Genomic DNA, 57,671 nt, shown 5'->3' on the forward strand with positions numbered 1-57,671 from the left:
GCGAGCAGCGCGTCCGCCACACGTACACGCTCCACCTCCCCGACGCGGCCGGACTCCCCGCCCTCATGCGCGCCATGCGCGACGTACCCGGGGTGTACGACGTGAACCGCGCCCGCCGGGGGGCTCCGGAGCCACGCGAAGCCTGACGCGCACGCGTGCCGCCGGTCCTGACGCCCAGGCGTCCCGTCCGGTGGCACGGCTGACGCGAGCACGTCCCCCGCGCCCGCGCCGGGCCTGACCCGTCCCGGTCCCGTCCGCCCGCCGCCGGGCCCGCGCGGCGGCGTGACCCCTTCGGGTGGCGGGCGAGCGCGCCGCCCGGGGGAGCGGGGGATCCCCTGGTAGCCGTAGGGCCAGTCCTCCGGAAAGGCCCTGGTCCATGCCGCTCGTCCGAACGCCCCTGCCCCGCGCGCGGTGGCTCCGCTCCGCCGTCCTGGTCGCCGCCTCCGCCGGGCTCGTCGCCGCCGCGCTGCCCGCCCCTCCGCCGCTCGGCATCGGCGACCGGCTCTTCCCGCACCTCGGGAACCCCGGCTACGACGTGCTCGCGTACCACCTCGACGTCACCTACCCGGGGGTGAACACCGAGCCGCTCGCCGCCGTGACCACGATCGACGCGCTCGCCACCGACGACCTGGAACGGCTCAACCTCGACTTCACCCACGGCGAGGTCTCCGCCGTCACCGTCGACGGCCTCCCCGCGGCCCACACGAGCAGCGGCGAGGACCTGGTCGTCACCCCCGCCGTCGCGATCGACGCCGGCGAACGGATCGAGATCACCGTCACCCACACCAGCGACCCCAGCGGTCCCGCCGACACCGGCGGCTGGGTCCGCACCGGCGACGGCCTCGCCATGGCCAACCAGGCCGACGCCGCCCACCGGGTCTTCCCCTCCAACGACCACCCCGCCGACAAGGCGTACTTCACCTTCCGCGTCACCGCCCCCAGCGACCTCACCGTCGTCGCCAACGGACTCCCCGGGGGCCGCGCCGACCACGGCGCCACCACCACCTGGACGTACCGCACCCGCCACCCCATGGCCACGGAGCTCGCCCAGATCTCCATCGGCCGCTCCACCGTCGTGCACCGCGACGGGCCGCACGGCCTGCCCGTCCGGGACGTCGTGCCCACCGCCGACCGGAAGCTGATGGAGCCCTGGCTGCGCAGGACCCCGGGCCACCTGGAGTGGATGGAGCGGCAGGTCGGCGCGTACCCCTTCGAGACGTACGGGGTCCTCGTCGCCGACGCCGACACCGGCTTCGAGCTGGAGACCCAGACCCTCTCGCTCTTCGAACGCGGCCTCTTCACCGAACCGGGCTACCCGGAGTGGTACGTCGACTCGGTCATGGTCCACGAGCTGGCCCACCAGTGGTTCGGCGACAGCGTCTCCCCCCGGACCTGGTCCGACCTGTGGCTCAACGAGGGACACGCCAGCTGGTACGAGGCGCTGTACGCCGAGGAGACCGCCGGAAAGTCCCTGGAGCGGCGCATGAAGGCGGCCTACGCGGCCTCCGACGGCTGGCGCGCCGACGGCGGCCCGCCCGCCGCCCCCGAGCCCCCCTCGCCCGACCACAAGATCAGCCTCTTCCGCCCCGTCGTCTACGACGGCAGCGCCCTCGTCCTGTACGCGCTCCGCCAGGAGATCGGCACCGACGCCTTCCGGCGCCTGGAGCGCCGTTGGGTCGCCGACCACCGGGACGGCACCGCCGGCACCGCCGACTTCACCGCGCTGGCCGGCGAGATCGCGGGCCGGGACCTCACCGCCTTCTTCCAGGGCTGGCTGTACGCGGCGAAGACCCCCGCGATGCCCGGGCACCCGGACTGGCGCAGCCGCCCGGCCGACGCCGCCAGGACCGCCGCGAAACCCGGGTGACGGGCCCGGCCGGGCCGTGCCACCATCTTCAGGTTGGCGACGCGGCCGGCCCCGGGAATCTTCCGGAGCCCCCACGCGTTGCCGAGGACACAGACCCATCGCCTCATTCGACGTAAGGATCCAATGACCTCCTCTTCTTCCCCTTCCCAGGACGAGCAGAGCTTCGCGGAGACGAGCCGTACAGAGAGCCTTCGGGCCGATGCCCTGATGGAAGAGGACGTCGCCTGGAGCCACGAGATCGACGGAGCGCGGGACGGCGACCAGCTCGACCGCTCCGAGCGCGCGGCCCTGCGCCGTGTCGCCGGCCTCTCCACCGAGCTCGAGGACGTCACCGAGGTCGAGTACCGCCAGCTGCGCCTCGAGCGCGTCGTGCTGGTCGGTGTGTGGACCTCGGGGACGGTGCAGGACGCGGAGAACTCCCTCGCGGAGCTCGCCGCCCTCGCCGAGACGGCGGGCGCCCTCGTGCTCGACGGCGTGATCCAGCGCCGCGACAAGCCGGACCCGGCCACCTTCATCGGCTCGGGCAAGGCGCGCGAGCTGCGCGACATCGTGATCGAGACCGGTGCCGACACCGTCGTCTGCGACGGCGAGCTCAGCCCCGGCCAGCTCATCGCCCTCGAAGACGTCGTCAAGGTGAAGGTGGTCGACCGGACCGCACTCATCCTCGACATCTTCGCCCAGCACGCCAAGTCCCGAGAGGGCAAGGCCCAGGTCGCGCTCGCGCAGATGCAGTACATGCTGCCGCGCCTGCGTGGCTGGGGCCAGTCGCTCTCCCGGCAGATGGGTGGCGGCGGCGGTGGCGGCATGGCCACCCGTGGTCCCGGTGAGACCAAGATCGAGACCGACCGGCGCCGCATCCGCGAGAAGATGGCGAAGATGCGCCGGGAGATCGCGGAGATGAAGACCGGCCGCGACATCAAGCGGCAGGAGCGGCGCCGGAACAAGGTGCCGTCGGTCGCCATCGCCGGATACACCAACGCAGGCAAGTCCTCCCTGCTCAACCGGCTGACCGGCGCGGGCGTGCTGGTGGAGAACGCGCTGTTCGCCACCCTCGACCCGACCGTGCGCCGGGCCGAGACGCCCACCGGCCGGGTGTACACCCTGGCCGACACGGTCGGCTTCGTCCGGCACCTGCCGCACCACCTGGTCGAGGCGTTCCGCTCCACCATGGAGGAGGTCGCCGAGTCCGACCTCATCCTGCACGTGGTGGACGGTTCGCACCCGGCGCCCGAGGAGCAGCTGGCCGCCGTGCGCGAGGTCTTCCGGGACGTCGGCGCGGTGAACGTGCCGGAGATCGTCATCATCAACAAGGCGGACGCGGCCGACCCGCTGGTCCTCCAGCGGCTGCTGCGGACCGAGAAGCACTCCATGGTCGTCTCGGCCCGCTCGGGCCAGGGCATCGAGGAGCTGCTCGCGCTCATCGACGCGGAGCTGCCGCGCCCGCAGGTCGAGCTCGAGGTCCTCGTGCCGTACACGCACGGAGGTCTCGTCTCCCGGGTGCACGCCGAGGGCGAGGTCGAGTCCGAGGAGCACACCCCGGAGGGCACGCTGCTCAAGGCCCGGGTGCACGAGGAGCTGGGGGCGCTGCTCGCGCCGTTCGTTCCCGCCGCGCACTGACCGGCCGCGACACGCGGAGGGCGCTGTCCTCCTCCCCGCGAGGGGAGGAGGACAGCGCCCTCCGTCGTGGTGCCGTGGTTCGGGTCAGCGGGCGAACTTCTTGCTGACCATCTCGTGGGCGGCCTTGGCGCCCTTGCCGAGCAGCGGGCCCGCGAGCCAGCCGTTGCCGCCGGCCGGGCCGATCGAGGTGTTCGACACGAGCGCCGTCGTGCCGTTCGGCAGCACGCGGAACCAGCCGCCGCCCGAGGAGCCACCGGTCATCGAGCAGCCGATGCGGTACATCGTCGGCGTGGCCGGAGCGGTGAGGTACCGCGTCGCGCGGTCCAGGCACTTGTGCATGATCATGCCGTTGTACGGGGGAGCGGCCGGGTATCCCCAGGCGCCGACCGTGCCGGACTGCGCGGGCGTGGGCGCCGAGAAGTCGACGGGCAGGGCGACGCCGACCGTCTCCTCCAGGGACTTGCGGCCCCGCTCCGGCTGCACGTGCAGCACGGCGTAGTCGTACGGCCAGGCCTGGTTCGTGCCGCCGCGCTGGAGCCACTCACCCGAGGTCACGGCCCAGTCGGCCCAGTACTGGCCGTAGGGGTACACCTCGTGCGGCTGCGCGTTGCCGAGCGCCGCGGGGGACTTGCCCAGGTCGTTGAAGGCCGGGACGAAGGTGATGTTGCGGTACCAGCCGCCCTTCTTGCCCGCGTGGACGCAGTGGCCGGCCGTCCAGACCAGGTTCGACTTCCCGGGCCGGCGCGGGTCCTTCACGATGGTGCCGGAGCAGACCATGTGGCCCTGCGGCGAGTCGAAGAAGATCTTCCCGACCGGCGCCGCGTTGCGGTGGTACGGCGTCTTCTCGCGCTGCGCCCTGACGGGCCGCGGGGTCGGGTCGCTGCCGCCGGTGCCGGCCTGCGCGGTGATCGTCGGGTCCGGGCTCTTCGCCGACTGCATGCGCGCCGGGTCCCAGAGGCCCTCGATCACCGGGTTGACGAAGTCCTCGGCCTCACGGAGCCAGGTCTCCTGGTCCCAGTTCTTCCACTCGCCGTCCTTCCACTTGTCCAGGTCGACGCCGTGCTTCTTGAGCTTGTCGGCGAGGTCCTTGGTCAGGCCGGCGCCGGCGTCGTCCCCGGCCGGTGCCGGACCGCTCGCCTCGACCGCCGGCTTGTCGGCCGCGGGAGTCTCGGTGGGGCCGCAGGCCGTGGCGGTCAGCGCGAGCGCGACGGCCAGGCCGAGGGCGGCGGGTAGGGCTCGTACAGGACGCATGAATCGATTCCCCGTTGGTCTTGCCATGTCAGTGTTGCCATGGACGTGTCATGAGCGGTGCACAGTATGCCGGTCGGGCCGGACACAGCAGGAGGCGGGACCCGAGGGGCCCCGCCTCCATGAGCCGCCTAGCGGTCGGCGTACTTCTTGCTGACCTCGTCGAAGATGGCCTTGGCCTCGGCGCCGAGGCGCGGCCCCGCGAGCCAGCCGGCCGACGACGGGCCGATCGAGGTGTTCGACACCAGCGCCGGCTTGCCGTCAGCGCCCTGGGCGACCCAGCCGCCGCCGGACGAACCGCCGGTCATCGTGCAGCCGATCCGGTACATCGTCGGCTGCTCGGCCTTCAGGGACAGCCGGCCCGGCTTGTCCTGGCACTGGAACATCTTCTGGCCGTCGAACGGCGGCGCCGCCGGGTAACCGGTCGCCGTCAGGCTGGTGATCTTCGGCACCGCCGGCGCGTTGAAGTCGACCGGAAGGGCCGAACCCACCGTCTCCTCCAGGGACTTGCCCGAGGAGCCCTTCTCCGGGGTCACCTGGATGACCGCGAAGTCGTACGGAGCGCCCGCGCCGCCGGTGGACGCGCCCTGGGAGATCCACTGGTCGGAGGTCTTGACCCAGTCCGCCCACCACACGCCGTACGGGGCGATCTGCTCACGCGTCGCCTTCTCCAGCTCCGGCGTCGGCAGCGCGGCGTCGTTGTACGAGGGGACGAAGGCGATGTTGCGGTACCAGCCGCCCTGCTTCCCCTTGTGCACGCAGTGGCCGGCCGTCCACACCATGTTGGACTTGCCCGGGTGCGCCGGGTCCTTCACGACCGTGGCCGAGCAGACCATCGAGCCCTCGGGACCGTCGAAGAAGACCTTCCCCGACTCGGGGGCGTTGGCGTGGTACTCGGCGTCCACCGCCTTCGCCCGGACCGGGTCCGGCGTCGGGTCGGTGACACCCTTGTCACCCGAGATGTCCTCCTCCTCGACCGGCTTGTCGGGGCGCTCGGCCTCCCGCATCCGGTCCGGGTCCCAGAGGTCCTCGATGATCGGGTTGACGAAGTCCTTGGCCTCACGAAGCCACTTGTCGCGGTCCCAGTTCTTCCACTCGCCGCCGCGCCACTTGTCGAGGTCGATCCCGTGCTCCTTCAGACGCTCCTTCAGGTCCTCCGGAATCTTGATCTTGTCGGCCGGGTTCAGGCTCGCGGGCGCGCTGGGCTTGTCTCCCGCGTTCTCCTCGCTCGGCCCGCAGGCCGTGGCGGTGAGCGTCAGCGCCGCGACGGCGGAAGCCGCCATCAGCAGCGGGCGAATCGATCGCATCTCGTGATCCCCCTGGGACTACGTCAACTTGTCCTACATGTGCGTGGTGAAGGGCGGCCGTGCCCTCCCGGGCGCGACCGACGGCCCCCACTATGCCGGTGCCGGAGGGGACGGTACGCGCCCCGTGATCGGTTCCGTGCAGCGTTCGGCCGTTGCCGTGCCGTGATCCGGGACACGCCAAGAACTTGCCCCCGGCCCGTGATCCCCGGCAGTTCCCGTCGTTGGTACGTACGGGGGACACAACGGTGGCGATCGGGACGGCCCTTGCGGGCGGCCCGACCCGGCTCCGATGTGCAACGCAACTGTTACCGCGGGAGGACACCGAGCCGTGGCCGTGACCGAATCAGCTCCGGCCGTACCACCGGCCGCCCGGGCGCACACCCCGACGGACCAAGGGGGCGGGTACGAAGGCATCCTGGGCCGTCAGTCCCAGCGCGAGTCAGCCGCGCGCACCTACGCCCGCTCGCTGCCGATCGTCCCGGTGCGGGCCAGGGGACTGACCATCGAAGGCGCCGACGGCCGCCGTTACCTGGACTGCCTCTCCGGCGCCGGGACGCTCGCCCTCGGCCACAACCACCCCGTGGTGCTCGAAGCCGTCAAGAAGGTCCTCGACTCGGGCGCACCGCTCCACGTCCTCGACCTCGCCACCCCGGTGAAGGACGCCTTCACCTCGGAGCTGTTCGCGACCCTGCCGGGCGAACTCGCCGCCGACGCCCGCATCCAGTTCTGCGGACCGGCCGGCACCGACGCCGTCGAGGCGGCCCTCAAACTCGTCCGCACCGCCACCGGCCGACGCGGCCTCCTCGCCTTCACCGGCGCCTACCACGGCATGACCGCCGGCGCCCTCGCCGCGTCCGGCGGCGCCGACGACGTCCGGGTGACCCGGCTGCCCTACCCGCAGCGCTACCGCTGCCCCTTCGGCGTCGGCGGCGAACGCGGCGCGGAACTCTCCGCGACCTGGACCGAGAACCTCCTCGACGACCCCAAGAGCGGTGTCCCCGCCCCCGCCGGAATGATCGTCGAGGCCGTCCAGGGCGAAGGCGGCGTGATCCCCGCCCCCGACGACTGGATGCGCCGGATGCGCGCGATCACCGCCGACCGCTCCATCCCCCTCGTCGTCGACGAGGTCCAGACCGGCGTCGGCCGCACCGGCGCCTTCTGGGCCGTCGAGCACAGCGGTGTCGTGCCCGACGTCATGGTCCTCTCGAAGGCCATCGGCGGCTCCCTCCCGCTCGCCGTCATCGTCTACAGGTCCGAGCTCGACACCTGGGAACCGGGCGCCCACGCGGGCACCTTCCGCGGCAACCAGCTCGCCATGGCGGCCGGCACCGCCACCCTCGCGTACGTCCGCGAGAACCAGCTCGCCGAGCGGGCCGGCATCCTCGGCGCCCGCATCCTCGGCCGACTCCAGGACCTCGCCGCCGCCCACCCCTGCGTCGGCGACGTCCGTGGCCGGGGACTGATGATCGGTGTCGAGGTCGTCGACCCCGACGCGGCCGGGCCCGACGACTCCGTCCCCCCCGCCGCACCCGCCCTGGCCCGCGCCGTCCAGCAGGAGTGCCTCGCCCGCGGCCTCATCGTCGAACTCGGCGGCCGCCACTCCGCGGTGGTCCGGCTGCTGCCCCCGCTCACCCTCACCGACGAGCAGGCCACCGCCGTCCTCGACCGCTTCGCCGACGCCCTGGCCGCCGCCGAACGGGCCCACACCCCCCACCCGCCCGCCTCCCGCCGGGCCCCGGCCCCCCGGACCGCCCCCAGGCCGGCCCACTGACCCGGACCGCCCCCGGCCCCACCCTTAGGAAGCCCCCGTGAACGCCACGCCCACCTCCCCGGCTCCCGAGACCGAGGCGCCCCTCGACATCGAGGCACTCACCTCCGCAGCCCCCACCCCCGCCTCCGCGCCCCCCGCCTCCGCGCCCCCCGCCTCCGCGGCCGCCGCCGTCACAGCCCCCGCCTCCGCGGCCGCCGCCACCGCGGCTCCCTTCCCGACCACCGCCGCCGCCATCACCCCTGCCGCCGCCACCACCCCCGCCGAGGACGTCGGCCCCGCCGAGGAGCCCACGGTCCCGCGCCAGCACTCGGGGCCGTACGACTCCAGGACCCACCGCCCGGCGGCCGTGGCGGATCCGCTCGACGACCCCGACCCGCGGCGGGCCGCCGACACGGCCGCCGTCGAGAACCTCCTCCGCTGCTGGGTCCGGGAGAAGAACCTCCCCGCACCCGCCTCCACGACCCTGCGCATCCCCCTCGACGCCAGTGGCACCGCCCTCCTCGTCCCCGTCCGCTACTGGTCGCCCACCGGCTGGCACCGCTTCGGCGCCCCCACCCTCGAAGGCCTCCCGGCCACCGCGCCGACCGCCGACGCCGTCACCGTGGCCGCCCTCCTGAGCAGGGAGACCGGCCGCCCCGAGGGCGCCGAACTCGTCGGCCGCGTCGCCGACTCCGCCCGCCGCACCGCCGACTTCCTCATCGCGCGCCGCCACCGGCCGCAGCCGCACCCGGACGCCGACCTCTTCCTCGCGGCCGAGCAGTCCCTGCTGCTCGGTCACCCGCTGCACCCCACCCCCAAGAGCCGCGAAGGCCTCTCCGAGGCCGAGGGCCTGCTCTACTCGCCCGAGCTGCAGGGCGCCTTCCCGCTCCACTGGATGGCCGTCGACTCCTCCCTCCTGGCCTCCGACTCCGCCTGGACCGAACAGGGCCGTCCCGTCACCGCGGAGCAGCTCGCCGCCGCCCTCGCCGAAGGGCTCGACTTCCCCGCCGGCACCGCGCCCCTGCCCCTCCACCCCTGGCAGGCCCGCGAACTCCTGCACCGCGCCGACGTCCGCGCCCTCCTCGACGCCGGCCTCCTCCACGACCTCGGCCTCCACGGCAGCCCCTGGCACCCCACCTCCTCCGTCCGTACCGTGCACCGCCCCGGCGCCCGGGCCATGCTCAAGCTCTCCCTCGGACTGCGGATCACCAACTCCCGCCGCGAGAACCTCCGCAAGGAGCTCCACCGCGGCGTCGAGGTCCACCGGCTGCTCCGCACCGGCCTCGTCGACGAGTGGCAGGCGGTCCACCCGGGCTTCGACATCGTCCGCGACCCCGCCTGGCTCGCCGTGGACGCCCCGGACGGGACCCCCGTCCCCGGACTCGACGTCATGGTCCGCCACAACCCCTTCGGCCCCGGCGACGACGCCGTCTGCATCGCCTCGCTCACCACCCCCCGCCCCTGGTCCGGGAGCACCGCCATGCGCTCCCGGCTCGCCGACCTCGTCGTCCGGCTCTCCGCCCGCACCGGACGCCCCGTCACGGCCGTCGCCGCCGAGTGGTTCCTCCGTTACCTCGACCAGGTCGTCCGCCCCATCCTCTGGCTCGACGGACACGCCGGCATCGCCCTGGAAGCCCACCAGCAGAACACCCTGGTCCTGCTCGACCCGGACGGCTGGCCGGTCGGCGGCCGCTACCGGGACAACCAGGGCTACTACTTCCGGGAGTCCCGCCGGGGCGAGCTGGAAAGCCGCCTCCCCGGCATCGGCGCCCACAGCGACACCTTTGTCTCCGACCCCGTCACCGACGAACGCTTCGCCTACTACCTCGGCATCAACAACGTCCTCGGTCTCATCGGCGCCTTCGGCTCCCAGCGCCTCGCCGACGAGCGGGTCCTCCTCGCCGCCTTCCGCAGCTTCCTCGCCTCCGCCACCGGCCTGGGCTCACCCCTGCCGCACCGGCTCCTGGAAGCCGCCACCCTGCGCAGCAAGGCCAACCTCCTCACCCGCCTGCACGGCCTGGACGAACTCGTCGGCCCGGTCGACACCCAGTCCGTCTACGTCACCGTCAGCAACCCCCTCCGCACCCCCTGAACACACGCACCACCCGCACGCACCACCCGGCGACCACCCGACGCCCCACCGGGCCGCCCACGCCCGGATCACACCGCCGAGAGGAGAGCGACACCGTGTCCCCCACCCGCCCACCGGTCGACCCGCCCGGGGACGACACCCTCGACCTGAGGGTCGACGACCTCGTCGCCCTTCTCGACGGCGACCTCCTGGACTCCGTCGCCGACTGGGGCCCGACCACGACACCGGTCGGCTCCTTCCAGCTCGTCCCCGTGCGACTCGAACGGGACCTGCCCCTCCTGACGCGGTGGATGAACGACCCCGCCGTCGCCGCCTTCTGGGAGCTGGCCGGCCCCGAGGCCGTGACGGCAGAACACCTCCGGGCCCAACTGGAGGGGGACGGCCGGAGCGTCCCGTGCCTCGGCGTCCTCGACGGCACCCCCATGAGCTACTTCGAGCTCTACCGCGCCGATCTCGACCCCCTCGCCCGGCACTACCCGGCGCGGCCCCACGACACGGGTGTCCATCTGCTGATCGGAGGCGTCACCGACCGCGGCCGTGGCGTCGGCACGACGCTCCTGCGCGCCGTCGCCGATCTCGTCCTCGACCACCGTCCCCGCTGCGCCCGTGTCGTCGCCGAACCCGACATCCGCAACACCCCCTCCGTCTCCGCGTTCCTCAGTGGCGGCTTCCGCTACGCGGCGGAAGTCGACCTCCCCGACAAGCGAGCGGCGCTCATGATCCGTGACCGCGCGCTCCGTCACGTTCTGTGAACAACCCTCTGTCTTTCATACACCGCTCGGCCCACAGCGGTTCCCACCCCGAGGAGTCCCCGTGTCGACGTCCCCTGCACCCCACGACTCCGCGCGGCCCACGCCGCCCGCCCCGTCCCCCGCGGACGCGGCGGACCCCGTCCCCAGGCTGCTCGCACCCCCCGAGCTGACCGCCGCCGCCTGGACGCGGGCCTCCTCCCGACTGCTCGCCAAGGCCCTGGCGGAATTCGCCTACGAAGAGATCCTGGAACCCGTGCCCCAGGAGGACGACGCCCCCGACGGCCACGCCCTCGTGCTCGACGACGGCACCACGCTCACCTTCCGGGCCCGAAGGGGCGCCTACGGCAGCTGGCGGGTCGCCGCCGACTCGATCACCCACGACGGCCGGCCCATGACCGACCCCCTCGACTTCCTCGTCCGCGCCCGCCGGCTCCTGCGGCTCGACGGCGCCACCCTCGGCCACCTCATCCGCGAGCTCTCCGCCACCCTCGCCGCCGACACCCGCCTCGACCACACAGCCCTCCCCGCCGCCCGGCTCGCCGACCTCCCGTACGCCGAACTCGAAGGCCACCAGACGGGCCACCCCTGGATCGTCCTCAACAAGGGGCGCGTCGGGTTCTCCGCCGGCGACGCCGCACGGTGGGCCCCCGAGGCCCGGCGCGCCGCCCGGCTGCCGTGGATCGCCGTCAGCAACCGCCTCGCCGCCTACCGCGGCGTGCCCGGCCTCGACACCCCCGACCGCCTCTACGCCCAGGAGCTCGACCCCGAGGTCCACGCCGCCTTCCGCGCCGAGCTCACGGCCCGCGGGCACGAGCCCGACGGCTACCTCCTGCTGCCCGTCCACCCCTGGCAGTGGGACGAGGTCCTGCTCCCGCTCTACGCCCCGGCCGTCGCCGCCGGGACCGTCGTACCGCTCTCGGCCGACACGGACCTCCGGCTGCCGCAGCAGTCCGTGCGGACCTTCCTCAACGCCTCCCGGCCCGACCGGCACACGGTCAAGCTCCCGCTGTCCGTGCTCAACACCCTCGTCTGGCGCGGACTGCCCACGGAGCGCACCCTCGCCGCGCCCGCCGTGACCGCCTGGGTCCAGGGCCTGCGCGAGGTGGACCCGTTCCTGCGGGACGAGTGCGGGGTGATCCTCCTCGGCGAGGTCGCCTCCGTCACCGTCGAGCACCCCCTCTACGACCGGCTGCCCGAAGTCCCGTACCAGTACAAGGAACTGCTCGGCGCGATCTGGCGCGAGCCGCTGCGGCTGCCCCCGGGGGAGCGGGCCCGCACCCTCGCCTCCCTGCTCCACACGGACCCGGACGGGCGGGCGTTCGTCGCCGAACTCGTCGCCCGCTCCGGCCTCGACCCCGCGGTCTGGCTCCGGCACCTCTTCGGCGCCCTCCTCCCGCCGCTGCTGCACTTCCTGTACCGCTACGGCACGGTCTTCTCCCCGCACGGAGAGAACGCGATCGTCGTCTACGACGGCGACGACGTCCCCGTACGCCTGGCGATCAAGGACTTCGTCGACGACGTGAACATCAGCGCCCAGTCCCTCCCCGAGCACGGGACGATGCCGGACGACGTCCGTGCCGTCCTCCTCACCGAGGAGCCGGACTTCCTCGTCCAGTTCATCCATTCGGGGCTCTTCGTCGGCGTCTTCCGCTACCTGGCGCCGCTGTGCGAGGAACAACTCGGCGTGTCCGAGACGGACTTCTGGGCACTCGTCCGCGCGGAGATCCTCCGCCACCAGGCGCGCTTCCCCGAGCTGAAGGAACGGTTCGAGCTCTTCGACCTCCTCACGCCGCGCATCGAGCGGCTCTGCCTCAACCGCAACCGTCTGCACCTGGACGGCTACCGCGACCGGCCCGAGCGCCCCCACGCCGCCGTCCACGGCACCGTCCCCAACCCGCTCGCGTGACGCGCACGCGTGGGCGACGTGATCGAGCTGTCAGTGGTGCCCCGTAGGCTGGAAGGGCTATGACGAAGCCATCCCTCCCCGACCTCCTCCACGCCGCCGTCTCCGCCGTCGGCGGCACGGAGCGCCCCGGCCAGGTCACCATGGCCACGGCCGTCGCCGAGGCCATCGACGACAACTCCCACCTCCTCGTCCAGGCCGGTACCGGTACCGGCAAGTCGCTCGGCTACCTCGTGCCGGCGCTGGCCCAGGGGGAGCGCGTGGTGGTGGCCACGGCCACCCTGGCGCTGCAGCGCCAGCTCGTCGAGCGCGACCTTCCGCGTACGGTCGACGCGCTGCACCCGCAGCTGCGCCGTCGCCCGCAGTTCGCCATGCTCAAGGGCCGGTCGAACTACCTCTGTCTGCACCGGCTCCACGAAGGGGTCCCGCAGGACGAGGAGGACGGCCTGTTCGACCCCTTCGAGGCGGCGGCGCCCAGCAGCAAGCTGGGCCAGGACCTGCTGCGGCTGCGGGACTGGTCGGACGAGACGGAGACCGGCGACCGGGACGACCTGACGCCCGGTGTCTCCGACAAGGCGTGGGCGCAGGTCTCGGTGTCCTCCCGGGAGTGCCTCGGCGCGAGCAAGTGCGCGTACGGCGCGGAGTGCTTCGCCGAGGCCGCCCGTGAGCGCGCCAAGCTCGCCGATGTCGTCGTCACCAACCACGCCCTGCTCGCCATCGACGCGATCGAGGGCGCCCCGGTGCTCCCGCAGCACGAGGTGCTCATCGTCGACGAGGCCCACGAGCTGGTCTCCCGGGTCACCGGGGTGGCCACGGGCGAGCTCACCCCGGGCCAGGTCAACCGGGCCGTACGCCGTTCGGCGAAGCTCGTCGACGAGAAGGTCGCGGACCAGCTGCAGACCGCGGCCGAGGGCTTCGAGCGGGTCATGGAGCTGGCTCTGCCGGGTCGCCTGGAGGAGATCCCGGAGGACCTGGCGTATGCCCTGATGGCGTTGCGCGACGCGGCCCGTGCCGTGATCACGGCGCTCGGCTCGACCCGGGACCGGTCCGTGCAGGACGAGGACGCCGTGCGCAAGCAGGCGATGGCCTCGGTGGAGACCGTCCACGGCGTGGCGGAGCGGATCACGCAGGGCTCGGAGTACGACGTCGTCTGGTACGAGCGTCACGACCGCTTCGGCGCGTCGCTGCGGGTCGCCCCGCTCACCGTCTCGGGTCTGCTCAGGGAGAAGCTCTTCACCGAGCGGTCGGTGGTCCTGGCCTCGGCCACGCTCAAGCTCGGCGGCGACTTCAACGGCGTCGGCGCCTCGCTCGGTCTCGCCCCCGAGGGCACCACGGGCGACGACCTGCCCGTCTGGAAGGGCATCGACGTCGGCTCCCCGTTCGACTACCCGAAGCAGGGCATCCTGTACGTCGCCAAGCACCTCTCCCGCCCCGCGCGGGACGGGGAGCGCGGCGACATGCTCGACGAGCTCACCGAACTGATGCAGGCGGCCGGCGGCCGGACCCTGGGCCTGTTCTCGTCCATGCGAGCGGCGCAGCAGGCCGCGGAGGAGCTGCGGACCCGGAACCCGGAGCTGCCGATCCTGCTCCAGGGCGAGGACACCCTGGGCGAGCTGATCAAGAACTTCGCCGCCGACCCGAAGACCTGTCTCTTCGGCACGCTGTCGCTCTGGCAGGGCGTGGACGTCCCGGGGCCCAGCTGTCAGCTGGTCGTCATGGACAAGATCCCGTTCCCGCGCCCGGACGATCCGCTGATGAGTGCCCGCCAGAAGGCGGTCGAGGAGGCCGGGGGGAACGGCTTCATGGCCGTGGCGGCCACGCATGCCGCCCTGCTGATGGCGCAGGGCGCGGGCCGGCTGGTGCGCGCCACGGGGGACCGGGGTGTCGTGGCGGTCCTCGACCCGCGCCTGGCCACGGCCCGGTACGGCAGCTATCTGAAGGCCTCGCTGCCCGACTTCTGGTACACGACGGACCGCAACCAGGTGCGGAAGTCCCTGGCTGCGATCGACGCGGCCTCGAAGACGGCGGGCGGCTGAGGCTCCCCCCCCCACGGGGGTCGGGGTCCTTCCGGACACGGCAGGGCCCCGGGACCGGCGCAGTTGGTCCCGGGGCCCGGTCAGAGCCGGCGGGGAGCGTCACACCCGCCGCAGCACCGCCACGACCTTGCCGAGGATGGTGGCCTCGTCGCCGGGGATGGGCTGGTACGCCGCGTTGTGCGGGAGCAGCCAGACGTGGCCGTCCTCGCGCTTGAAGCGCTTCACGGTGGCCTCGCCGTCGAGCATGGCGGCGACGATGTCGCCGTTCTCCGCGACGGGCTGGCGGCGGACGGTGACCCAGTCGCCGTCGCAGATCGCGGCCTCGATCATCGAGTCGCCGACGACCTTCAGCACGAAGAGCTCGCCGTCGCCGACCAGCTGCCGGGGGAGCGGGAAGACGTCCTCGACGGACTCCTCGGCCAGGATGGGGCCACCGGCGGCGATCCGGCCGACCAGCGGGACGTACGACGCGGCGGGCTTGCCCGTGGTGTCCGTCGGCTGGGTGTTCGGCTGGTCCGATCCGCGCACCTCGTACGCCCGCGGGCGGTGCGGGTCGCGCCGGAGGAAGCCCTTGCGCTCCAGCGCCATGAGCTGATGGGCCACCGAGGACGTGCTGGAGAGGCCCACCGCCTGCCCGATCTCACGCATCGACGGCGGGTAGCCGCGCCGCTGGACGGAGTCACGGATGACCTCGATGACCCGGCGCTGCCGGTCGGTGAGGCCGGAGCTGTCGGCCCTGATGCCTGGAGGTCGGCCGGGGAGGGCGCGGGCGGGTCGCCCGGGATCCTCGCCGTTCATGCTTGTGTCATTCATGGCGTGCACCGGCTCGAGTCGGCCCTGGGAGCGGTCCTGGGCGGTGATGGTGGCACTGTCTGCGGTGGTGGTCACGTCGTCGGCCCCTCTCGAATGGTCTCCCTCGCTGGCACAACGGTAGTAGCTTTCGAAAGGTTGCGCCAAACACACGTTCGAGTGAAAAATCGCAGATTGCCTTACGCCTCTGTGCATGGGGGTGTATGAGCACTTTCACGCCGCCGTCGCGATGAGGCGACGGGCAGCCCCGCAGCCGCTTCGCGGGCGTTCGTCGCGCCTCTCAGTGTCGCATCCGGGGGGCCGGAAACCCGGCAGCGGGGGCGTCGCGACACGCGCAGGGCGTGGAATCGCCCCCAACCCCAGATCTAGTGGTTGTATGTCACCGGCCACCCAGGGGTTGTGGTCCTCGGTCCGCCGAGGGGGCACGCATCGCCTATGCTGGTGGTCGCTTCGCAGGGCCTTGACGGGTCGGCGAGCCCACCAGTCGTGCCGTGAGGAAGGGTCGGAACCTTGCATTGCCCCTTCTGCAGGCACCCCGACAGCCGTGTCGTCGACAGTCGCACCACCGACGACGGGACGTCGATCCGTCGCCGTCGCCAGTGCCCCGACTGCTCCCGTCGTTTCACGACGGTGGAGACGTGCTCGCTCATGGTGGTGAAGCGCTCCGGCGTCACCGAGCCCTTCAGCCGCACCAAGGTCATCTCCGGCGTCCGCAAGGCGTGCCAGGGGCGACCGGTCACCGAGGACGCCCTCGCCAAGCTCGGTCAGCGGGTCGAGGAGGCGGTGCGCGCCACCGGGAGCGCCGAACTGACCACCCACGACGTGGGTCTGGCCATTCTCGGCCCCTTGCAGGAGCTCGACCTCGTCGCGTACCTGCGCTTCGCGTCCGTGTACAAGGCCTTCAACAGCCTCGAAGACTTCGAGGCCGCCATCGCGGAGCTCCGCGTGCGGCCTCCCGCTGAGAACAGCGGGACCGGTGTGACCCCCGAGGTCCCCGTTCCCGCCACCGCCGCCGACTGATCGGCGGTCCGGGCCGACACGGCCCGGCGACCGGCCGCGGTGCGGCCCGGCAGACGTGCCCCGAGCGACCCGCGCGGTCCTCGTGGCAGCAGTACAGAACGACGTAACGACGTACAGAAGACGGTGCCCTGGGACTATCTGGGTGCCAAAGTGTGTTTTGCCCGTATATGGGAGGCGGCATGACAGAGACGGCGAGCGGCCCGGCACGTGGTTCCCGCACCAAGGGAACCAAGTCGGCGAGCAAGGGCCTGCGTATCGAGCGCATCCACACCACCCCCGGCGTGCATCCGTACGACGAGGTGGCCTGGGAGCGCCGAGACGTCGTCATGACCAACTGGCGCGACGGCTCGATCAACTTCGAGCAGCGTGGCGTCGAGTTCCCCGACTTCTGGTCGGTGAACGCGGTCAACATCGTCACCAGCAAGTACTTCCGCGGGGCCGTCGGTTCCCCGCAGCGCGAGACCGGTCTCAAGCAGCTCATCGACCGCATCGTGAAGACGTACACGAAGGCCGGCGAGGAGTACGGCTACTTCGCCTCGCCCGCCGACGCCGAGATCTTCGAGCACGAGCTGGCCTACGCCCTCCTGCACCAGATCTTCAGCTTCAACTCGCCGGTCTGGTTCAACGTCGGCACCCCGCAGCCCCAGCAGGTCTCCGCCTGCTTCATCCTGTCGGTCGACGACTCCATGGAGTCCATCCTCGACTGGTACAAGGAAGAGGGCATGATCTTCAAGGGCGGCTCCGGAGCCGGCCTGAACCTCTCCCGCATCCGCTCCTCCAAGGAGCTGCTCTCCTCCGGCGGCAACGCCTCCGGCCCGGTCTCCTTCATGCGCGGCGCCGACGCCTCCGCGGGAACGATCAAGTCGGGCGGCGCCACCCGCCGCGCGGCCAAGATGGTCATCCTCGACGTCGACCACCCCGACATCGAGGACTTCATCCAGACCAAGGTCAAGGAGGAGGAGAAGATCCGCGCGCTGCGCGACGCGGGCTTCGACATGGACCTGGGCGGCGACGACATCACGTCCGTCCAGTACCAGAACGCCAACAACTCCGTCCGCGTGAACGACAGGTTCATGAAGGCCGTCGAGTCGGGCGGGAAGTTCGGCCTCACCTCGCGCATGACCGGCGAGGTCATCGAGGAGGTCGACGCCAAGTCGCTCTTCCGCAAGATGGCCGAGGCCGCGTGGGCCTGTGCCGACCCGGGCATCCAGTACGACGACACGATCAACCACTGGCACACCTGCCCCGAGTCCGGCCGCATCAACGGCTCGAACCCGTGCAGCGAGTACATGCACCTGGACAACACGTCCTGCAACCTCGCCTCGCTGAACCTCATGAAGTTCCTCAAGGACGACGGCAAGGGCAACCAGTCCTTCGACGTCGAGCGCTTCGCCAAGGTCGTCGAGCTCGTCATCACCGCGATGGACGTCTCCATCTGCTTCGCCGACTTCCCCACCCAGAAGATCGGCGAGAACACCCGCGCCTACCGCCAGCTCGGCATCGGCTACGCCAACCTCGGCGCCCTGCTGATGGCGACCGGCCACGCGTACGACTCCGACGGCGGCCGCGCCCTCGCCGGTGCCATCACCTCCCTGATGACCGGCACCTCGTACAAGCGCTCCGCCGAGCTCGCCGCGGTCGTCGGCGCCTACGACGGCTACGCCCGCAACGCCGCGCCGCACCAGCGCGTCATGCAGCAGCACGCCGACGAGAACACCAAGGCCGTCCGCATGGACGACCTGGACTCGCCGATCTGGGCCGCCGCCACGGAGGCCTGGCAGGACGTGATCCGCCTCGGCGCCAAGAACGGCTTCCGCAACGCCCAGGCCTCGGTCATCGCCCCCACCGGCACCATCGGCCTCGCGATGTCCTGCGACACCACCGGCCTCGAGCCCGACCTCGCCCTGGTCAAGTTCAAGAAGCTCGTCGGCGGCGGCTCGATGCAGATCGTCAACGGCACCGTCCCGCAGGCCCTGCGCCGCCTGGGTTACCAGGAGGAGCAGATCGAGGCGATCGTCGCCCACATCGCCGAGCACGGCAACGTGATCGACGCCCCCGGCCTCAAGACCGAGCACTACGAGGTCTTCGACTGCGCCATGGGCGAGCGCTCCATCTCCGCGATGGGCCACGTCCGCATGATGGCCGCCATCCAGCCCTGGATCTCCGGCGCCCTCTCCAAGACCGTGAACCTGCCGGAGACGGCCACGGTCGAGGACGTCGAGGAGGTCTACTTCGAGGCGTGGAAGATGGGCGTCAAGGCGCTCGCCATCTACCGCGACAACTGCAAGGTCGGCCAGCCGCTCTCCGCCAAGAAGAAGGAGAACGAGAAGGCCGAGGTCACCGCGAAGTCCGAGGCGACGATCCGCGCGGCCGTCGAGAAGGTCGTCGAGTACCGTCCGGTCCGCAAGCGCCTGCCCAAGGGCCGCCCGGGGATCACCACCTCCTTCACCGTCGGCGGCGCCGAGGGCTACATGACCGCCAACTCCTACCCGGACGACGGTCTCGGCGAGGTCTTCCTGAAGATGTCCAAGCAGGGTTCGACCCTCGCCGGCATGATGGACGCCTTCTCCATCGCCGTCTCCGTCGGTCTGCAGTACGGCGTCCCGCTGGAGACGTACGTCTCGAAGTTCACCAACATGCGCTTCGAGCCGGCCGGCATGACGGACGACCCGGACGTGCGGATGGCGCAGTCGATCGTCGACTACATCTTCCGCCGCCTGGCGCTCGACTTCCTGCCCTTCGAGACCCGCTCCGCCCTCGGCATCCACTCGGCCGAGGAGCGTCAGCGCCACCTCGACACCGGCTCGTACGAGCAGGCCGAGGAGGAGGTCGACGTCGAGGCGCTCGCCCAGTCCGCCCCCCGCGCCCAGGAGCTGAAGGCCGTCACGGTCCCGGCCCCCCTGACCGAGGTACCGGCCCCCAAGCAGGCCCACACCTCCGCGGAGCTCGTCGAGATGCAGCTCGGCATCAGCGCCGACGCCCCGCTCTGCTTCTCCTGCGGCACCAAGATGCAGCGCGCCGGCTCCTGCTACATCTGCGAGGGCTGCGGCTCCACCAGTGGCTGCAGCTGACGCCGGGCGGCAGCGCCGGACGCGTGCGTCCGGCGTAGCGCGTAGGGTTCGCTGACCAGCGGTCCACGAAGGGGATCGGCCGAGTGCCGGTCCCCTTCGTCGTACCCGGAAGCGCCTTTCAGGGCCGGCGAGGACGCGTCGACGTCCGTACGCACGAATGGGGGCGGGGGCGGATCTTCGTGGGTTCATGAGGCCGACGCGTGGGGCGGGGTCGGATCGTGACGCCGGGCGGGGCCGGCGGAGGCGTCAACCGTCGGTCTACGCCTCCTTCCGTGCCCGCGGGGAGAAGGGTCAGGCCCGTGCGGTGCCCAGCAGCGTGCCGAAGGTCTGCGGGTCGGCGTCGAAGCCGTGGCTGACCGGACGGTACGACCAGCCGGCCCCGGCGCGGGTGAACTCCACGACCGTCGCCGACAATGCGTCCGGCACGTCCGCGAAGTCGTGCGTCAGGAGGTCGTCGTACCCCTCGCGGACCCGTATGCCCGTGTTGGCTATCCCACCGAACGCCAGCCGTCCGCCGTTCTGCTGTATCGCCACGCCCACCACCACGCGCGCGTACTCCGGGGCCAGCCGGTCCAGCTCCAGGGTCATGGCCTCGTCGTAGCCGAAGCCCTGTCCCGTACGGCTGTCGCGGTGGAGCGTGATCGTGCCGTCGGGGGAGCGGCTGCCGAAGTGCACCAGGTAGACCGGTACCCCGTGCGGATCCGCCGCAGAGAAGACGCCCGCGACGATGTCCAGGTCATGCGCCGGCGCGCCGGCCGGCGCGGGGTCCCACCTCAGCGTCACCTCGACCCGGCACACCCCTTTGTTGAGTCCGCTCATCGTGCTTCCCCTCTTCCTGTGCGCCCCCGCGCACACCTCGCCGCGTACCGTCCAGTCACCGAAAAGCCCATGGTCGTGTGCTGATTGCTCATGGTGTCATGGGGCTACGACAGTGGACCCGGCGCTTGAGGGGGAGAGCGGTTTGTGGAGCGGTGACGAGCTGGATCTCGACGCATATCTGGCTCGAATCGGATACGACGTCGCCCGGGACGGCGAACTCGCCGTCGATCTGCGGACCCTGACGGCACTTCACCGGGCACACGTCCGGGCGATCCCGTTCGAAAACCTGGACGTCGCCCTCGGGAGGGCGGTTCCGCTCGACCTGAAGGCCCTCCAGGGCAAGCTCGTCGAGCGGCGCCGAGGAGGCTACTGCTACGAGCAGAACTCCCTGTTCGCCGCGGTGCTCGAACGCATCGGGTTCCCGGTGGCCGGCCGCGGCGCCCGCAACCGCTCGCGCGGCGCGGCCCTGCCGCCCGTCACCCACGCCCTCCTCGTCGTCACCGTGGACGGCGGGCCGTGGCTCGCCGACGTGGGGTTCGGCTGGCAGGGGCCGCTGGAACCGGTGCCCCTGCGGGACGGGGCGCGCGTCGAGCAGGGCGGCTGGACCTTCGGGATCGGCGTCGAGGACGAGGGCGTCCACGTACTGCGCTCCCTGCGGGGGCAGGGCTGGACGGACCTGTACGCCTTCGCTCCGCAGTCCCTCTGTCCGGGTGACTTCACCGTCATGAACCACTACAGCTCCAGCCACCCCCAGTCGCGCTTCCTCGGCCAGGTCGTGGCCCAGCAACCCGGCGCCGACGTGCGCAGGGCGCTGGTGCGCGACACGCTGTCGACCGTCCGGGCGGACGGCACCGCCGAGGAACGAGTGGTCGCCGCCGCCGAACTGGCCGCCCTGCTGGAGAACGATTTCGGGATCGAACTGGACGACGAGGAGCGCGCGGGACTGGAGCGTCTGCACCCGACGGGGGTCTGAGAGGGTCTGCCGGGGCGCAGCCCCGCCCCGTACGATGGCGCGGTGCTGGTCAAGTGGATTCGCTGCACCGTGACGGACCGTCGAGGGTTCGAGCGGGGACAGCGGAAATGGGCGGGGCTGCTCGGTGAGCCGGGATTCCGGGGACAGGGCGGCGGGTGGAGCCGGGCTCGACCGGACGTCGCCCACATCTTCGCGTTCTGGGAGAGCCGGGCGTTCTATGACTCCTTCATGGCGCGGTCGCACGATCGTCTGGCTGCCTCGCAGGTGGGCACCTTCAAGGACGTCCAGGTCAAGCTGTTCGACCACCGCTTCGACGTGAAGACGGGGTTCGAGCCGCGGTTCGCGGACGCCGACGTGGCCCGGGTGGCGCACTGCCGTGTCCACGAGGACCGCGCCGAGCACTTCGCGCTCATGCAGGAGAAGGTGTGGAACCCGGCGATGGCCGGGTCCCCCGGCATGCTGCGGGGCCTCTTCGGAGAGGCGCCCGGCAGCGAGTTCCTGGTGCTCTCGATATGGCATTCCGCCGCCGAGCACGGCAAGTACCGGGTGGAGCGCATCGAGCGGCTCGGTCTGCGCGCCCGCACGGCGGCCGACGTGGCGGCGCTCTCCGGTGACGTCGTGCAGCTCGAATCGGCGTGGACGGTGTGAACGGGCGGTGCGCGCGTCGCCACGCCGTGACCGGGGCCCGCGCGGGCGGACTCGTACACCGTACGGAGGCCGGATGCGGGCCCGGTCGAGCCGGTCGGGAAGCCGCGATCTAGGGTCGGGGGTATGGCACGACCGCGGCGCATCGTTCTCGTACGGCACGGAGAGTCCGAGGGCAATGTCGATGACACGGTGTACGAACGCGAGCCCGACCACGCCCTGAGGCTCACCGAGACCGGCCGCCGGCAGGCGGAGGCGACGGGGATACGGCTCCGGGAGACCTTCGGCGACGAACCGGTCAGTGTCTACGTCTCGCCGTACCGCCGCACCCATGAGACCCTCCGCGCCTTCCGGCTGCCTCCCGGGCAGGTCCGGGTGCGGGAGGAACCCCGGCTGCGGGAACAGGACTGGGGCAACTGGCAGGAGCGGGAGGACGTGCGCCTGCAGAAGGCGTACCGGGACGCGTACGGACACTTCTTCTACCGCTTCGCCCAGGGCGAGTCGGGGGCGGACGTCTACGACCGGGTCGGCGCGTTCCTGGAGAGCCTCTACCGCAGCTTCGAAGCGCCCGACCACCCGCCGAACGTCCTGATCGTCACCCATGGACTGACCATGCGGCTCTTCTGCATGCGCTGGTTCCACTGGACGGTCGCCGAATTCGAGTCGCTGTCGAACCCCGACAACGCCGAGACCCGCGTCCTGCTGCTCGGCAAGGACGGGCGGTACCGCTTGGACAGGCCGTTCGAACGCTGGCGTACCCCGGAGCCGTACGGTTACACCGGATAGAGTGGCCAGGCGATGACCGCTGACTCCTCACTCGACCGGCGCTTCGACCGCGCCCTGGCCAGCCTGCGCGGGCTGTCCGTGGGAGACGCCCTGGGCTCCCAGTTCTTCGTACCCGCCCACTACCCCCTGCTGAAGCGGCGTGAGCTGCCCGCCGGCCCTTGGCAGTGGACCGACGACACCGAGATGGCCTGCTCCGTCCTGGCCGTGCTCGTGCGGCACGACCGGATCGACCAGGACGCACTCGCCCTGTCCTTCGCCCGACACCACGACTTCGACCGCGGCTACGGCCCGGCGGTCAACCGGATGCTCCGGCTCATCCGGGAGGGGGGCGACTGGCGGGAGCTGGCCGCCGCGCTCTTCAACGGCCAGGGCTCCTGGGGGAACGGTGCCGCCATGCGGATCGCCCCGCTCGGAGCCTGGTACGCGGACGACCCGGAGCAGGCGACGCACCAGGCCGAGATCTCCGCGTACACGACGCATCAGCACCGGGAGGCCGTGGTCGGCGCCATGGCCGTGGCCGCGGCGGCCGCCCTGGCGGCCGACCCCGCCGGACCGCCCACACCCGAGGCGCTCCTCGACGGGGTCATCGCCCTGGTGCCGCGCAGCGCGGTGGGGGCGGGCCTGCGCAGGGCCCGCGACATGCTCGACTACGGCGACGCCGGCACGGTCGCCGCCGTGCTCGGCAGTGGCCGGCGGACGAGCGCCCACGACACGGTGCCGTTCGCCCTCTGGTCGGCGGCCCGGAGCCTCGGCGATTTCGAGCGGGTGTTCTGGACGACCGCGCAGGTCGGCGGCGACGTCGACACGACCTGCGCCATCGCCGGGGGCGTGGTGGCCGGCACGGCGGCGGGAGCGCCGCCGGCCGACTGGATGCGGCAGACCGAGGCGCTGCCCGACTGGGTCACGGACACGGCGACCGCCTGAGCCAGGGACCTGCCCTCCGCGGCCGTACGGGCCCGCCGGGCGCGGCATGACGCAGGAAGGTCCCTCGCGCCCCGTCCGGGGTGCGAGGGACCTCGCCGTTCCACGATGGGGCCTCTCGCGTGCCCCGGGCTCAGGCCACCGGGCCCGCCGCCTCCGCGCGGCCGCTCAGCGCCTCCAGGTCGCTCTTGCGGACCCGGATCATCAGCACGGCCGTGACCAGCGCGATCAGCGCCATCACCGCGGCGGCCATGAAGGCCGAGGCGATGCCAGAGGTCAGCACCTCGTGTGCCCAGGGAGCAGGGAGCTGTCTGGTCTTGGCGAACTCGGCCTTCTGCTCCGGGGTCGCGGCCGCGAAGAAGGCCTGGCCCTGCCGGGCGCCCTCCTCGCGGCTCGCCGTGCCGAAGACCGTGACCAGGATGGACAGGCCGAGCGAACCGCCGACCTGCTGGGTGGCGTTGAGCAGCCCCGACGCGGCGCCCGCCTCGTGCTGGGCGACCCCGGAGACGGCCGTGAGGGTGAGCGTCACGAAGTTGAGGCCCATGCCGAAGCCGAAGAGGAGCATCGGGCCCAGGACGCCGTCGGCGTAGCTGCTGTCCGACGTGATGAACATCTGCCAGAAGAGGCCGGCGGCGGTGATCGCCGAACCCGCCACCATGAACGGCTTGGGGCCGAGGGTCGGCAGGAACCGCTGGGCGAGACCCGCCCCGACGGCGATCGCGACGGTCACGGGAAGGAACGCGAGGCCGGATTGGATCGGGCTGTAGCCCAGGACGTCCTGGACCCACAGCACGATGAAGAAGAACATGCCGAACATGGCGGCCGCCAGGCTGAGCATGATGACGTACGTGCCCGAGCGGTTGCGGTCCGCGAACATCCGGAGCGGGGTGATCGGTTCCTTGGCGCGCTGTTCCACGAGGACGAAGGCCACCAGGAGGACCACTGCCGTCACGAAGGAGCCGATCGTCAGCGCGTCCCTCCAGCCCTCCTCGGAGGCCCGGATGAACCCGTACACCAGCGCCGCCATGCCGAGCGTCGAGGTGGCGGCGCCCACGATGTCGAAGCGGCCCGGGTGGCGCTCGGACTCGGCGATGTAGCGCGGGGTGAGGAAGGCGATCAGCAGACCGATCGGCACGTTGACGAAGAGGACCCAGCGCCAGTCGAGCCACTCGGTCAGCATGCCGCCGGCGAGCAGGCCGATGGCGCCGCCGCCCGCCGAGACCGCGGCGAAGACGCCGAACGCCCGGTTGCGTTCCGGCCCTTCGGGGAACGTCGTGGTGATCAGCGCGAGCGAGGTCGGCGAGGCGATGGCGCCGCCCACCCCCTGCAGGGCCCGCGCGACGAGCAGCTGCCAGGGCTCCTGGGCGAAGCCGCCGAGCAGCGAGGCGAAGGTGAAGAGCAGGATGCCGGCCAGGAACACCCGGCGGCGCCCCAGGATGTCGCCGGCCCGGCCGCCGAGCAGCAGGAGGCCGCCGAAGGTGAGCGTGTAGGCGCTGAGCACCCACGACAGGTCGGTCGTCGAGAAGGAGAGCGCGTCCTGGATGTGCGGCAGGGCGATGTTCACGATGGTGGCGTCGAGGACGACCATCAACTGACAGGCGGCGATGACGGCGAGGGCGATGCCCGGCCGGCCCGCGGCGCGAGCGGGTCCGTCCTTGGTCTGGGTGTCCAGCGAAGAAGTTGTCACTATGGATCCCCCACGGAAGAATTAGTGAACGCACCCGTTCACTGTTCACCACGGTAGTGAGTCCCCCTCAGTGAACGCAACCGTTCACTGGGCACTGCCGACGACCCGCATCGCCACAACGGAGAGATCCTGATGGTTACTTCGCGCTCCGCGGCCGCCGCCCGGCCGGAAGGGGTGTCGCCGCGACGCCGCGGTCCCGTACTCGAACGGGCCATTCTGGAGGCCACGCTCGACCAGCTCGGAAGCGTCGGCTGGAGCGGTCTGACGATGGAGGGCGTCGCGGTCGGCGCGCAGACGGGCAAGGCCGCGGTGTACCGGCGCTGGCCGTCGAAGGAGGACCTCGTCGCCGACGCCCTCCAGGCCGGACTGCCGACGCTCGACGAGGCCCCCGAGCACGGCAGCGTGCGCGAGGACCTGTACGAGCTCTGCCTCCGGGTCCGGGACGTCATGTACTCCAAGCCCGGCTTCGCCCTGCGGGCGGTGCTTCACGAATGCGACGCGGACTCCGCCGAACGGTTCCATGGGCTCATCGTCACCGGGGTGGTCGAGCCGTCCACCCGCCTCTTCAAGGAGGTCCTTCAGCGCGGAATCACGCGAGGCGAGGTGCGCGCCGACGCGATGGACGACCTCGTTCTGGACGTGATCCCCGCCATGATGATGTACCGCTCCAAGGTGTGCGGAAGCGAATGGTCGAACGACGAGATCGCCGCCGTGATCGACCGCGTCATGATGCCGCTGGTGCGCGCGCGACGAGGCTGAGGCCGGCCCGCGGAGGCCTTCCCGACCGCCCTCGCGGCCGGGCGGGAAGGCCTCCGCGGGCTCCTGGGGGAATCCGGGTATCGCGCGCGGCACCCGGCGGCGTAACCTGGCTTGCGCCATGCCGTACGAACCTCCCACTCACACTGTCGAGCGATCGCTCCGCGCCACCAGCGGCGCCAAGGTCGTCGCCGGAGTCGACGAAGTCGGGCGCGGGGCGTGGGCCGGCCCCGTCACGGTGTGCGCGGCCGTCACCGGTCTGCGCCGGCCCCCCGAAGGCCTCACCGACTCCAAACTGCTCACCCCCAAGCGCCGCACCGTGCTCGCCGCCGAGCTGGAGCAGTGGGTCACGGCGTACGCGCTCGGCGACGCCTCCCCGGAGGAGATCGACGCACTCGGAATGACCGCGGCCCTGCGCCTCGCGGCGATCCGGGCGCTCGAAGGCCTTCCCGTACGCCCCGACGCGGTCATCCTCGACGGCAAGCACGACTACCTCGGCAGCCCCTGGCAGGTCCGCACGGTGATCAAGGGCGACCAGTCCTGCATCGCCGTCGCCGCCGCCTCCGTCATCGCGAAGGTCCGCCGTGACGCCCTCATGGCGGAGCTGGAGGCCGACGCCGAGCCCTACGCGGCCTACGGCTTCGGTGCCAACGCGGGCTACCCTTCCCCGGTCCACAAAGCGGCGCTCGAAGAGCTGGGACCCACCCCGTACCACCGGCTCTCCTGGTCGTACCTGGACGCGTTGCCCCGGTGGCGCCACCTCAAAAAGGTCCGCCTCTCCGCCGAGGCGGCCGCGCTGGAAAGCGGGGGCCAACTCGGCTTCGACTTCTGATCTTCCGGTCGCGGGGACCCGCCGCAGGGTGGCCCCTCACGCGCCCGGGGTGCACATGCGTGCCCACCCGCCGGTGCTCCGCGCAGCGGTGTTCGACCTCCATCCACCCTCCCTCCTGAGGAGCCTCAGATTCACGAGAGTGCCCAGGGTCCCCGCGCCACCGCGTCGACCCCCCGTCCCGTACCCGGTCCGCGTTCCGCGGCCACTCCGCGTCCCGGACGCCCCGGCCCCGGTCCGACCGGGCCCGCCGCGCCGGCGCCGCGCCCCGGACCGACTCAGGCCAACCGGTCGGAGAATCGTTCCGACCAGCGATCCACGCCACAGCTCCAGCTGATCCCGGCCCCCCTGGACGGCGCGCTCGACGCCGCTGAGGAGGCGCTCGACCTGCTCCTGGAGAGCGGACGGGCACCCGGCGACGTCCTGGTGCTGACCACCGGCGACCAGCACCCCTGGGCGGCGCACGAGCTGTCCTTCGGCGAGGCCGCCTACTGGGCCCAGCAGGACACCGGCGACGACGTGTTCTTCGCGGACGCCTCCGCCGTGGACCGGGCCAAGGCCCGACCCGTGGTGATCGTCGCCCTCAACGGCGGCGACGACGAGACGATTGCCCGCGCGCTGCCGTCGGCGATGGCCCGCGCGGGCGCGCTGCTCGTCGTCTGCGGTGACTCCCAGCGCGTCACGTCGCTTCTCGGCGCCGGCGTCTGAACGACCGTCTCTTCGCCGGGCCGGGTCGGGTCGGGTCGGATCAGGCTGGATCAGATCGGACCGGGCTGAATCGGGCCGGGGCGGACCGGCTTCGGCTCGGTTCCGCACCGGCTTCGGCCCGGCGAAGGTTGTCGGTGTCGGTGTCGGTGTCGGTGTCGGTGTCGGTGTCGTGCCGTCCCGTGCCGTCCCGTGGCGTGTCCTACGCGGAGCGGCGTGTGGTGCAGGTGGCGCGTGTCGTGCGTGTGGGGCGTGTGGTCAGCGCGCGGCGACCCGGCGCAGTGGCTCGATCGCACCACCGGCCGTTCTGGGTGCGAGCCCGCCGCGTTCGGCAGGCTCGTCACCGAGCGGCAGGGGCGACGAGTCGGAGCTCGGATGGCGGCCTCCGCGGCCCTCGCCGACCACCTGCCAGCCGCCGCGGGTCAGCGTGATGTACGCGCCGCAGCGGAGCCCGTGCAGCGTGCAGGCGTCGCGGAGCCCCCACATCCAGGCCCCGTCCTCCTCCGTCCAGCGCTCGTCACCCTCGCGGCAGTACAGCAGGACGGCGGTCCTGACCGGGGTGCGCCTCCGGAGGTCGTGCGGGATGACACGACGCAGGTGCGCCAGGAGCGCGTTGCGGAACTCCCAGCCGTCCGCGGGGACGGAACGGCGGACGAAGGAGGCACTGGCGGCGAGGCGTTCCTCGTGGTCCAGGACCGCCAGGACCGCCGTCGTGGGCGTGGGCGTGTGACGCGAGTGCAGGCCGCTGACGACCTCACGCGGATTGCCCAGCAACGGGATTCCGGCCGCGGCCCACTCGGAGGGTTCGAGCATCCGAGCGAGGCGGCTGGCGGACTCGGACGGCGATCTGAGCGAGGTGGCTGTGGGCGGAGCGAATCCGAGGGTCACGGGCCTCCCTTCGGATACGCGCCCGCGAGGCGGGCAAGGTCGGGTGAGGGCGCACCACGGCACAGTCCTTCCGGACCGCTGACGGGCCGAGTGGGGCGGTTTCCCAATTCTTGCGGGCCCGTGCGCGAGCGGCAACGAGCAATTGAGGCCGCTGACGGGAATGAGTCGGTATGCCTCTCATATCCCTGCCCAGTTGCCCATTGTTCACTCCCCGTTTCCCCTCCTGTTTCACCCTTGGACGGCGAGCACCAGCGGGAACACCCCTTCCGCTCCTGCCCGCCGCAGCAGCCGGGCCGCCACCGCCAACGTCCAGCCGGTGTCCGACAGGTCGTCCACGAGCAGGATCGGCCCCCCGGCGCCGGCCAAGCGCTCCGCGAGTTCGGGGGAGACCGTCAGTGTCCGCTGCAGTCCGACCACTCGCTGCGCGCTGTTGGTACGCGAGAGCCGGAGGTCCTCCGCCTCCGGGGCGTACTCCACGACGCCCAGGAAGGGCATTCTGCCGATCTCGGCGATCCGCTCGCCCAGGGAGCCCACCAGCCTCGGCTTGCGGTGGGAGGCGACGGTGACCACGCCGGCGGGTCTGGCCGGGGCGTCCGGCGCCCCGGATGCCCAACCGCCGGGTCCCTTCGCCCAGTCGGCGAGCACGTGGACCACGGCCTGCACGACGTCGTCCGGCACGGGCCCGTCGTGCGTGCCGTCCGCGAGCAGCGGGCGCAGCCGGTTCCCCCAGCCGATGTCCGAGAGCCGCCCGAGGGCCCGGCCGGCGAACGCCTGCTCGGCCGCCGGAATACGGCCCTTCAGATCCACGCCGACCGCGGGGAGTCCCGTCGGCCACATCTTGCGGGGCTCGACCTCCACGCCGGGCCGCCCCAGCTCGCCCTTGGCCGCGTCCAGCGCCGCGTCGGAGACCTTCGGGTCGAAGCGGTTGCCCGCGCAGTTGTCGCAGCGACCGCACGGAGCGGCTTCCTCGTCGTCCAACTGGCGGCGCAGGAACTCCATCCGGCATCCCGTCGACGCCGCGTAGTCGCGCATCGCCTGCTGCTCGGCCTCCCGCTGCCGCGCCACCCACGCGTACCGCTCCGTGTCGTACGCCCAGGGGCGGCCCGTGCTCTCCCAGCCGCCCTTCACCCTCCGGACCGCTCCGTCCACGTCGAGGACCTTGAGCATCGTCTCCAGCCGGGTCCTGCGCAGCTCGACCAGCGGCTCCAGGGCGGGCAGGGACAGCGGGCGCCCGGCCTGTGCGAGCACGTCGATCGTGCGCCGCACCTGCTCCTCGGGCGGGAACGCCACCGAGGCGAAGTAGCGCCAGATCGCCTCGTCCTCCTGCCCGGGCAGGAGCAGCACCTCCGCGTGCTCCACCCCTCGCCCGGCCCGGCCGACCTGCTGGTAGTACGCGATCGGGGAGGACGGCGACCCGAGGTGCACCACGAAGCCCAGGTCCGGCTTGTCGAACCCCATGCCCAGGGCCGAGGTCGCCACCAGGGCCTTGACCCGGTTGGCCTGCAGGTCGTCCTCCGCCTGCTGCCGGTCGGCGTTCTCCGTCCGGCCCGTGTACGACGAGACGACGTGCCCGCACTGGCGCAGATAGGCCGTGACCTCGTCGGCGGCGGCGACCGTCAGGGTGTAGATGATCCCGGAACCGGGGAGTTCGCCCAGGTGGTCGGCCAGCCAGGCCAGCCGGTGGGCGGCGTCGGGCAGCCGGACGACGCCCAGGCTCAGGCTCTCCCGGTCCAGCGGCCCGCGCAGCACCAGGGCGTCCGTGCCCGCGCCCGTACCGAGCTGCTCGGCCACGTCCGCGGTCACCCGTGCGTTCGCCGTCGCCGTCGTGGCGAGCACCGGGACGCCGGCCGGCAGATCGGCCAGCATGGTGCGCAGCCTGCGGTAATCGGGCCGGAAGTCGTGCCCCCAGTCCGAGATGCAGTGCGCCTCGTCGACCACGAGCAGACCGGTGGCCGCCGCGAGGCGGGGGAGCACCTGGTCGCGGAAGTCCGGGTTGTTGAGCCGCTCGGGGCTCACCAGGAGCACGTCCACCTCGCCGGCGGCCACCTCCTGCTGGACGGTCTCCCATTCCTCCGTGTTCGACGAGTTGATCGTCCGGGCGCGGATGCCCGCCCGGGCGGCCGCCTCCACCTGGTTGCGCATCAGCGCCAGCAGCGGCGAGACGATCACGGTCGGGCCGCTGCCGCGCTCACGCAGCAGCGAGGTCGCCACGAAGTAGACGGCGGACTTGCCCCAGCCGGTCCGCTGCACCACCAGGGCCCGGCGCCGGTCGGCGACCAGCGCCTCGATGGCCCGCCACTGGTCCTCGCGCAGTCTGGCTTTGCCTGTCGGGTCCGAGACGAGACGGGCGAGCACGGTGTCGGCGGCGGTCCGGAGCGCGGTGCGGTCTTCCAGCGGGTCTGCGTGGGTCATGCCCCCATGCAACCCGATGCCTCGGACATCGCGCGAACGAGCCGCCGAACCTGTGGACGACCCGGCCGGCCGGCGGATGCCCGTTTCGGGAGTTATCCACAGGGGTTTCGGAATTCGGGAGATCACGAGACCGTCCTGACCATGAACGCGAATCACCACGAAACCAGCGGACTCTCCCGTACCCAGCAGATCACCCTGCGCGGCCCGGCGGAACTGGCCGACGCCCTGCCGTTCATGCTGGGCTTCCACCCCACCGACTCCGTCGTCCTCGTCGCCCTGCACGGCGAGCACGGCCGCTTCGGCGGCCGGGTCAGGCTCGGCATCCCGGGCTCGCCCCGCGAATGGGCGTCGACTGCGGACCACCTCGCCGAATGCCTCGTCGAGGGAGGCAGCCGCCAGGGCACCCGACCGGACGGCATCGTGGTCTTCCTCTGCCAGGACCCCGCGCCGGGTGAGACGGCCCGCCGGGTCATGGAACGGCTGCGCCCGTTCGCGCAGCGGCTGCGCACCGCCTGCGGCTCCCTCGACATCCCCGTCTACGAGGCCCTGTGCATCTCCGACGGCCTCTACTTCTCCTACTGCTGCCCCGACGCCCGCTGCTGCCCGCCGGACGGCACTCCGCTCGCCCTCAGCGGCACGTCGGTCATGGCCGCGACCGCCGCGTACGCCGGAGTGCAGGTGCGCGGGTCCCTGCGGGAGATGGAGGCGCGCCTCAAGCCGTCCGGCAGGCCCGGGGAGGAAGAGCAGCGTGCCGCCCTCGACGCGGCCGCGGCCGAGATCGTCCCGAGGATCCTCGAAGGTGCCGAGGGGACGGGGCGGCACGAGGTGCGGGAGGCGACGCTGCGGCTCGCCCGCGAGACCATGCGACGGTTCGCCGACCCCAAGACCCCGGCGGGGCCGTCCGGCCCGGCGCGGTCGGCGCGGCCCGCCGGCGCCACGGCGGAGGGAGACGCGGCGGACGACGCCCTGATCGGGACCGGCGAGGCGGCCGCGCTCATCCTCGGCCTTCAGGACCGGGTCACCCGGGACCGGGCCGCCGAATGGATGGAGGGCTGGGAGGGCACCGCGGCCCTGCGGCTCTGGCGCGTACTGGCCCGGCGTTGCGTCGCCCCGTACCAGGAGCACGCGGCCGCACCCCTCACCCTCGCCGGATGGACGGCCTGGTCCACCGGCGACGAGCCGACCGCCCGCGTCGCCCTCGGGCTGGCGCTCGACGCCGACCCCGACTACGTCTTCGCCCGACTCCTGCACCAGGCGTGCAACGAAGGACTCGACCCCGAGTCCCTGCGCTCCTGCCTCAGGGACGAGCGGGACGCCCGTACCGCCGCCGAGCAGACCGGGCCGTCGGCGTCCAGGCGGGTCGCGGCCCGCGCCACACGCCCACGAGGCAGCCGGCAGACCCTCCGGAAGCCCGGACGGCCCGGCGGGCGGGAGCGCGGTCCGGCCGCCGGGGTCCGCCCCGGCGGGCGCGCCACCGGCAAGCCCGTGAACAGGTCTCCCCGGCGTGACGGGCAGCGCGGCACCAGGAGCGGGCGATGACGACCGTGACCCGGCCGCACGCCGACGCGTTCAGCTCTCTGGCGGAGTCGTCCGAACCGTGCCGCCGATGTCCCGCCGGCCGCCCGGTTCGCACAGAGAGCATCACGTACCCGCCATGGCTTCCAGACCCGTCCCGCCCCCCGGCCGCCCCAGCGGCCCTCCGGCCGGCCAGTCGTCCGCACACCCGACCGGGCATCCGTCCGGGCGCGCCGCCGGGCACACCTCAGGCGCCGGCGTCGCTCTGCCACGCCCGGCCCGCCCCATGGAACTCCCCTCGGTCCACGGCGCGCTCCTCTGTGTGGCCCTGCCGGCCCTCGCCGTCTGCGGCGAGCACGGCCAGCTCACCGGAGAGGGGCCCGAGGGCGTCTACTCGGCCGGGAGACGGCTCCTGTCCCGATGCGTCCTGCGGGTCGCCGGACGTGAACCCGTCGCCCTCCAGGGCCGCATGGCGACCGCGGACCGGGCGGTCTTCTTCGGCGTGCTCCGCGTTCCGGGGGACATGGGGCCGGATCCCGGGCTCGCCGTCGAACGCACGCGGAGCGCCGACGGAACCGAGCGGATCACCCTGCGCAGCGCCGCCACACGGCCCCTCCGGCTCCCCGTCGAAATCGCCCTGGGCACGGATCTCGCGGACCTGGGCGCGGTGGCGTCGGGCAGGCCGGGACCCGAGCTCACCGCCAGCGTCCACGGCACCGGACTCCGCTGGACCGGCGGCGACGGGCGATCCGTCGCCGTCACGGCCGACCCGCCGCCGATGGACTCCCTGGCGGCGGCCGGCGTCCTGCGCTGGGAGGCCGAGCTGGCGCCCGGAGCCGCGTTCACGCTCCAGCTGCGGGTACGGGGCGAATCCGCCGTCCGCCTCCCGGGCTCGCCGGGCGTGGGCGCCGGACGGCCGGGCGGCCACCTGCTGTCCGAGGCCCGCGCCGAAGGCGACGACCCACGCCCGGGGGAGCTGCTGCGCCGCTCCGTCGAGGATCTCCGGGCCCTCCTCCAGCGGGACCCGGCGCACCCCGCGGATGTCCACCTCGCCGCCGGTGTCCCCTGGCGCTGCGGACCGGTCACCGCCGAGGCGCTCTGGGCGGCCCGCATGGCGCTGCCCCTCGGCACCAGGCTCGCCGCCACCACCCTGCGCGCCCTCGGCCGCACGCAACTCTCCGGCGGAGGGCCCGAGTCCGGTCGCATCCCGGGACCGCTCAGGGACGCGGGTCCGTATCTCCCGCCCCGCTGCACCGGCGTGGAGGCCACCCTCGCCTTCCCGGTCGTGCTCGCGGAGGCCCGCCGTTGGGGACTGCCCCAGGCGGACCTGGAGGAGCTGCTTCCGATGGCGGAGCGCTGCCTCGGCTGGTTGCGCCGGGCCGTCACCGGGACCGGCTTCGTGCCGGACCCGGGGCCCGCCGGCCCCTGGCGGGCCGAGACCCAGGCGCACGCGCATCGCGCCGCCCTGCTCGGCGCGGACCTGCTCGACGGCTGCGGAAGGCCCGGAGGGGACGCGCTGCGCGACGGTGCCCGGCTCCTGCGCGAGCGGTTCCGGCGGGAATTCTGGATCGAGGACCGCGCGGGGGGCCGCCCGGCCGTCGCCCGCACACCCGACGGCCGCAGCCGGCCCGAGCTGGGCGGCTGGGCCGCGCACCTGCTCGACACCGGGCTGCTGGGAGGCGGCCGGTTCGCACCGGGACTGCTCGACAAGACGGAGACCGAGCAGGTGGCGAGGCTGCTCGGCGCCCCGGCCCTCGACTCCGGATGGGGCCTGCGCAGCCTCGGCATCAAGGAGCCCGGGTACAACCCCTTCGGCCACCGGGCCGGTGCGGTCCGGCTGCACGAGACGGCGGTCGCCGTGTCCGGTCTCGCCGCCGTCGGACACGAGAGGGAGGCGGCCTCCCTGTTGCGCGGTCTGCTCGACGCGGCGGAGTCCTTCGCCCATCGCCTCCCCGAGATGTACGCGGGGGAGCAGCGGACGGCCGACGGGCGCCCGGTGCCCCACCCGGCCGCGTGCCGGCCGGCGGCCGTCGCGGCCGCGGGAGCGGTCCACTCGCTGCTCGCCCTCGCCGGGATCCGGCCCGACGTGCCGGGCGGGTCGGTGTCCGTGCACCCGCTGCCGTCGGCCCCGCTCGGCGCGATCCGTTTCTCGGGGCTCGTCGTCGGGGGAGAGCCCTTCGCGGTGCGAGTCGGCAGGCTCGGCCTCGGTATGGTCGAGGAGGCCGCAGAGGGCCTTCAGCTGGGGGTGTGACGGGATGCCGGGCGCAGACACGACGGAAGCTTCGCGGCAGGGGGAGGAAGTCGTGCTCGACGCTTCCGCGAGGAGTGTTTATCGTCAGGAAGACGACTATGATCGCGGCATGCCTCCCTACGACCCGTCGGCCTTCCCGCCCTTCGCCGTCACCGTGGATCTGGTCGTGCTGACCGTGCGGCGACACGCGCTCTGCACCCTGGTGGTGCGGCGGGGAGAAGCGCCGTACCAGGGCCGTTGGGCGCTCCCCGGCGGCTTCGTCCGCGAGGAGGAGGACCTCGGTGCCGCGGCCGCGCGGGAACTGGTCGAGGAGACGGGTCTGTGCGCGCACGATCCGGCGGCCCCGACGCCGGTGCCGAGCAACGGAGCGCACCTGGAGCAGCTGGCGACCTACGGGGCGCCTGACCGCGACCCGCGCATGCGGGTGGTCAGCGTCGCTCACCTCGCGCTGGCTCCGGACCTTCCCGCGCCGCGGGCGGGCGGCGACGCGAACAGCGCCCGCTGGGCTCCCGTCGAGGAACTGCTCGGCGAGGACGCTGCGGCCGGAGGCGGCGACGACGGCGGGACCCTCGCCTTCGACCACGCCCGGATCCTGTCCGACGGGGTCGAGCGCGCCCGCTCCAAGATCGAGTACTCCTCCCTGGCCACGGCATTCTGCCCGCCGGAGTTCACCGTCGGAGAGCTGCGTCGCGTGTACGAGGCCGTCTGGGGCGTCGCCCTGGACCCGCGCAACTTCCACCGCAAGGTGACCGGCACGCCCGGCTTCCTGGTTCCGGCCGGTGGTACCACGACCCGTCAGGGCGGGCGCCCCGCCCAGCTCTTCAGGGCAGGTGGAGCGACCCTTCTCAACCCGCCGATGCTGCGACCCGAGGTCTGACGGGCCTGGACATCCGGCACCTCGGAGCACCACCCCTGCACCGAAAGTCCGAAATGTAGCGTTATCTTGCTGCGATAGCGCCGCCCTGCCGCGGAGCGGTGTCACCTACCGCGAGAGAAGCGATGCTCCAGGCAATCGGACTGACCAGCACGCCCCGACGCGATCGCCCGCCCGCCGTGGACGATCTGACCTTCGAGGCCAGGCCGGGGACCGTGACGGCCCTCCTCGGCCCGCCGGGCTCCGGAAAGACCACCGCGCTCCGGCTCATGCTCGAACTCGAGCCGGGCCGCGGGATCACCTACTTCCGAGGCCGGCCGCTGCACCGCATCGCCCACCCGCCCCGCGAGGTCGGCGTGCTCCTCGGCGACATCCCCGGCCATCCCTCCCGCACGCTCCGGGGCCAGCTCCGGATGCTCTGCGCCGCCACGGGCGTACCCGCCTCGCGGTCCGACGAACTGGTGCGGACCGTGGGCCTCGCGGGTCTCGAACGCCGGCGGATCGGCACCCTGCCGATCGGCGCGGACCGTCGACTCGGCCTCGCCTCAGCCCTGTTGGGGGCCCCGCACACGCTGCTGCTCGACGAGCCGGGTGCCGGTCTCTCCGCACCCGAGGGCGCCTGGCTGTACGAGCTCCTGCGCGCTCACGCGGCCGACGGGGGCACCGTGCTCTACACCACGGACGATCCCAAGGACGCCGCCCGCAACGCCGACCGGGTCGTCACACTCGACGGAGGGCGGCTCGTCGCGGACCAGGACGCGACCGAGTTCGGCCGCACCCGGCTGCGCCCCCGGGTCGCCGTCCGTACCCCGCACGCCGCGCGGCTCGCCGCCGCCGTGGCCCAGGAGGCCAGGGCTGCCCGTCGCCCGGTCGAGGTGGTCGCGGAGGACGGCAACCTCCTGTCCGTCTACGGCAGCGACTGCGCCGCCGTCGGCGACACGGCGTTCCGTCACGGCGTGCCGGTCCACCGCCTCGTCGACGAGACCGGCGACACCGGGCCCGTCCCGCGTACTCCGGAGTGCGCCGAGGCGGGCGACCGGTCCGGCGAGCCGCCGGAAGGCGAGGCCGCGGTGCGCGAGGAGGAGGCCGGACAGCGCGCCGCCGTCCGGCGGCCGGCCCGTTCGCCCCTGCGGCCGCTGCGGTACGAGCTTCACCGGCTCCTCGGTGTGCCGAGCACCCCGCTCGTCGTGGCGGGCGTCCTGCTCGTCTCGGTGACCCTCGCGCTGCTCCTCGGCCGAGCCGGCCGCGCCGCGCTGCCCGCGGTCCTCGCCGGGTGGCCGGCGATCTCGCCGCTGCCGCCCGCGGCCCTCGGCGCGGGACTGCTCGGCGCCTTCTCCTTCGCCGAGGAGTACCGCTATCCCGCGCTCACCTCCGGACGCGGCGCGGTGCCGCGCAGGCCCGGCCTGCTGCTGGCGAAGCTCGTCGTGGCGGCCTCCGTGGCGCTCCTCCTCGGCGTGCTCGTCGTGCTGGCCGACCTGGGGACCCTGCGGTTCGTCTACGGCGGCGAGTTGATCCCCGTACCGAGGAACTGGCCCACTCTCTGCGCGAGTTGGCTGGGGCTGCTCGTCGGCTGCGCCTGGGCCGGGCTGCTTGGTGCCGGGGTGTTCCGGGCCGCGGCGGCCGGCGTGGCCGCCGTCCTCGCCGTACCGGTCGCCTTCGTCCCCCTGCTGCAGAAGGTTCTGACCGGGCCCTCGGTGCGCTCCGCCGCCGGACTTCCCGGCCGGTTGCGGGAGTTCGCGGGCCCCCGCTGGTCCCCGGCGATGGAGCACTGGCTGGCGGGAGCCCTGCGGGTGGTCGGGCAGCCCGCGGGGGTGGCGCTCTCGTTGATGTTGACAGGTTTGCTTTGCGCCTATGTGTTCACCGGTCTTCGCCGGAGGGCGCGTTGGTGATCACTTGCGGATCGAAAGGCTCCGCTTAGCCGTCAACTTCCTTGAAATGTGCCCAATATGTCCGAATAATCGTCAATTGTGTAGGGGGTGCCGATCACCCTTTCGTGTGCTTTTCACCAAAGACCTCAAGGGTCACGGAGGCAACGCCGACAAAGGATGCGTGAGTACCCTTGCGCACACCATGATGACCGCCGCCCGCCCCGTCGACTCCGGCCTCGGCGCCCCGGGCGATCTCGACCGCTACCCCTACGCGGAGGCGCCCGCCCCCGGCCGCGTGGGTCCGCCCTCCTGGGAGGGGGTGGACACCGATCTGGGCCGCGTGGGTCGCCGGAGCACGGGCAACCGGGGCCGCGGGCTGCACGGGCAGCTCGTCCAGCAGCTCGGGCAGATGATCGTCTCCGGAGACCTCGGGGCCGACCGGCCGCTGGTCCCGGAGGAGATCGGTCAGCGGTTCGAGGTCTCGCGCACCGTCGTGCGGGAGTCGCTGCGCGTACTGGAGGCCAAGGGCCTCGTCAGCGCCCGCCCGAACGTCGGCACCCGGGTCAGGCCGGTCAGCGACTGGAACCTCCTCGATCCCGACATCATCGAGTGGCGCGCCTTCGGGCCGCAGCGCGACGACCAGCGCCGTGAGCTGAACGAGCTGCGCTGGACGATCGAGCCCCTCGCGGCCCGTCTCGCCGCCGGACACGGTCGTGAGGACGTGCAGCAGCGCCTCGCCGACATGGTCGAGATCATGGGCCACGCGTTCGCCCAGGGGGACGGCATCACCTTCGCCCGCGCCGACACCGAGTTCCATTCCCTCCTCATCCAGCTCGCCGGGAACCGCATGCTGGAGCACCTCTCCGGCATCGTCTCCGCCGCGCTCCAGGTCTCCGGCGGCCCCGCCACCGGCTGTGACCGGCCGAGCGAGGCCTGCCTCGCGCACCACGCCCGTATCGCCGACGCGCTGGCAGCGGGGGACGCCCAGGGCGCCGAGGCGGCCATGCGGCAGCTGCTGACGGTCCACCCCGAGGTGGAGCGCGTCGTCCCCGCCCCCCGCGAACACTGACCGGCCGGCCGTGGCCGGGAGTGCGGAGGCGTACGCGCGGCGTGCCGCCGGGCCCGAGCGCCACCCGGGGACCCCAGCGGGCTCCCCGGGTGGCGCTCGGGCTCCGGGGACACAAATGTGCATCGATCGACCACTCTGGGCGTTTCGCCGCGAATGAGGTGTGACTCGGGCCACGAAGATTGGGCGTAACACTCCTCCGAGCCGTGCGATGACCTAAGAGGTGACAGCCGAGGAAGGAATACAGCAGCCGTTGGAGGCGCTGTGCAGTTCCCCGGCCCAACCCGCGCCGTCGGCACATTCCCCGTCGACGGTCGTCGGCTCCAGCTCGATCCAGAGCGGGGCCGGAAGCCGTTTCCATCGTTCCGAGAGGTTGTTCGTGTCGGCCAGCACATCCCGTACGCTCCCGCCGGAGATCGCCGAGTCCGAGTCTGTGATGGCGCTCATCGAGCGGGGAAAGGCTGATGGGCAGATCGCCGGCGATGACGTGCGTCGTGCCTTCGAGGCTGACCAGATTCCGCCAACCCAGTGGAAGAATGTTCTGCGCAGCCTCAATCAGATCCTCGAGGAAGAGGGTGTGACGCTGATGGTCAGTGCAGCGGAGTCGCCGAAGCGCGCCCGCAAGAGCGTCGCAGCGAAGAGCCCGGCCAAGCGCACCGCCACCAAGACCGTCACCGCCAGGACGACCGTGACGAAGACCACCGTCTCGGCCGCCGCGGCCGAGGGCGCCGAGTCGGCCGAAGAGGCCGGATCGTCCGCCACGAAGCCGGTGGCGAAGAAGGCCGTCGCCAAGAAGACGGTGGCCAAGAAGGCCGTCGCCAAGAAGACGGCGACCAAGAAGGCCACGTCCAAGAAGGACGCCGACGAGCTCGTCGAGGGCGAGGAGCTCATCGAGGACGTCGCGCCCGGCAAGGGCGAGGAAGAGGAGACCGAGGGCGAGAGTAAGGGCTTCGTCCTGTCCGACGAGGACGAGGACGACGCTCCGGCGCAGCAGGTCGCCGTCGCCGGCGCCACCGCCGACCCGGTCAAGGACTACCTCAAGCAGATCGGCAAGGTCCCGCTGCTCAACGCCGAGCAGGAGGTCGAGCTCGCCAAGCGCATCGAGGCCGGTCTGTTCGCCGAGGACAAGCTCGCGAACTCGGACAAGCTCGCTCCGAAGCTCAAGCGCGAGCTGGAGATCATCGCCGAGGACGGCCGCCGCGCCAAGAACCACCTCCTGGAGGCCAACCTCCGTCTGGTGGTCTCCCTGGCCAAGCGCTACACGGGCCGCGGCATGCTCTTCCTGGACCTGATCCAGGAGGGCAACCTGGGTCTGATCCGTGCCGTCGAGAAGTTCGACTACACCAAGGGCTACAAGTTCTCCACGTACGCCACCTGGTGGATCCGTCAGGCGATCACCCGCGCCATGGCCGACCAGGCCCGCACCATCCGTATCCCGGTGCACATGGTCGAGGTCATCAACAAGCTCGCGCGCGTCCAGCGCCAGATGCTCCAGGACCTGGGCCGTGAGCCCACCCCGGAGGAGCTGGCCAAGGAGCTCGACATGACCCCTGAGAAGGTCATCGAGGTCCAGAAGTACGGCCGCGAGCCCATCTCCCTCCACACCCCGCTGGGTGAGGACGGCGACAGCGAGTTCGGCGACCTGATCGAGGACTCCGAGGCGGTCGTCCCGGCCGACGCGGTGAGCTTCACGCTCCTCCAGGAGCAGCTGCACTCCGTCCTCGACACGCTCTCCGAGCGCGAGGCCGGCGTCGTCTCGATGCGCTTCGGCCTCACCGACGGTCAGCCGAAGACGCTGGACGAGATCGGCAAGGTCTACGGCGTGACGCGAGAGCGGATCCGCCAGATCGAGTCGAAGACCATGTCGAAGCTCCGCCACCCGTCGCGCTCGCAGGTGCTGCGCGACTACCTCGACTGATCCGTACGAGGCGCAGAGCGGTACGCGGAAGGGCCCGGTTCCCCGAAAGGGGGAGCCGGGCCCTTCCGGCGTGCGGGGGTGCAAGGCGAGGAACTGTGCTGGACGCTGGGTGAACCGACATCACCGGAGAGTCAGGAGGCTCCATGCGTGGTTCCTTCGCCCGAGCTTTGACGGGCGCCCTGGGCTTGATCACCGCGGCGGCCGGGCAGGTCGTCACCGCTGTCCCCGTGGCGGCCGACAGCGTCGTGGTGGGCGGCCACACGGCCCAGATCGCGGACGCGCCGTGGGTGGTGGCCCTGTCCAGTCGTGACCGGTTCGGGGGTACGCGCGCGGGACAGTTCTGCGGAGGCGTGGTCGTGGCGCCGACCAAGGTGCTCACAGCGGCCCACTGTCTGGGCCGGGAGGTGCTCGGCGGCGAGCCGTGGGAGCTGCGCGACTTCTCGGTCATCGCGGGGCGCGCCGCGCTGCGCGGGCAGGGCGGCCAGGAGGTCCGGATCTCGGACACCTGGGTCAACCCCGACTACGACCCGACGAGCAACTCGGGAGACCTCGCGGTGCTGACGCTGGTGAGCCCGCTGCCGCAGTCGTACGTCATCGGTGTCGCCCGCACGGGAGACGCCGCGTACACGCCCGGGACGGAGGCGGACGTCTACGGCTGGGGGGACACGACGGGTAACGGGACCTACGCCTCCACGTTGCGGACGGCGCGCGTGCAGGTGCTCCCGGACGCGTCCTGCGAGCGGGCGTACCCGGGTGGGTTCGGCGTCCGGTACCAGCGCGACACGATGTTGTGCGCCGGCGATCCGCAGGGCGGCAGGGACGCGTGCCAGGGGGACAGCGGAGGCCCGCTCGTGGCCAAGGGGCTGCTCGTGGGCCTCGTGTCCTGGGGCAGCGGATGCGGGCAGGCGGAGAACCCGGGCGTCTACACGCGGGTCTCGGCGGTGCTGCCCGCGCGCTTCTGACCCGGAGTCCCCGGGGCGGAGGTCTCGGCGGTGCTTTCCCGCGCGCTTCCGGCCCGCGGCCCCCTGGAACAGGCCGGCGGTCGGGCCGGCTGGCGTACGAGAACGGGCGGCCACCCCCGTGAGGGGGTGGCCGCCCGCCGTCCGGTCGGGATCAGCGACCGGCCCTGAGCTCGTCGTGGATGGCGTCAGGCGTGGTCTTCGCCCTGCGTGCGGGCCGGCACGTCCGTGAGCCGGTCCGTCTCATCCTGTATCTCAACGGCGATCTTCTTGAGTTCCGGCTCGAACTTGCGTCCGTGGTGGGCGCAGAAGAGCAAGTCACCTCCGCTGGTCAGAACGACGCGCAGGTATGCCTGGGCGCCGCAGCGGTCGCAACGGTCAGCGGCCGTCAGGGGGCTCGCGGGGGTCAGAACAGTAGTCACGTCGCCTCTTCTCTAGCTCGACGAGCTGTCGTACCAGGGTCAACATCCAACCAGGCCGAAAACGTTCCCGCTCGTGGCTTTTCCTTGAAACTTCTCACCAAGGTGGCTGTCTGCTGCCGGTTGGCGGCGAATGAGCCGTATTGCGTCGCACTACGGATTTCGCGTTGCTTGTGTGGGTTCGCCCTCCCGGCGTGGTTGCCGGTTGTTCATGAGGACGTGCCCGGAGCCTAAATGGTTCATGCGCGGAAGGGAACGTGATGTTCGCGTCACCCCATCGAGGGATCGAACATCCATGCGAGTCTGGACTAGCATGAGGAATCGGGGTGGGTGGCGTGACAACGGCTCTACCAGGCATCGGTACCCTCTGAACCGGTGACCGACGCCGGGCCTTACCCCACGGGGCCACATTTCAAATTCAGCGAGGAGCGAACCGCGTGACCGCCGAGACGTCCGTGCCGTCCAGTGCGCTGCTGACCGCAGACCGTGACGGTTCCAACTACACCGCGCGGCACCTGCTCGTACTCGAAGGGCTCGAAGCTGTCCGCAAGCGCCCCGGTATGTACATCGGGTCCACCGACAGTCGCGGTCTGATGCACTGCATCTGGGAGATCATCGACAACTCGGTCGACGAGGCCCTCGGGGGGTACTGCGACCACATCGAGGTCATCCTCCACGACGACGGTTCGGTCGAGGTCCGGGACAACGGCCGGGGCATCCCGGTGGACGTCGAGCCCAAGACCGGTCTCTCCGGCGTCGAGGTCGTCATGACCAAGCTGCACGCCGGCGGCAAGTTCGGCGGCGGCTCGTACGCCGCTTCCGGCGGTCTGCACGGCGTCGGCGCCTCCGTGGTCAACGCGCTGTCGGCCCGTCTCGACGTCGAGGTCGACCGCAACAGTGCCACGCACCAGATCAGCTTCCGCCGCGGCGTCCCGGGCATCTTCACCGAGCAGGGCCCCGACAGCCCCTTCGACCCGGCCAACGGCCTCCTGAAGGGCAAGCGCGTCCCCAAGAACCGCACCGGCACGCGCATCCGCTACTGGGCGGACCGGCAGATCTTCCTCAAGGACGCCAAGCTCTCCCTGGAGACGCTCCACCAGCGTGCCCGGCAGACCGCCTTCCTCGTCCCCGGCCTCACCATCGTCGTCCGCGACGAGCGGGACCTGGCGGGGGTCGGCAAGAGCGAGGAGACCTTCCGCTTCGACGGCGGCATCAGCGAGTTCTGCGAGTACCTCGCGCAGGACAAGGCCGTCTGCGACATCCAGCGGCTCACCGGACAGGGCACCTTCAAGGAGACCGTCCCCGTCCTCGACGAGCGCGGCCACATGACCCCGACGGAGGTCACCCGCGAGCTCGCCGTCGACATCGCCCTGCGCTGGGGCACCGGCTACGACACCGCGGTCAAGTCCTTCGTCAACATCATCGCCACCCCCAAGGGCGGCACCCACGTCTCCGGCTTCGAGACGGCCGTCACCAAGACGGTGAACGAGGTGCTGCGTTCGGCGAAGATGCTGCGCGTCGCCGAGGACGACATCGTCAAGGACGACGCCCTCGAGGGCCTCACGGCCGTCGTCACGGTCCGCCTCGCCGAGCCGCAGTTCGAGGGGCAGACGAAGGAGGTCCTCGGCACCTCCGCGGCCCGCCGGATCGTGGCGAACGTGGTCGCCAAGGAGCTCAAGGCCTTCCTCACCTCCACCAAGCGGGACGACAAGGCGCAGGCCAGGGCCGTCCTGGAGAAGGCCGTCGCGGCGGCCCGCACCCGGATCGCCGCCCGGCAGCACAAGGAGGCTCAGCGCAGGAAGACCGCCCTCGAGTCCTCCTCGCTGCCGGCCAAGCTGGCCGACTGCCGCAGCGACGACGTGGAGCGCAGCGAGCTCTTCATCGTCGAGGGCGACTCGGCGCTCGGCACGGCCAAGCTCGCCCGCAACAGCGAGTTCCAGGCCCTGCTGCCGATCCGCGGCAAGATCCTCAACGTCCAGAAGTCGTCCGTCTCGGACATGCTCAAGAACGCCGAGTGCGGGGCGATCATCCAGGTCATAGGAGCGGGCTCGGGCCGCACCTTCGACATCGACGCCGCCCGGTACGGGAAGATCGTCCTCCTGGTCGACGCCGACGTCGACGGCGCCCACATCCGCTGCCTGCTGCTCACGCTCTTCCAGCGCTACATGCGGCCGATGGTCGAGGCGGGCCGGGTCTTCGCCGCCGTGCCGCCGCTGCACCGGATCGAGCTCGTCCAGCCCAAGAGGGGCCAGGAGAAGTACGTCTACACGTACTCGGACAACGAGCTGCGGCAGACCCTCCTGGAGTTCCAGCGCAAGGGGGTCCGCTACAAGGACGCCATCCAGCGCTACAAGGGTCTCGGCGAGATGGACGCCGACCAGCTCGCGGAGACCACGATGGACCCGCGCCACCGCACCCTGCGCCGGATCAACATCGGCGACCTGGACGCGGCGGAGCAGGTCTTCGACCTCCTCATGGGCAACGACGTGGCGCCCCGCAAGGAGTTCATCACCGGCTCGGCGGCGACGCTCGACCGCTCGCGCATCGACGCCTGATCCACTCCACCCGTGGGTGGAGCCACACGCTCCACCCACGGGCCGATCACACGGTCGCCGACTCTCCGTAGCATCGAGACGACGGAGGGGGACGGTCATGGACGGAAAGCGCGACCGAGGTCGTACGCCAAGCGGCGGGAGTGGCGGCGGGGGCTGGTGCACCTGGCCCGCGCGGGAAGCGCTCACTCGCGTCGGAGTGCCCCGGGGGCGCGTGGTCCTGGACTACACCATGATCGCGGGTCTGAGCGTCTGGGTACTCAGCGGGTGTTACACCTCGGGTGCCTTCGACGGCGGGTACGCGCTGGTGCCGCCGCTCGGGTTCGGGCTGTGTGTGGCGGCCGCGCTGGGCTTCCACCACACGACCCTCGGCCACCGGGCGGCCGCCTCGCTGGGACTCCTCGGTGTGATGGCGCTCTCCGGCCTGGGGGCCTACGCCGCCGGCGCCCCCACGGCCGCGACCGTGATGTGGATCGTCGTCTCGGTCATGGCCATGCAGCGGTTGCCGCTTCCCGTCGGCCTGGCGACGGTGGCGGTGCTCGTCCCCGGCTTCGTGGAGGCCGACGAGACGGGGATCCTCGGAGCCGCCCTCACCACGGCCGCCGTGCTGCTCGCGGGCTACTCGCTCCGGCTGGACGCCGAGGCCCGGGGCGCCGGGTTCCAGCTGCTCGCGCAGGAGCGGCTCGCCAGGGAGGCGGAGGCCGCCTCGGCGGCGCTCGCCGAGCGGGCCCGAATCGCCCGGGAGATACACGATGTGCTCGCCCACAGCCTCTCCGCCCAGATGGTGCACCTGGAGGTCGCCCGGCTCCAGATCGAGGCGGGGGCCGAGCGGTCGGAGATCCTCAGACTCGTGACCGCGGCCCGTTCCATGGCGAGAGAAGGCCTCGCCGAGACCCGCCACGCGCTCTCCGCGCTGCGCGGGGACATGGCGCCCGTCGAGGACTACCTGCGGGAGCTGGCGCGAGAGGACCGGGCGGAGGTCGACGTCACCGGCGAGCGCCGGGACCTGCCCGCCGAGGCGTCACAGGCGGTGCGGCGGGTCGCCCAGGAAGCTCTGACCAACGTCCGCAAACACGCCCCGGGTGCCCGGACCCGGATCCTGTTCGCCTACGGGACGCACGACATCTCCCTGGAGATACGCGACTCCGGACCGCCCCGGACGACCGACGGCCCAGGCCAGGACCCAGGCCAGGGCCAAGGCCAGGGCCCGGGCCAAGGGCACCGTCTGGGATCGGGGCTGGGCTCCTCCGGCTCCGGGTACGGGCTGCTCGGCATGAGGGAGCGGGCCGAGCTGCTGGGCGGCAGCCTGGACGCCGGGCCCGAGGGCCCCGGGTTCACCGTGCGGCTGCGGGTGCCGGCATGAGCGGAGGGGAAGGTTCGAGCGCGGCCGAGGGGCCCCAGACGGTCCGGGTGGTCGTCGCCGACGACCAGGCCGTCGTCCGCGAGGGGATCGTGATGCTGCTGGGGCTGCTGCCCGGCGTCGAGGTCGTCGGATCGGCCAGGGACGGGGAGGAGGCCGTCGCGCTGACCGGTGCGCACGAGCCCGACGTGGTGCTGATGGACCTGCGGATGCCCCGCTGTGACGGGGTCGAGGCCACCCGCAGGATCCGTGAGCGGTTCCCCGGGACGGAGATCGTCGTGCTGACCACGTACGCCGACGACGACTCGCTGTTTCCGGCGCTGCGGGCGGGAGCGCGCGGGTACCTGACGAAGGACGCCGACGGGGCGGAGATCGCACGGGCGCTGCGGGACGTGGTCGACGGCCGGGCCGGGCTGTCGCCCTCCGTGCAACGACGTCTCCTCGAGCGGCTGATGGAGCGGCCGGAGCCGTCCGACCCATCGAGACTGGCCGGTGCCCCCGGTGCCCCCGGTGCCCCCGGTGCCCCCGGTGCCCCCGGTGCCCCCGGTGCCCCCGGTGCCCCCGGTGCCCCCGGGGGGCTCCCGGAGGCGGATGGTCTGACGGAGCGGGAGACGGAGGTGCTCGTGCTCGTCGCGGACGGGCTCTCCAACCAGGAGATCGCCGGGCGGCTGCGGATCTCCACGGCGACCGTGAAGACCCACATCAACAACCTCTTCGCCAAGACAGGGGTGCGCGACCGAGCCCAGGCCGTGCGATACGCATATCAGCACGGTCTGGTCAGGGCACCTGGGAAAAGAGTCACCTGATGGGGTGAAGTGCGAGGGTAGAAGAGTCCGGGATCTTCCCGCTCTGTCCATCCTTGGGCACGCGGCCGAAACGGTTCGCTGACAAGGAGAGTTGACCGGTGGAGCAGGTGGACGAGCAGGAGGGGCGCGGCGCTTCGGCGGTGCCGGCCGACGACCCCTGGTACGAGGCGGCGGGCTCCGCGTGGGGCGAGCGGTCGGGCGCCGACGATGCCGGTGACGGCCGCCCCGACACGGTGCCGGGGCAGCGGGTCCACAGCGCGGCGGAGATCTATCTGGAGGTCCAGCGGAGCCCCGCGTTCCAGGAAGTGCGCAGTCGCTACCGCCGGTTCGTCTTCCCCGCCACCCTCGCCTTCCTCCTCTGGTACCTCGCCTATGTCGTGGCGGCGACCGCCGCGCCCGGGTTCATGGCCCGGCCGGTCGCCGGTGTGGTGAACGTGGCGATGGTCGCGGGACTGGGGCAGTTCCTCACCACCTTCCTGCTCACCTGGGCCTATGCGCGGCACGCGCGGCTGCGCAGGGACCGGGCGGCGCTGGAGCTGCGCTGGGACACGCAGGAGATGACGCGAGGGGTGGGGCAGCGGTGACCGGAGACCATCAGACCCTGGCACTCCTGCTGTTCAGCGCCTTCGTCGCGGTCACGCTGGGGATCACCACATGGGTGAGTCGCAACCGGCACGGTTCGGCGGAGGAGTTCTACGCCGGAGGGCGGCTGTTCTCGCCCCTGGAGAACGGCTTCGCCATCGCCGGCGACTACATGTCGGCGGCGTCGTTCCTGGGCATCTCCGGGCTGATCGCGCTCTACGGCTACGACGGCATGCTGTACTCGGTCGGGTTCCTCGTCGCCTGGCTGGTCGTGCTCCTGCTGGTCGCCGAACTGGTCCGCAACTGCGGCCGGTTCACCCTCGCCGACGTCGTGGCCGCGCGGATGGCGGAGCGGCCGGTGCGCATCGCGGCGGGAACGTCCTCGGTGGCGGTCTCCGTGCTGTACCTCGTGGCCCAGATGGTGGGGGCCGGGAGTCTGGTCGCCCTGCTGCTCGGCGGCAGCAGCGAGGCGGCCCGCTCGTGGACGGTGATCGGGGTGGGCGCCCTGATGGTGATCTACGTGTCGCTCGGCGGCATGCGGGCCACCACCTGGATCCAGATCGTCAAAGCGGTCCTGCTTATGGCGGGCACCGTCGCGCTCACCGTCCTCGTCCTGCTCCGGTTCCACGGCGACGTGAACAGCCTGCTCTCGACGGCGGCCCGACGCAGCGGCCACGGCCTGGACTTCCTCGCCCCCGGACTCCGTTACGGCGGGGACTGGACCTCCCGTCTGGACTTCATCAGCCTCGGCGTCGCGCTGGTGCTGGGTACCGCGGGACTGCCGCACATCCTGGCGCGCTTCTACACCGTGCCGACCGCCCGGGCCGCCCGCCGCTCCGTCGTCTGGTCCATCGGGCTCATCGGCAGCTTCTACCTGATGACCATCGTGCTGGGCTTCGGCGCGGCCGCCCTGATCGGACCGGACCAGGTCCGCGCGTCGAACGCGTCGGGGAACACCGCCGTGCCGCTGCTCGCCCTCGACCTGGGCGGGGGAGCGGGTTCCACCGGGGGCACGGTGCTCTTCGCGATCGTCGCCGCCGTCGCCTTCGCGACCATCCTCGCCGTCGTGGCGGGCATCACGCTCGCCTCCTCGACCTCCGTCGCCCACGACCTGTACAGCTCGCTGCGCCGGCGGCACGCGAAGCAGCACAGCGAGGTGACCGTGGCCCGGGTCGCCGCCGCCGTGATCGGTGCGGCCGCCATCGGGCTCGGACTGCTCGCCCGCGATCTCAACGTGGCGTTCCTCGTCGGTCTGGCCTTCGCGGTCGCGGCCTCCGCCAATCTTCCCGTGCTGCTGTACTCGCTGTTCTGGCGGAGGTTCACCACCCGGGGCGCGGTCTGGTCCGTGTACGGCGGGCTGGTCCCCGCCGTGCTGCTCGTCGTGCTCTCACCGGTCGTCTCCGGCAGCCCGGAGGCGCTCTTCCCCGGCGTCGACTTCCACGTCTTCCCGCTGCAGAACCCGGGGGTGGTCTCCATCCCGCTCGGCTTCCTCGCGGGCTGGATCGGCACGGCCACTTCCCCCGAGCCGCCCGACGAGGCACGTCACGCCGAGACCGAGGTCCGGGCGCTGACCGGCGCGGGCGCCGCCTGACCCCGCCCCGACCCCGCCTCACGCGGCGGGCGGCGAGGCGGCCCAGGCGTACCGGTGCTCGGGGCGGCCGGTCTCGCCGTACCGGAGGGAGAGACGCACCCGGCCGGTACGTTCGAGGAGCTTCAGGTAGCGCTGCGCGGTCTGCCGGCTGACTCCGGCCCGTTCGGCGATCTCCTGGGCGGAGAGCGGTCCGGCGGCGGCGAGCAGTACCTGCCGGACCAGCTCGGCCGTGGTGGGGGAGTGCCCCTTGGGCAGGTCGGGGGCGACGGTACCGGCCGCGAGGACGCCGAAGATCCGGTCCACCTCGGACTGTTCTGCCTCGCCGCCGCTCTCCAGGGCGCGGCGGAGGGTCGCGTACGCCTCCAGCTTGGTGCGCAGTCCGGCGAAGTTGAACGGCTTCACCAGGTACTGCAGGGCGCCGTGCCGCATCGCCGCCTGGACGGTCGCCACGTCCCGGGCGGCCGTCACCATGATCACGTCGCACTGGTGGCCTCGGGCGCGGAGCTCCCGCACGGCCGCGAGACCGTTCTCGTCGGGCAGGTAGTGGTCCAGGAGGATCAGGTCCACCGGCTGCCGGTCCAGGGCGGCGAGCGCCTCGGCGGTCGAGTGCGCGGTGGCGACCACCCGGAAGCCCGGCATCTTGGCGACGTAGGCGGCGTTGATCCCCGCGACCCGTACGTCGTCGTCCACCACGAGCACGTCGATCATCGCGCCTCCTCGGCGAAGGTGGAGCCCGGGTGGGGCCGGGCCGGGTACGGATCGGCCGCGGTGGAACCCGGGTCGGGCCGAGTGGGCTCCGACAGGGCGGGGGCCTGGTGTGACGGTGCGGGGTCCGGCTCGGTCGCGGAGGGATCGGGGTCGGTCAGGGCGTCGGGGAGGACGACGGTGAACTCGGCGCCCCCGTCCGGTCCCGCGGCCACCCGGGCGGTGCCGCCCCGGCGCTCGGCCAGCCGGCGTACGAGGGCGAGGCCGAGGCCCCGTTTCCCGTGCGACGGGAGCTCCTTGGTCGTCCAGCCCTCGGTGAAGATCAGCTCGCGGCGCTCCTCCGGGACCCCGGGTCCACTGTCCGAGACCCGCAGCACGACCGTACGGCCCTCGGCGCGGAAGGCGAGGCCGATCCGGGCGTCCGGGGTGCCGGCGACGGCGTCCAGCGCGTTGTCGACGAGGTTGCCGACCACGGTGACCAGCTCGCGCGGGTCGACCAGCCGGTCGGGCAGCAGTGAGTCGGGCGCGAGGCGCAGGGACACCGCGCGCTCGGCGGCGACGGTCGCCTTGCCGACCAGGAGGGCGGCGAGGAGCGGGTCGTGGATCTTCTCCGTGACCTGCTCGGCGGTGGCCCGGTGCACCCCGACCGCCTCGGTGACGAACTCGACCGCCTCCTCGTGCATCTCCAGCTCCAGGAGGCCCAGGAGGGTGTGCAAGCGGTTGGCGTGCTCGTGGTCCTGGGCGCGCAGGGCGTCGATCAGTCCCCGCGTCGAGTCGAGCTCGCGACCGAGGTGCTCCAGCTCGGTGCGGTCGCGCAGGGTCGCCACGGCGCCGCCGTCGTCCGTGGGCATCCGGTTGGCGATCAGCACCCGGTGCCCCCGGACGGTGACCAGGTCGTCGCCGGTCACCCGGCCCGCGAGGACGTCCGCCGTGCGGCCGGTGCCGAGGACCTCGTCGAGCGGCCGGCCGGCCGCCTCGGGGCCGAGGCCGAGGAGCCGCTGGGCCTCGTCGTTCATCAGGCGCACGGAGCCGTTGCGGTCCAGGGCGACGACGCCCTCGCGGATGCCGTGCAGCATGGCCTCGCGTTCGGCGAGCAGCGCCGAGATGTCGGAGAAGGCCAGGTCGTGGGTCTGGCGCTGGAGACGCCGGGAGATCAGGTACGCGGCCAGGGCGCCGGCCGCGAGGGCGCCGCCCGCGTAGGCGAGGAGGCCGGGGATGGCCGCGAGGAGCCGGTCGCGGACGCTGTCGTACTCGATGCCGATGGAGACGGCGCCGACGATCCGGCCGTCCGCGTCCCGCAGCGGCACCTTGCCCCGTGCCGAACGCCCCAGGGTGCCGCTGTCGATCTCCATCACCTCGTGCCCGGCCAGCACGTCGCTCGGGTCGGTGGAGACGAGCCTGCCGATCTCGGCGGGGTCGGTGTGCGACCAGCGCACGCCGCGGGTGTCCATGACCACGACGTACTCGGCGTCCGTCGCCGTCCGGATCCGCTCGGCCTCCGTCTGTACCGGCCCCCGCGCGGACGGCGGGCTTCCGGTGAGGTCGGCGGCGAGCCGGGGCGACGCGGTGGTGTCGGCGATGGCCAGCGCCTGCCGCATGGCCTGGTCGTCCAGCTGCGCGCTGAGCGGGGCGAGGAACAGGCCCGTGGCCAGGACGGTCACACCGGTCGCGATCGCCAGCTGCATCAGCAGGACCTGCGAGAACACCCGCTGCGGCCAGCCGAACCGCCGATGGCGCGCCGCGGGGCGCGGGGGGCCGGTCTGTGCGGGGTTCATGGCCGAAACGGTACGGCGACATGCCCCGCGACCGGAAACGTGACCGCGCGGATCCGCAGGGGCGGACGTTCGGGGCACGGGCCCTCCCGCCCCGCTGCCCCGCGCGGATCCGGAGGGGCGGACGGCCGGGGCGCGGGTGGGCCCCGCCCCCCGCTGCCTATCCTGGGGGTTTCCCACAGCCGTGGGGCACGAAGGAAGCGGAGGCACGTCCCTTGACCACGCAGCAGATCCCCGTCGTCGTTCTCGCCGGGTTTCTCGGGGCCGGGAAGACCACGCTCCTGAACCACGTGCTGCGCAGCGCCCGGGGCACCCGTATCGGCGTCATGGTCAACGACTTCGGGGACATCGGGATCGACGCGATGACCGTCGCCGGACAGGTCGGCTCGACGGTCTCGCTGGGCAACGGGTGCCTGTGCTGCGCCGTGGACGCGAGCGAGCTCGACGAGTACCTGGAGGTGCTGGCCCGGCCGTCGTCGCGGCTCGACGTGATCGTCATCGAGGCGAGCGGCCTCGCCGAGCCGCAGGAACTGGTCCGCATGGTGCTGGCCAGCGAGAACGAGCGGATCGTGTACGGAGGGCTCGTCCAGGTGGTCGACGCGGCCGAGTTCGCCACCACCCGGCAGCGGCACCCCGAGACCGACCGGCACCTGCCGATCGCCGACCTCGTCGTCGTGAACAAGGCCGACCGGGTCTCCGAGGACGAACTGCGGGACGTCCACGAGACGGTCCGCGGCCTCGCGGGCAAGGCCGCGGTCGTCGACGCCCGGCACGGGCGGATCGACCCGGAGCTGCTCTTCGACCGGGTCGTCCCCGAGGGGGAGATCGAGGGGCAGATGTCCATCGAGGACGTCCTGTACGGCGAGGACGACCCGCACGCCCACCCGCACGCGGAGTACGAGACCGTCTCCCTCGCGGCCGCGGCGCCGCTCGACCCCCGTCGGCTCATGGCGTTCCTGGACGCCCGGCCGGAGGGCCTCTACCGGATCAAGGGTTTCGTCGACTTCGGCGCCGCCGACCCGGTCAACCGCTACACCGTGCACGCCGTCGGCCGTTTCCTGCGCTTCTACCCCGAGCCGTGGCCCGAGGGCGAGGAGCGTCTCACCCAGCTCGTCCTGATCGGCTCCGGCATCGACGCGGCCGGCCTGCGCAAGGAGCTCGCCGCCTGCGAGCTGAACGGCCCGCAGGACGCCCCCGACGAACACGGGATGTGGGGCGTCCTGCGGTACGTGCCGCGCACGGAGGAAGAACCGGACGAGAGCTAGCTCGCCGGGCCCGCCACCACGTCGACGGCCCGGGGGAACGGGGTGCCCGAGCCGTCGCGGCGCGGGTCGGGCTCGGGCAGCGGCACCGGGGCGCCGGTCTTCTGCGCGGCGCGCGCCGGGGTGGCCCCGGCCCAGGCGAAGGTCAGCACGTCCTCGCCCTTCAGGAAGCGCTGGCAGCGGACGCCGCCGGTCGCGCGGCCCTTGCGCGGGTACTGGTCGAAGGGCGTCAGCTTCGCCGACGTACCCGTCGAGGAGTCGAGGGTGCCCGTGGAGCCCGCGACGGTGAAGACGACGGCGTCCGCCGCCGGGTCGACCGCCGTGAACGAGAGCACCTCGGCGCCCGCGGTCAGCTTGATGCCCGCCATGCCGCCCGCCGGACGGCCCTGGGGCCGTACCTGCGAGGCCTGGTAGCGGAGCAGCTGGGCGTCGGACGTGATGAAGACCAGGTCCTCCTCGCCCGTGCGCAGCTCGGTCGCGCCGACGATCCGGTCACCGTCCTTGAGGGTGATGACCTCCAGCTCGTCCTTGTTCGCCGGGTAGTCCGGGACCACGCGCTTCACCACGCCCTGGAGCGTGCCGAGCGCCAGCCCGGGCGAGGACTCGTCGAGCGTGGTCAGGCAGACCACCGTCTCGTCCGCCTCCAGGGTGAGGAACTCGGAGAGCGGCGCGCCGCCCGCCAGGTTCGGGGCGCTCGCCGTGTCCGGGAGCTGCGGCAGGTCGATCACGGGGATCCGGAGCAGCCGGCCGGCCGAGGTCACCGCTCCGACGTCACCGCGCTGGGTGGCCGCCACCGCGGACAGGATCACGTCGTGCTTGACCCGGGTGGAGTCCGGGTCGACCGGGGGCAGCTCCGCCGTCGCCGTACGGGCCAGCAGGCCGGTGGAGGAGAGCAGGACCCGGCAGGGGTCGTCCGCGACCTCCAGGGACACGGCCGTGACGGGCGCGCCGGCGGACTCGAGCAGGACCGTCCGCCGGTCGGTGGCGAACTTCTTGGCGATCACGGCCAGCTCTGCCGAGACGAGCTTGCGCAGCTCGGCGTCGGAGTCGAGGATGCCGGTCAGTTCGTCGATCTCGCCGTTGAGCCGGTCGCGCTCGGTCTCCAGCTCCAGCCGGTCGAACTTGGTGAGGCGGCGCAGCGGGGTGTCCAGGATGTACTGCGTCTGGATCTCGCTCAGCGAGAAGCGCTCCATCAGGCGCTCCTTGGCCTGCGCGGAGTTCTCGCTCTCCCGGATGAGGCGGATGACCTCGTCGATGTCGAGCAGCGCGATGAGCAGGCCGAGGACGAGGTGGAGCCGGTCGCGCTTCTTGGTCCGGCGGAACTCGGAGCGGCGCCGGACGACCTCGAAGCGGTGGTCGAGGTAGACCTCGAGGAGCTCCTTGAGGCCGAGGGTGAGCGGCTGTCCGTCGACGAGCGCCACGTTGTTGATGCCGAAGGACTCCTCCATCGGCGTCAGCTTGTAGAGCTGCTCCAGGACGGCCTCGGGCACGAAGCCGTTCTTGATCTCGATGACGAGGCGCAGGCCGTGGCTGCGGTCGGTGAGGTCCTTGACGTCGGCGATGCCCTGGAGCTTCTTGGAGCCGACCAGGTCCTTGATCTTGGAGATGACCTTCTCGGGGCCGACCGTGAACGGCAGCTCGGTCACGATGATGCCCTTGCGGCGGGCCGTCACCGTCTCCACGGTCGCCGTGGCGCGGATCTTGAAGGAGCCGCGGCCCGACTCGTACGCGTCCTTGATGCCGGTGAGGCCGACGATCCGGCCGCCGGTGGGCAGGTCGGGGCCGGGCACGAACCGCATCAGGGTCTCGAGGTCGGCGCCGGGGTGCCGGATCAGGTGGCGGGCGGCCGCGATCACCTCGCCGAGGTTGTGCGGCGGCATGTTGGTCGCCATGCCGACCGCGATGCCGGACGCGCCGTTGACCAGCAGGTTCGGGTAGGCGGCGGGGAGCGCGACCGGCTCCCGCTCCTGGCCGTCGTAGTTCGGCGAGAAGTCGACCGTGTCCTCGTCGATGGACTCGGTCATGAGCAGCGCGGCCGGGGCCATCCGCGACTCGGTGTACCGCATGGCGGCCGGCGGGTCGTCGTTGCCGAGGGAGCCGAAGTTGCCGTGGCCGTCGACGAGGGGCAGCCGCATGGAGAAGGGCTGCGCCATGCGGACCATGGCGTCGTAGATCGACGCGTCACCGTGCGGGTGCAGCTTGCCCATCACCTCGCCGACGACGCGGGCGCACTTGACGAAGCCGCGGTCGGGGCGCAGGCCCATCTCGCCCATCTGGTAGACGATGCGGCGCTGGACGGGCTTCATGCCGTCGCGGGCGTCGGGCAGGGCGCGCGAGTAGATCACCGAGTACGCGTACTCGAGGAAGGAGCCCTGCATCTCGTCGACGACGTCGATGTCGAGGATTCGCTCCTCGAACGCGTCGTCCGGCGGCGGTGTCTTCGTGCTGCGGCGGGCCATCGCGGCTGCGGCTCCTTCACCAACAAGGTTGATCTGACGCGGACCATTGTGGACCGTGCCACCGACAACGCCGACCGCGACCCGGAAGAGGGACATCAGGACCCGGCGGGAACTTCGCGAGGTGTCGGCGCGCTTGCATACAGTGGCAGGACTTTTTCACATCCCGATCGAAGGGACGTACATGCCCATGGGTCACACGGCCACGGCCGAGGCCGGCTCCGGCGGCCTGACAGCGACCGAGCACCGGCTGGCGAACGGCCTGCGTGTGGTGCTCTCGGAGGACCACCTGACCCCGGTCGCCGCGGTCTGTCTCTGGTACGACGTCGGCTCGCGCCACGAGGTCGAGGGCCGCACGGGCCTCGCCCACCTCTTCGAGCACCTGATGTTCCAGGGTTCGAAGCAGGTCCACGGGAACGGCCACTTCGAGCTGGTGCAGGGCGCGGGCGGCTCGCTCAACGGCACGACGAGCTTCGAGCGCACCAACTACTTCGAGACCATGCCCACCCACCAGCTGGAGCTCGCGCTCTGGCTGGAGGCCGACCGCATGGGCTCGCTGCTGGCCGCCCTGGACGACCAGTCCATGGAGAACCAGCGGGACGTCGTCAAGAACGAGCGCCGCCAGCGGTACGACAACGTGCCGTACGGCACGGCCTTCGAGAAGCTCACCGCCCTCGCCTACCCGGAGGGCCACCCGTACCACCACACCCCGATCGGCTCGATGGCCGACCTGGACGCGGCGACGCTGGAGGACGCGCGGAACTTCTTCCGCACGTACTACGCGCCGAACAACGCGGTGCTGTCCGTCGTGGGCGACATCGACCCGGCGCAGACCCTCGCCTGGATCGAGAAGTACTTCGGCTCCATCCCGCAGCACGACGGCAAGCGGCCCCCGCGCGACGGCACGCTGCCCGACGTCATCGGCGAGCAGCTGCGCGAGGTCGTCGAGGAGGAGGTCCCGGCCCGCGCGCTGATGGCCGCCTACCGCCTGCCGCACGACGGCACGCGCGAGTGCGACGCCGCCGACCTGGCGCTGACGGTCCTGGGCGGCGGCGAGTCCTCCCGGCTGCACAACCGGCTGGTCCGCCGTGACCGCACGGCCGTCGCCGCCGGCTTCGGCCTGCTGCGGCTCGCCGGCGCGCCCTCCCTGGGCTGGCTGGACGTGAAGACGTCCGGAGGGGTCGAGGTCCCGCAGATCGAGGCGGCCGTCGACGAGGAGCTCGCCCGGTTCGCCGCGGAGGGCCCCACGCCCGAGGAGATGGAGCGCGCGCAGGCCCAGTTGGAGCGCGAGTGGCTCGACCGGCTCGGCACCGTCGCGGGCCGCGCCGACGAACTGTGCCGGTTCGCCGTGCTGTTCGGCGACCCGCAGCTCGCCCTGACCGCCGTCGACCGGGTCCTGGACGTCACCGCCGAGGAGGTGCGGGCGGTCGCCCAGGCCAAGCTGCGCCCCGACAACCGCGCGGTGCTGGTCTACGAGCCGCTGGCGACCGAGCAGAGCGACCACGCCGACGGCGATGACGAGGAAGAGGGAGCGGACCAGTGACCGACGCCGCCGTGTCTTTGACGAGCATGGACTTCCACCCGCAGCCGGAGCCGGGCGTCGCCAGGCCGTGGGCCTTCCCCGCCCCGGACCGCGGGAAGCTGGACAACGGTCTGACGCTGCTGACCAGCCACCGCCCCGGCCAGCAGGTCGTGGCCGTGGAGATCTTCGTGCCGGCCCCGCTGGACGCGGAGCCGGCCGGCCTCGACGGCGTCGCCACCATCATGGCCCGCGCGCTCTCGGAGGGAACGGACCGGCGCAGCGCCGAGGAGTTCGCGGCCGAGCTGGAGCGCTGCGGCGCCACGCTCGACGCGCACGCCGACCACCCGGGCGTACGGGTCTCCCTGGAGGTCCCGGTCTCCCGGCTGCCCAAGGCGCTCGGGCTGCTCTCCGAGGCCCTGATCGCCCCGGCGTTCCTGGAGACCGAGGTCGAGCGCCTGGTGCGCAACCGTCTCGACGAGATCCCGCACGAGACGGCCAACCCGTCCCGCCGCGCCGCCAAGCAGCTCTCCAAGGAGCTCTTCCCGGCCGAGTCCCGGATGTCCCGGCCGCGCCAGGGCACCGAGGAGACCGTCGCCGCGATCGACGCCGCGGCCGTCCGCGCCTTCTACGAGGCGCACGTCCGGCCCGGCACGGCCACGGCCGTGGTCGTCGGCGACCTGACGGGGGTCGACCTCGACAAGGTCCTCGCGGACACGCTGGGCGCCTGGACCGGCGAGCCGGCCGAGCCGCTCCCGATGCCGCCGATCACGGCGGACGACACCGGACGGGTCGTCATCGTGGACCGCCCCGGAGCCGTCCAGACCCAGCTGCTCATCGGCCGGATCGGTCCCGACCGGCACGACCGCGTCTGGCCGGCCCAGGTCCTCGGCACGTACTGCCTGGGCGGCACCCTCACCTCGCGGCTCGACAAGGTCCTGCGCGAGGAGAAGGGCTACACGTACGGCGTGCGGGCCTTCGGCCAGGTGCTCCGCTCGGACGCCGAGGGCAACGGCGCCTCGATGCTCGCCATCAGCGGCTCCGTCGACACCCCCAACACCGGCCCGGCGCTCGGGGACCTGTGGCAGGTGCTGAGGACCCTCGCCGCCGAGGGGCTCACCGACGCCGAGCGCGAGACCGCCGTGCAGAACCTGGTGGGGGTCGCGCCGCTCAAGTACGAGACGGCCGCCTCCGTGGCCGGGACGCTGGCCGATCAGGTCGAGCAGCACCTTCCGGACGACTTCCAGGCCCAGTTGTACGCGCGCCTGGCCGAGACCGGCACGGTCGAGGCGACCGCGGCCG

The 57,671-nt window shown here is 72.4% G+C and carries 43 protein-coding genes (2 of these 43 running past the window's edge); 32 read left to right on the top strand and 11 right to left on the bottom strand.

Annotation, left to right across the window (positions count from 1 at the left end; genetic code table 11):
- The 3 genes from AC067A_RS22145 to hflX all read left to right on the top strand — a co-directional run.
- Positions 1 to 146: the end of a RelA/SpoT family protein gene (locus AC067A_RS22145; protein WP_479244204.1), read on the top strand. The gene continues 2,095 nt to the left of window position 1, outside the view; 146 of the gene's 2,241 nt are visible here — the last part of the coding sequence; its start codon lies off the left edge, out of view; its stop codon occupies positions 144 to 146.
- Between the two features lie 230 nt (positions 147 to 376).
- Entirely contained in the window at positions 377 to 1,867 is a 1,491-nt protein-coding gene (locus tag AC067A_RS22150; RefSeq protein WP_479244205.1) for a M1 family metallopeptidase, read from the top strand.
- A 123-nt stretch (positions 1,868 to 1,990) separates the two neighbouring features.
- Complete coding sequence (hflX, locus tag AC067A_RS22155; protein WP_479244206.1) at positions 1,991 to 3,484, top strand: GTPase HflX; 1,494 nt, start codon at positions 1,991 to 1,993, stop codon at positions 3,482 to 3,484.
- Positions 3,485 to 3,568: 84 nt separating this feature from the next.
- Here the strand turns inward: hflX and AC067A_RS22160 are convergent, their stop codons facing one another.
- Positions 3,569 to 4,735 carry a trypsin-like serine peptidase gene (locus tag AC067A_RS22160; RefSeq protein WP_479244207.1) on the bottom strand — a complete coding sequence of 389 codons (1,167 nt, stop codon included), beginning with the start codon at positions 4,733 to 4,735 and terminating at the stop codon, positions 3,569 to 3,571.
- 128 nt (positions 4,736 to 4,863) lie between these two features.
- A complete protein-coding gene (locus AC067A_RS22165; protein ID WP_479244208.1) occupies positions 4,864 to 6,039 on the bottom strand; it encodes a trypsin-like serine peptidase in 1,176 nt (391 codons plus the stop codon).
- A 328-nt stretch (positions 6,040 to 6,367) separates the two neighbouring features.
- Here AC067A_RS22165 and AC067A_RS22170 point away from each other — a divergent pair, with 328 nt between their 5' ends.
- The 5 genes from AC067A_RS22170 to AC067A_RS22190 all read left to right on the top strand — a co-directional run bounded on the left by AC067A_RS22170 (position 6,368) and on the right by AC067A_RS22190 (position 14,572).
- Positions 6,368 to 7,810 (top strand): diaminobutyrate--2-oxoglutarate transaminase family protein, encoded by a 1,443-nt coding sequence (locus tag AC067A_RS22170; RefSeq protein WP_479244209.1) that lies wholly within the window; start codon positions 6,368 to 6,370, stop codon positions 7,808 to 7,810.
- A gap of 37 nt (positions 7,811 to 7,847) precedes the next feature.
- Positions 7,848 to 9,881 carry an IucA/IucC family protein gene (locus AC067A_RS22175; RefSeq protein ID WP_479244210.1) on the top strand — a complete coding sequence of 678 codons (2,034 nt, stop codon included), beginning with the start codon at positions 7,848 to 7,850 and terminating at the stop codon, positions 9,879 to 9,881.
- Positions 9,882 to 9,976: 95 nt separating this feature from the next.
- Positions 9,977 to 10,633 carry a GNAT family N-acetyltransferase gene (locus tag AC067A_RS22180; protein ID WP_479244211.1) on the top strand — a complete coding sequence of 219 codons (657 nt, stop codon included), beginning with the start codon at positions 9,977 to 9,979 and terminating at the stop codon, positions 10,631 to 10,633.
- A 61-nt stretch (positions 10,634 to 10,694) separates the two neighbouring features.
- Positions 10,695 to 12,539, top strand: a complete 1,845-nt coding sequence (locus tag AC067A_RS22185; protein WP_479244212.1) for an IucA/IucC family protein — start codon at positions 10,695 to 10,697, stop codon at positions 12,537 to 12,539.
- Between the two features lie 59 nt (positions 12,540 to 12,598).
- On the top strand, positions 12,599 to 14,572 hold the full coding sequence (locus tag AC067A_RS22190) for an ATP-dependent DNA helicase (RefSeq protein ID WP_479244213.1): 1,974 nt from the start codon (positions 12,599 to 12,601) through the stop codon (positions 14,570 to 14,572).
- 99 nt (positions 14,573 to 14,671) lie between these two features.
- On the opposite strand, the gene lexA is transcribed toward AC067A_RS22190, so the two are convergent.
- Entirely contained in the window at positions 14,672 to 15,460 is a 789-nt protein-coding gene (lexA, locus tag AC067A_RS22195; RefSeq protein WP_479244214.1) for a transcriptional repressor LexA, read from the bottom strand.
- 432 nt (positions 15,461 to 15,892) lie between these two features.
- Here lexA and nrdR point away from each other — a divergent pair, with 432 nt between their 5' ends.
- Both nrdR and AC067A_RS22205 read left to right on the top strand, forming a co-directional pair.
- The gene (gene nrdR / locus AC067A_RS22200) at positions 15,893 to 16,402 is read left to right on the top strand and encodes a transcriptional regulator NrdR (RefSeq protein ID WP_479244215.1); all 510 of its coding nucleotides are present in this window, start codon (positions 15,893 to 15,895) and stop codon (positions 16,400 to 16,402) included.
- A gap of 179 nt (positions 16,403 to 16,581) precedes the next feature.
- A complete protein-coding gene (locus tag AC067A_RS22205) occupies positions 16,582 to 19,473 on the top strand; it encodes a vitamin B12-dependent ribonucleotide reductase (RefSeq protein ID WP_479244216.1) in 2,892 nt (963 codons plus the stop codon).
- A gap of 291 nt (positions 19,474 to 19,764) precedes the next feature.
- Here AC067A_RS22205 and AC067A_RS22210 read toward each other — a convergent pair whose 3' ends face one another.
- A complete protein-coding gene (locus AC067A_RS22210) occupies positions 19,765 to 20,292 on the bottom strand; it encodes a TerD family protein (RefSeq protein WP_479244217.1) in 528 nt (175 codons plus the stop codon).
- 142 nt (positions 20,293 to 20,434) lie between these two features.
- On the opposite strand from AC067A_RS22210, the gene AC067A_RS22215 reads away from it, so the two are divergent.
- The 4 genes from AC067A_RS22215 to AC067A_RS22230 all read left to right on the top strand — a co-directional run bounded on the left by AC067A_RS22215 (position 20,435) and on the right by AC067A_RS22230 (position 23,620).
- On the top strand, positions 20,435 to 21,265 hold the full coding sequence (locus AC067A_RS22215; protein WP_479244218.1) for an arylamine N-acetyltransferase family protein: 831 nt from the start codon (positions 20,435 to 20,437) through the stop codon (positions 21,263 to 21,265).
- A 42-nt stretch (positions 21,266 to 21,307) separates the two neighbouring features.
- On the top strand, positions 21,308 to 21,913 hold the full coding sequence (locus AC067A_RS22220; protein WP_479244219.1) for a YdbC family protein: 606 nt from the start codon (positions 21,308 to 21,310) through the stop codon (positions 21,911 to 21,913).
- A gap of 123 nt (positions 21,914 to 22,036) precedes the next feature.
- Positions 22,037 to 22,696, top strand: a complete 660-nt coding sequence (locus tag AC067A_RS22225) for a histidine phosphatase family protein (RefSeq protein WP_479244220.1) — start codon at positions 22,037 to 22,039, stop codon at positions 22,694 to 22,696.
- A 12-nt stretch (positions 22,697 to 22,708) separates the two neighbouring features.
- A complete protein-coding gene (locus tag AC067A_RS22230) occupies positions 22,709 to 23,620 on the top strand; it encodes an ADP-ribosylglycohydrolase family protein (RefSeq protein WP_479244221.1) in 912 nt (303 codons plus the stop codon).
- A 130-nt stretch (positions 23,621 to 23,750) separates the two neighbouring features.
- Here AC067A_RS22230 and AC067A_RS22235 read toward each other — a convergent pair whose 3' ends face one another.
- Positions 23,751 to 25,304: an MFS transporter gene (locus tag AC067A_RS22235; RefSeq protein WP_479244222.1), complete on the bottom strand. Its 1,554-nt coding sequence runs from the start codon at positions 25,302 to 25,304 to the stop codon at positions 23,751 to 23,753.
- 132 nt (positions 25,305 to 25,436) lie between these two features.
- Between AC067A_RS22235 and AC067A_RS22240 the strand changes: the two genes are divergently transcribed.
- The 3 genes from AC067A_RS22240 to AC067A_RS22250 all read left to right on the top strand — a co-directional run bounded on the left by AC067A_RS22240 (position 25,437) and on the right by AC067A_RS22250 (position 27,597).
- Entirely contained in the window at positions 25,437 to 26,063 is a 627-nt protein-coding gene (locus AC067A_RS22240; protein WP_479244223.1) for a TetR/AcrR family transcriptional regulator, read from the top strand.
- A 118-nt stretch (positions 26,064 to 26,181) separates the two neighbouring features.
- Positions 26,182 to 26,892, top strand: coding sequence for a ribonuclease HII (locus AC067A_RS22245; RefSeq protein ID WP_479244224.1), 711 nt, complete (start codon positions 26,182 to 26,184; stop codon positions 26,890 to 26,892).
- 129 nt (positions 26,893 to 27,021) lie between these two features.
- On the top strand, positions 27,022 to 27,597 hold the full coding sequence (locus AC067A_RS22250; protein WP_479244312.1) for a hypothetical protein: 576 nt from the start codon (positions 27,022 to 27,024) through the stop codon (positions 27,595 to 27,597).
- Positions 27,598 to 27,852: 255 nt separating this feature from the next.
- Here the strand turns inward: AC067A_RS22250 and AC067A_RS22255 are convergent, their stop codons facing one another.
- Entirely contained in the window at positions 27,853 to 28,482 is a 630-nt protein-coding gene (locus AC067A_RS22255) for a hypothetical protein (RefSeq protein ID WP_479244225.1), read from the bottom strand.
- 228 nt (positions 28,483 to 28,710) lie between these two features.
- Entirely contained in the window at positions 28,711 to 30,894 is a 2,184-nt protein-coding gene (locus AC067A_RS22260) for a RecQ family ATP-dependent DNA helicase (RefSeq protein ID WP_479244226.1), read from the bottom strand.
- Positions 30,895 to 31,035: 141 nt separating this feature from the next.
- Between AC067A_RS22260 and AC067A_RS22265 the strand changes: the two genes are divergently transcribed.
- The 7 genes from AC067A_RS22265 to AC067A_RS22295 all read left to right on the top strand — a co-directional run bounded on the left by AC067A_RS22265 (position 31,036) and on the right by AC067A_RS22295 (position 41,348).
- A complete protein-coding gene (locus AC067A_RS22265) occupies positions 31,036 to 32,433 on the top strand; it encodes a DUF4192 domain-containing protein (RefSeq protein ID WP_479244227.1) in 1,398 nt (465 codons plus the stop codon).
- 115 nt (positions 32,434 to 32,548) lie between these two features.
- Positions 32,549 to 34,660: a glycogen debranching N-terminal domain-containing protein gene (locus AC067A_RS22270; RefSeq protein WP_479244228.1), complete on the top strand. Its 2,112-nt coding sequence runs from the start codon at positions 32,549 to 32,551 to the stop codon at positions 34,658 to 34,660.
- A gap of 109 nt (positions 34,661 to 34,769) precedes the next feature.
- The gene (locus AC067A_RS22275; protein ID WP_479244229.1) at positions 34,770 to 35,537 is read left to right on the top strand and encodes an NUDIX hydrolase; all 768 of its coding nucleotides are present in this window, start codon (positions 34,770 to 34,772) and stop codon (positions 35,535 to 35,537) included.
- A 122-nt stretch (positions 35,538 to 35,659) separates the two neighbouring features.
- Positions 35,660 to 37,423 carry an ATP-binding cassette domain-containing protein gene (locus tag AC067A_RS22280; RefSeq protein WP_479244230.1) on the top strand — a complete coding sequence of 588 codons (1,764 nt, stop codon included), beginning with the start codon at positions 35,660 to 35,662 and terminating at the stop codon, positions 37,421 to 37,423.
- Between the two features lie 160 nt (positions 37,424 to 37,583).
- Complete coding sequence (locus AC067A_RS22285) at positions 37,584 to 38,471, top strand: FadR/GntR family transcriptional regulator (RefSeq protein WP_479244231.1); 888 nt, start codon at positions 37,584 to 37,586, stop codon at positions 38,469 to 38,471.
- 376 nt (positions 38,472 to 38,847) lie between these two features.
- The gene (locus AC067A_RS22290; RefSeq protein WP_479244232.1) at positions 38,848 to 40,386 is read left to right on the top strand and encodes an RNA polymerase sigma factor; all 1,539 of its coding nucleotides are present in this window, start codon (positions 38,848 to 38,850) and stop codon (positions 40,384 to 40,386) included.
- Between the two features lie 143 nt (positions 40,387 to 40,529).
- Positions 40,530 to 41,348, top strand: a complete 819-nt coding sequence (locus tag AC067A_RS22295) for a serine protease (protein ID WP_479244233.1) — start codon at positions 40,530 to 40,532, stop codon at positions 41,346 to 41,348.
- Between the two features lie 185 nt (positions 41,349 to 41,533).
- On the opposite strand, the gene AC067A_RS22300 is transcribed toward AC067A_RS22295, so the two are convergent.
- Positions 41,534 to 41,767, bottom strand: a complete 234-nt coding sequence (locus AC067A_RS22300) for a DUF7455 domain-containing protein (protein WP_017237643.1) — start codon at positions 41,765 to 41,767, stop codon at positions 41,534 to 41,536.
- A gap of 434 nt (positions 41,768 to 42,201) precedes the next feature.
- Between AC067A_RS22300 and AC067A_RS22305 the strand changes: the two genes are divergently transcribed.
- The 5 genes from AC067A_RS22305 (at position 42,202) to AC067A_RS22325 (ending at position 48,655) form a co-directional block, all read left to right on the top strand.
- Entirely contained in the window at positions 42,202 to 44,319 is a 2,118-nt protein-coding gene (locus tag AC067A_RS22305) for a DNA gyrase/topoisomerase IV subunit B (protein WP_479244234.1), read from the top strand.
- A 97-nt stretch (positions 44,320 to 44,416) separates the two neighbouring features.
- Entirely contained in the window at positions 44,417 to 45,679 is a 1,263-nt protein-coding gene (locus AC067A_RS22310) for a sensor histidine kinase (protein ID WP_479244235.1), read from the top strand.
- Positions 45,676 to 46,482 (top strand): response regulator, encoded by an 807-nt coding sequence (locus AC067A_RS22315; RefSeq protein WP_479244236.1) that lies wholly within the window; start codon positions 45,676 to 45,678, stop codon positions 46,480 to 46,482. Before AC067A_RS22310 ends, AC067A_RS22315 begins: the two co-directional genes overlap by 4 nt.
- 98 nt (positions 46,483 to 46,580) lie before the next feature.
- Positions 46,581 to 47,066 (top strand): DUF485 domain-containing protein, encoded by a 486-nt coding sequence (locus tag AC067A_RS22320; RefSeq protein ID WP_479244237.1) that lies wholly within the window; start codon positions 46,581 to 46,583, stop codon positions 47,064 to 47,066.
- On the top strand, positions 47,063 to 48,655 hold the full coding sequence (locus AC067A_RS22325) for a solute symporter family protein (protein ID WP_479244238.1): 1,593 nt from the start codon (positions 47,063 to 47,065) through the stop codon (positions 48,653 to 48,655). The genes AC067A_RS22320 and AC067A_RS22325 overlap by 4 nt, the downstream gene beginning before the upstream one ends.
- A gap of 18 nt (positions 48,656 to 48,673) precedes the next feature.
- Here the strand turns inward: AC067A_RS22325 and AC067A_RS22330 are convergent, their stop codons facing one another.
- Positions 48,674 to 49,363, bottom strand: a complete 690-nt coding sequence (locus AC067A_RS22330; protein WP_479244239.1) for a DUF7342 family protein — start codon at positions 49,361 to 49,363, stop codon at positions 48,674 to 48,676.
- Complete coding sequence (locus AC067A_RS22335) at positions 49,360 to 51,135, bottom strand: sensor histidine kinase (protein WP_479244240.1); 1,776 nt, start codon at positions 51,133 to 51,135, stop codon at positions 49,360 to 49,362. The genes AC067A_RS22330 and AC067A_RS22335 overlap by 4 nt, the downstream gene beginning before the upstream one ends.
- 212 nt (positions 51,136 to 51,347) lie before the next feature.
- Between AC067A_RS22335 and AC067A_RS22340 the strand changes: the two genes are divergently transcribed.
- Positions 51,348 to 52,397 carry a CobW family GTP-binding protein gene (locus AC067A_RS22340; RefSeq protein WP_479244241.1) on the top strand — a complete coding sequence of 350 codons (1,050 nt, stop codon included), beginning with the start codon at positions 51,348 to 51,350 and terminating at the stop codon, positions 52,395 to 52,397.
- On the opposite strand, the gene AC067A_RS22345 is transcribed toward AC067A_RS22340, so the two are convergent.
- Positions 52,394 to 54,853, bottom strand: a complete 2,460-nt coding sequence (locus tag AC067A_RS22345; protein ID WP_479244242.1) for a DNA gyrase/topoisomerase IV subunit A — start codon at positions 54,851 to 54,853, stop codon at positions 52,394 to 52,396. The two genes, AC067A_RS22340 and AC067A_RS22345, sit on opposite strands and share 4 nt — an antisense overlap.
- Positions 54,854 to 55,034: 181 nt before the next feature.
- Between AC067A_RS22345 and AC067A_RS22350 the strand changes: the two genes are divergently transcribed.
- Positions 55,035 to 56,393, top strand: coding sequence for a M16 family metallopeptidase (locus tag AC067A_RS22350; protein WP_479244243.1), 1,359 nt, complete (start codon positions 55,035 to 55,037; stop codon positions 56,391 to 56,393).
- Positions 56,390 to 57,671, top strand: the 5' portion of a protein-coding gene (locus AC067A_RS22355) for a M16 family metallopeptidase (RefSeq protein WP_479244244.1). The gene runs 116 nt beyond the window's last position; 1,282 of the gene's 1,398 nt are visible here — the first part of the coding sequence; its start codon is at positions 56,390 to 56,392; its stop codon lies beyond the right edge, outside the window. The genes AC067A_RS22350 and AC067A_RS22355 overlap by 4 nt, the downstream gene beginning before the upstream one ends.

It is taken from the genome of Streptomyces sp. NPDC043176 (assembly GCF_056436715.1).

What these genes read in the sequence shown, in the direction of transcription:
- AC067A_RS22165 (WP_479244208.1), bottom strand. Translation starts at nt 6,039, where the DNA reads ATGCGATCGATTCGCCCGCTGCTGATGGCGGCTTCCGCCGTCGCGGCG.
- AC067A_RS22190 (WP_479244213.1), top strand. Translation starts at nt 12,599, where the DNA reads ATGACGAAGCCATCCCTCCCCGACCTCCTCCACGCCGCCGTCTCCGCC.
- AC067A_RS22240 (WP_479244223.1), top strand. Translation starts at nt 25,437, where the DNA reads ATGGTTACTTCGCGCTCCGCGGCCGCCGCCCGGCCGGAAGGGGTGTCG.
- AC067A_RS22310 (WP_479244235.1), top strand. Translation starts at nt 44,417, where the DNA reads ATGGACGGAAAGCGCGACCGAGGTCGTACGCCAAGCGGCGGGAGTGGC.
- AC067A_RS22160 (WP_479244207.1), bottom strand. Translation starts at nt 4,735, where the DNA reads ATGCGTCCTGTACGAGCCCTACCCGCCGCCCTCGGCCTGGCCGTCGCG.
- AC067A_RS22205 (WP_479244216.1), top strand. Translation starts at nt 16,582, where the DNA reads ATGACAGAGACGGCGAGCGGCCCGGCACGTGGTTCCCGCACCAAGGGA.
- AC067A_RS22210 (WP_479244217.1), bottom strand. Translation starts at nt 20,292, where the DNA reads ATGAGCGGACTCAACAAAGGGGTGTGCCGGGTCGAGGTGACGCTGAGG.
- AC067A_RS22350 (WP_479244243.1), top strand. Translation starts at nt 55,035, where the DNA reads ATGCCCATGGGTCACACGGCCACGGCCGAGGCCGGCTCCGGCGGCCTG.
- hflX (WP_479244206.1), top strand. Translation starts at nt 1,991, where the DNA reads ATGACCTCCTCTTCTTCCCCTTCCCAGGACGAGCAGAGCTTCGCGGAG.
- AC067A_RS22280 (WP_479244230.1), top strand. Translation starts at nt 35,660, where the DNA reads ATGCTCCAGGCAATCGGACTGACCAGCACGCCCCGACGCGATCGCCCG.
- AC067A_RS22265 (WP_479244227.1), top strand. Translation starts at nt 31,036, where the DNA reads ATGAACGCGAATCACCACGAAACCAGCGGACTCTCCCGTACCCAGCAG.
- AC067A_RS22315 (WP_479244236.1), top strand. Translation starts at nt 45,676, where the DNA reads ATGAGCGGAGGGGAAGGTTCGAGCGCGGCCGAGGGGCCCCAGACGGTC.
- AC067A_RS22295 (WP_479244233.1), top strand. Translation starts at nt 40,530, where the DNA reads ATGCGTGGTTCCTTCGCCCGAGCTTTGACGGGCGCCCTGGGCTTGATC.
- AC067A_RS22275 (WP_479244229.1), top strand. Translation starts at nt 34,770, where the DNA reads ATGCCTCCCTACGACCCGTCGGCCTTCCCGCCCTTCGCCGTCACCGTG.
- AC067A_RS22345 (WP_479244242.1), bottom strand. Translation starts at nt 54,853, where the DNA reads ATGGCCCGCCGCAGCACGAAGACACCGCCGCCGGACGACGCGTTCGAG.
- AC067A_RS22260 (WP_479244226.1), bottom strand. Translation starts at nt 30,894, where the DNA reads ATGACCCACGCAGACCCGCTGGAAGACCGCACCGCGCTCCGGACCGCC.
- AC067A_RS22330 (WP_479244239.1), bottom strand. Translation starts at nt 49,363, where the DNA reads ATGATCGACGTGCTCGTGGTGGACGACGACGTACGGGTCGCGGGGATC.
- AC067A_RS22245 (WP_479244224.1), top strand. Translation starts at nt 26,182, where the DNA reads ATGCCGTACGAACCTCCCACTCACACTGTCGAGCGATCGCTCCGCGCC.
- AC067A_RS22150 (WP_479244205.1), top strand. Translation starts at nt 377, where the DNA reads ATGCCGCTCGTCCGAACGCCCCTGCCCCGCGCGCGGTGGCTCCGCTCC.
- AC067A_RS22230 (WP_479244221.1), top strand. Translation starts at nt 22,709, where the DNA reads ATGACCGCTGACTCCTCACTCGACCGGCGCTTCGACCGCGCCCTGGCC.
- AC067A_RS22335 (WP_479244240.1), bottom strand. Translation starts at nt 51,135, where the DNA reads ATGAACCCCGCACAGACCGGCCCCCCGCGCCCCGCGGCGCGCCATCGG.
- AC067A_RS22270 (WP_479244228.1), top strand. Translation starts at nt 32,549, where the DNA reads ATGGCTTCCAGACCCGTCCCGCCCCCCGGCCGCCCCAGCGGCCCTCCG.
- AC067A_RS22225 (WP_479244220.1), top strand. Translation starts at nt 22,037, where the DNA reads ATGGCACGACCGCGGCGCATCGTTCTCGTACGGCACGGAGAGTCCGAG.